We start from the raw sequence: 54,909 nt of genomic DNA on the forward strand, positions 1-54,909 counted from the left end.
TCCGGTCGCGTTGCGGCCCTTACCCATCGCTCCCACATGAGGAAAACCGACATGCAATCCAGTTACTTGCGCCAGATCATCGCTGGCGTCGCGGTCATGGCGGCACTGCTGTCCGGCGGCATGTTCCTGCTCCGCCAGCAGCAGGGGCATCCGTCCGCGCAACGCCCGGCAGCCGAGACGCCAGCGGCATCGCCAGCCTCCGTGGCGGCACCGGCGACGCCATACGGCGTCCTGGCCGACTTTGCCGGCATCGCCGAGGCAAGCGGACCCGCCGTGGTCAACATCAGCACCCGCGGCTCCACGGCCGAGACCATGCCCGAGGCGCCGCCGGGCCCGGGTGCCGGTGATCCCTTCGCGCCTTTCTTCGGCCCCCAGGAACCGCCGGAGAACGAAGGACCCGCCCAGGGCATGGGCTCGGGCTTCATCATTCGCCCGGACGGGGTTGTCCTGACCAACGCGCACGTGGTCGACAACGCGGCGGAGGTAACCGTGAAGCTGGCGGACCGACGCGAATTCACGGCCAGGGTGATCGGCGTCGACAAGCTGAGCGATACGGCGGTACTGAAAATCGAGGCGCAAAACCTGCCGACCGTGCGCATCGGCAACCCGGCCGAGACACGCGTCGGCGAATGGGTCCTGGCGATTGGTTCGCCGTTCGGTTTCGAGAACACGGTCACGGCGGGCATCGTTTCGGCGAAATCGCGTTCCCTGCCGGAGGAGGGCTACGTGCCCTTCATCCAGACCGATGTCGCCCTGAATCCCGGCAACTCCGGCGGCCCGCTGCTGAACACGCATGGCGAGGTGATCGGCATCAATTCCCAGATCTACAGCCGTACCGGCGGCTACCAGGGACTGTCGTTCGCCATCCCCATCGATGTTGCCCTCAACGTTCAGCAGCAGCTGATGGCCAAGGGCAGGGTCAGCCGCGGCAAGCTGGGTATCGCCGTGCAGGACCTGACGCCGGCACTGGCCGAGTCATTCGGCCTGCCGAGCCCGGATGGCGCCTTGGTGGGTATGGTGCCCGCTGACGGTCCGGGCGCCAGGGCCGGCATCCAGCCAGGCGATGTCATCCTCGAGCTGAACGGGCAACCGGTGCACGACTCCCGGGAGCTGCCGCCCCGGGTGGCCGATATCAAGCCGGGCAGCACCGCCACCCTGAAAATCTGGCGCGAAGGCAAGGCCATCGAGATCCGGGTGGAGGTGGCGGAACTGGAGGACAAGCCGCCGGTGCAAAACGCCAAATCCGACGATGGCGCGCCACAGGGGCGTCTGGGCCTGGCCGTCCGGGCCCTGACCCCGGACGAGCAACGCTCGGCAGGCGTCCAGGGCGGTCTTCGGGTGGAAAAGGCCGGCGGACCCGCCGCCAGGGCCGGCATTCGCCGCGGGGACATCGTGCTGGCGGTGAACGGACAGCCCGTCAACTCGGCAGAGGAGCTGCTGGCCCTGGCACAGCAGGCCGGCAAGCGTCTGGCCCTGCTGATCCAGCGCGAGGGCAGCACGCTGTTCATTCCCATCCAGCTGGAGTGAGCGCCGCCAAAGAGCCGCAGCGGCGGGAAAATGCGTGGACAAGGCTCGGACAAGCCTGTGCACAATGGGCGCCAAATCCGACACCTTGCCTGCGCATCCGGTTTGTCCACAGACGCAGGATAGCGACCCGATGGCGTTATCCACAGCCATGGAATCCGCCAAGCCCTTGAAAGAAAGATACAAATCATCGTATCCCCAGCATTGGCAGGACGTAATAACCAACACAATCTTTTTTCTTTCTTTTCGATACTATTGGCTTCACCGGTTTGGGCAAACGAACCGGAGCAACCCATGGTCCACGATGGCAGCGGAGAAGGCATCTTCATGATCGTCAGTGTGCTGAACCAGAAAGGCGGCGTCGGCAAGACCACCCTCTCGGTGAATCTGGCGGCGACACTGGCCTTGGCGGGACGCCGTACCCTGCTGATCGACGCCGACCCACAGGCCAGCGCACTGGACTGGCAGGCCAGCCGTGACGGCGAAAGCCTGTTCCCGGTGGTCGGCATGGCCAGAGCCACCCTGCACAAGGATGTGCCGGGCCTCGCCGCACAGCAGGATCATGTCATCATCGATGGCCCGCCGCGGGTCAACGAGCTGGCCCGTTCGGCGATCATGGCCAGTCATCTGGTCGTCATCCCGGTGCAGCCGTCCCCCTACGACATCTGGGCGGCGAGCGACATCGTCAAGCTGGTGGTGGAAGCACAGGTGTACAACACCGGTCTTCGCGGCGTCTTTGTCATCAATCGCGTGGTGGCGAAAACCGCCATCAGCCGGGACGTCGCCGAGGCGTTGAAGGACTATCCGTTCCCTTTGTTGCAGACAGCCATCGCGCAGCGGGTGGTCTTTGCCGAGAGTGCCGCAGCCGGTCTGTCGGTACTGGAATATGCCCCGCGCAGCCCGGCCGCAGGCGAAATGCGCACGCTGTTACGGGAAATCGAGGGCTTGATGGCATGCGTTACCCGGTGAGCCGCGCCCGCGGGGTGATGCATCGCAGGGTAGCCAGGCGCCAGACCCTTGCCGTCGAAGGATGGCTGGCGGCCGGCAATGGCAGCCGCCGTCTGAACGGGGTCGGTGGCGTGCTGTATGCCGCGACCTATTGCGTGGCGTACGGGCTGACGTTGGGGGTTCTGGCGGTGGCCATCCTGCTGCCGGGCCGCCGGATCGTGGCGAAGGCGATTGGTGATGGTTCTGCGGCCGCCCGCCGCGATTTCCTGCGCCTGGGCGGAGCCGTGGCCGATAACAGGGCGGCCGGGGCCCTGGATCAGGATGCCACGCCGATCTGGTGGGCTGACCAGTAGAAGTAGATGACCCAGCCCATCAGGTGGATGGCGATGATGCCGCGCAATATCCACAGATAGGCCGAGGGACGGGTCTTGTGGCGGAAGGCGTTCTGCGCGATCAGGGAACCCGGCCAGCCACCCAGGATTTCCAGGATGTGGAAATACTCCTCGGGAACCCGCCACCTGCGCATGGCGGCATTGGCCTTGTCGGTTCCGTACAGGAACATGGTCAGCAGGCTGAAACCTGCATAGGAGAAGAACGGAATCGGGTTTTTCGCCATCAGCAGAAGGTAGCCCGACAGCATCAGCGGGATGATGATCAGCAGATTGACCGCCCAGGAGCGGTGCCGCGGGTTCAGCGAGAAGTGGGTGGGCTCCGGGGCAACGCGTTCCAGCGCCGGGATCAGGGCAAAGGACGCCCGTTTTTTGGTCTCGCTCTCGACGGGGCGAAAGAGCAGCTCGTCGCCGATATCCGGCCGCCTGGGGAGGCCCTTCTTGAAGTTGCTGATGTGGACGAAATAATCGTCCTCGGTCCCCTCGGGACGGATGAAGCCGAAGCCCTTGGCGTCGTTCCACATCACCAGCGTGCCCTTCTGCATGGGCTGCAACTTGCGGGGCTTTTTCTTGCTGGCTGTGGGTGTGGACATAGCAGGTATTTTCCGGGATATGGTGACTGATTATCGCAAATCCCGCGTCTTGCCGAGGCAGCGGCCGCCAGGGAACATGCCGTCACTTCATGGCGATCATGCCGCAGAAGTTGTACCAGCGGAAAAACACGTCGGTGACCCGGAAACCGTTGCGCAGCAGCAGTTCGCGGTTCTCGTCCAGCTGATAGGGAATCAGCACATTCTCCAGCGCCTCGCGTTTCTGCGCGATCTCCATGTCGGAATAGCCGTTGCGGCGCTTGAAGGCGTAGTAGTGTTCGATGAACAGGCGGTTGATGGTCGAGTTGGGGCCCAGCACCTTTTCCACCAGCAGGAGGCAGCCATCGGTCTCCAGGCCCTGGACGATGGTCTGGATCAGCCGGTCACGGTAAAGCGGCCGGACGAATTGCAGGGTGAGATTCATGATGACCACCGAGGCCTGGCTCAGGTCGAGCGTCTGCTCCAGCTGGCCGCAGATGAGTTGCCAGCGGTGCGACAGACCGGCCACGGTCAGCTTGTCGCGGGCGACGGCCAGCATGTCGGGCGAGGCGTCGATGCCGATCAGCTCCACGGCGGGCGCGACGACTGGGTCCAGCTGGATCAGGGTGGTCCCGGTCGAGCAGCCGAGATCGTAGATGCGGCTGCCGGGGGTGGCGAAATCCGCCGCGATTTCGCCGATCATGCGCTGGATTTCGGGATAGAACGGTATCGAGCGGTCCAGCATGTCGTCGAAGACCCGCGCGGTCTCGGAGCCGAAATCGAAATCCTCGATCCTGTCCAGGGGCGCCTTGAATTTTTCGTCCCGCGTCATGGCCGACGGTCCCGGGTGCGGTTCTTCTGCCAGAGCCAGCGACCGGCCAGCATCAGCAGCAACAGGCTGCCGAGCCAGGCAGCGGACAGATAGCCGACGAAATAGTCGTACGGGCCGATCAGATAGAGCCGCGGCGATTCCGGATCGATCCAGGTCAGCGGCTTGGCCGACTTGATGATGAAGATCCAGCCGGCATGCATGCCCATGCAGAGGGCCAAGCTGCGTGGCCAGAGCGTGCGCAGGGTGGCCAGCAGCAGCCCGGCGACGAACAGTCCCAGAAAGGCATCGGCCGGCGCCGAACTGACGCGGGCAAAGCCATCCAGTGCGATACGGAAGCCGGTCGTCCAGTCGATGCCGGTCTCCGCGGTCCAGCGGCTGCCGATAAAGTGCAGGATGGCGAAGTAGAAGGCGCTGATGATCATCGCCGCCACCGGTCCGGCCGCTTGCCGCAGGCCTGCGACCAATGCGCCGCGGAACAGGGTTTCCTCGATCAGCCCGATGCCGAGGCCGATGCCGAAGGCCTTGGCCAGCACTGGCGCCAGATAGGCCGCTGTCCAGCGATCCCAGACCACGGCGCGGATGTCTAGCTGGACCAGCAGGAAAACGTGGCCGGCCAGCATCAGGCCGCCGAGCCCGAAGCCGATCAGCCACTGGCGGACTGGCCGGGCGCCGAGGCCCCACGTCCGGAGGTCCCAGCCCAGGCGACGCCCGATCGGCCATAGCCCCAGCAGCAACAGGGCCTGCCCGCCCCGGCTGACCAGGGAACGCAGGTCGCTGATATCCTCAAGACCCAGCAGCCGGGATGCCGGGTAGGCGACCAGCGCCGCCAGGAAGGCCGCCGCCATCAGGTAGAGTAGCGGCGCCAGCAGGGCCATCAGCAGGGAGCGGGCGGTTGTCATGAGGCGGCAGGGGGAATGGATCGTGATCGGGCGGTTTCGGAGCGGAACATGAGCATGGCGGACGACCCCTTCCAGGATTCGGGGCCGGCGGCCGGATGGTCCATCCCCGATGCCACGCTGCCGTCGCTCGCGACGGGATCGCGGCTTGCCTTGCCGGGGCTTACGGAACTGCATGTCTGGCTGCTGTCGGTCGATGGCGGCGCCCCGCAACAGGCGGCCTCGCCGCTTCTGAACGTCCTGGACGACCGGGAGTGCGCGCGTGCCGGACGTTACCGGCAGGCAGAGGCGCAAGCCCGCTTCCGGCTCACGCGCGCCGGCTTGCGCCTGCTCCTGGGCCGCTACCTCGGCTGCGATCCCGCCGCGCTGCATTTTACTGCCAACCCGCATGGAAAGCCGCGACTCGAGGGCATCGGGGAGGACCAGGGGCTGGTGTTCAACGTTTCCCACTCCGGCCGTCTCGCGGTGCTGACCTTCGCTGCCGCAAGACCCTTGGGCGTGGACCTGGAGTGCTGCCGTCCCGGCCGGGATTACCGGCGGCTCGCCAGGTCTGTGCTGACGGATACCGAGCAGGCGGCCTGGCGGGCGTTGCCGGCAGATTGCCAGGCCCTTGCCTTCTGCCGGTTCTGGTCGGCCAAGGAGGCCTTCCTCAAGGCTACCGGCCGCGGTATCGCGCTGGGTCTGCAGCGGGTGGAAGTGGCGCCGGACTGGCGCGGCTACACCCGGGTGCCGGACCTGCTGGGGCCGGCGGGCGGCTGGCAGCTGGTCCATCGGGTGCGGGCGGCGTATTGTCTCTCCATCGCCAGCCGGGGCGACCCGGCCGTCGTCCGTTTTCTCAACGCCGAATCCGTTTTCAACCCATGCACCGAGGTGATCCCATGAACTGCCGGAACATCCTGGGACTGCTGCTGGTCCTCGCCTTCCCCGCCGGTTGCGCCACGCGGCAGCCCGCACCCGGCTGGACCGAGGGACACTGGGTGGACCTGACGCATGCCTTCTCCGGGCAAACGGTCTATTGGCCGAATGCCGACCGCTTCAGGCTCGAGACCGTGTTTGACGGCACCACGACCAAGGGCTACCACTACGCGGCCAATCGCTACACGGCCGCCGAACATGGCGGTACCCACATGGATGCGCCGATTCATTTCGCCGCCGGCGGCCAGACCGTCGAGCATGTTCCGCTCGACCGTATCATCGGTCCCACGCTTGTCATCGATGTCGAGGCGGCGGCGCGCGCCAATCGCGACTATCTGATCGGGCCCGCGGATTTCGCCCGCTGGGAACAGGCGCATGGGCGCATTCCCGAGCGGTCCATCATACTGCTGCGCACCGGCTACGACCGTTACTGGCCGGATGCCCGCCGCTATCTGGGCACCGATGAGCGGGGCGAAGCCGCCATCGCCAGGCTGCACTTCCCGGGTCTCGCGCCGGCCGGCGCCCGCTGGCTGGTCGAGCAGCGCGCCATTCGGGCAGTGGGCTTGGATACGGCAAGCATCGACTACGGCCAGTCCAGCCTGTTCGAGAGCCACCGGATTCTGGCCGCGAGGGGCATCCCGATTTTCGAGAATCTCGCCGCACTCGATCGGCTGCCGGCAACCGGCGCCTGGCTGGTGGCCCTGCCGATGAAGATCGAGGGCGGCAGCGGCGCGCCCCTGCGGGCGGTAGCGTGGCTGCCGCAATGAGCCTCAGCCCGGTGACGAGGGGGTTTCATCCGGGGGAAATCCCTTGCCCCAGTTGAGGATGTCGTTCGGGTCGAACTGGCGCTTGATCGCCCGCATCAGTCGCAGGCTGGGCGGGTCGAGCTCCCGCTCGACATAGTCGCGCTTCTCGATACCGACCCCGTGCTCGCCGGAGAGGGTTCCCCGGAGGCTCAGCACCAGCGAGAATATCCCGTCCAGGCAGGCATGGGCGCGATCGGACTCGCCGGGTCGTGCCGGGTCGTAGAGCAGGTTGACATGGATGTTGCCGTTGCCGGCGTGGCCGAAGTTGACGATCGGCAATCCGTAGCGGCGCGAGAGTTCGTCCAGTCCGACGATCAGCTCGGGCAGCTCCGTCACCGGCACCACTACGTCCTCGTTGATCTTCTTCGGCGCCGCTTTGCGCAGTGTCGGTGACAGGGCCTTGCGCGTCTGCCACAGGGCTTCCACCTCCACCGCGGTCTCGGCGATGCGAAACTCCAGCAGGCCGGAATTCTCCGCCGCCGAGCGGATGCTGTCGATCTGCGGCGCCATGGCGGCGCCGAAGCCATCCACCTCGATCATCAGCAGGGCGCCCGCGTCCTCCGGCAGGCCGGCCGTCGAGTAACGCCGCACCAGCTCGATGGCATTGCCATCGATGAATTCCAGCGCGCAGGGCACGGCCGGCTGCGCCATGATGCGGGCGATGGCCCGGGCGGCGGCCGCGACATCGCGATACACCGCCCGCAGCGTGCGCTTGTCTTCCGGCAGCGGAGTGAGCTTGAGTGTCGCCGCCGTGATCAGGGCCAGGGTGCCTTCGGAGCCGATCAAAAGGCGGGTCAGATCGTAGCCGACCACACCCTTGGTGGTGTAGACACCGAGCCGCAGTTCCTCGCCGGCTCCCGTGATGACGCGCAGACCCAGGGTATTGTCGCGCGGCGTTCCGTACTTGACGGCGCGGGGGCCGGCCGAGTTGTAGGCCAGGTTGCCGCCGATGCTGCAGAAGGCGGCGCTGGTCGGGTCCGGCGGCCAGAAGAAGCCATGCGGCCTGACGTAGTCCTGCACCGCCTGATTGGTGATGCCGGGTTCGACGACGATGAAACGGTTGTCGGCGGAGAATTCCAGTACCCGGTCCATGCGCTCGAAGGAGGCCACAACGCCATGCCGGAGCGGTACGGTGGCGCCGGTGGTGCCGGTGCCGCGCCCGCGGGCGGTGAGCGCCACGCCATGCTCGTTGCAGAGCCTGACCAGGGCCAGGGTCTTCTCGTGGCAGTCGGGAAAGACCACGGCGTCCGGCAGAATCTGCCGCTTGCTGTTGTCGTAGCCGTAGACCCAGCAATCGGCCGGATCGGTGAGCAGGCTCCGGGACGGGAAAATATCCCCGAGCCGGGCCGTGAAGGCGGGATTCAGGGCCATGGATTCATTCGCCGAACAGCTGCACGTCGATCAGGTCGCACAGGCAGTGCGTCATCAGCAGGTGCACTTCCTGGATGCGGGCGGTGGATTCCGAGGGCACGCGCAACTCCAGATCGCTTTCGCGCAGCAGCGGCGCCAGGGGCCCGCCATCCCGGCCGCTGATGGCGAGGATGGTCATGTCGCGGTCGTGGGCGGCGCCGGCGGCCTTGAGCAGGTTGGCCGAGTTGCCGCTGGTGGTGTAGATGACCAGCACATCGCCGCTCTGGCCCAGGGCGCGGATGGGTTTGGCGAAGATCTCGTCGAACTGGTAGTCGTTGGCGATGGAGGTGATCGCCGACAGGTCGGTGGTCAGGGCGATGGCGGGCAGGCCCGGCCGGTCGCGCTCGTAGCGGTTGAGCAGTTCCGACGAGAAGTGCAGCGCTTCGGCGGCCGAACCGCCGTTGCCGCAGCAGAGGATCTTGCCGTCATTCAGCAGGCACTGGGCGAGCCGGAAGGCTGCCGCCTCGAGCCGGTCGCTGAGGCGCAGCAGGCTGTCCTGGGTGGTTTCCAGGTGTTGCGAAAACTGCTGCGCGATACGGTCATGAAAGTTCATCCTCGAGGTTCTCTTTGTTCTAATCGGCCTGGAAGGCACCCTTGATCCAGTTCAGCTCGGGTCCACCGGAACCCGGTTTCAGGGCGACGACGTCGAATCGGGTCGGGCAGTTCAGGTGATGTTCCCGCAGGTAGCTGGCCGCCGTCAGCACCAGCCGCGTCTGCTTGCGCCGATCGACGCTTTCTTCCGCGCCGCCGAAACGGCTCCGGCTGCGGTAGCGGACCTCGACGAAGACCAGCGTCCGGCCATCCCGCATGATCAGGTCGATCTCGCCGTAGCGGCTGCGGTAATTGCGCTCCACCAGCTGCAGGCCGGCCGCCAGCAGCCGCAGCAGGGCCTCGTCTTCGGCTTTTCGGCCCCGCTCGGCGCGCGACCCGCCGGCCGGGTCCATCAGAGGCGATCGACCGGGATGATCGGTGCCGGCCCCCGCGCCTGCGGCGTGCTGCCGATGAACTGGGCGCAGTCCAGCTGCCGCTGGATGCGGTTGCCAGCCACCAGGGCCAGCCCACCGGTAGCACCCTGGTAGCGGTAGGCGGGGCTGCCCTCCAGCCGCGGGAGTTCCGCCAGCAGCCGGTAGGCGTCCACGCCCATGGCCATCAGCTTCAGGGATTCGTGCGAGGCGTCCGGAAACTGGTTGCTCAGTACCTGCGCCGACAAGCTGCTACCCGGCCCGGACGGCAGCAACCAGGGCATGTCGCAGAAGATCAGACCATCCAGGGGCTGATTGCTCTGCTCATCTGTCTGGCCGTCATAGGACAGCGAGGTGGCGTAAATGGGCCAGCCCGGCGTCGTCCGCAGGCGGGGAACCAGACGCCGTGCCTGGTCGGCCTCCGCGACCAGGAAGACGAAGGCATTGACCGGGCTCGCGGGCAGCTGCGACAGCAGGCCCGGGGCGGGCTCGCCCTGCTTCGGGAACTTGCGCCGATCCAGCACGGTACCGCCCAGACCGCTCCAGTAGTGCTCGAAGTGTCGCGACAGCCGCTGGCCGAATTCCGTGTCCTCGTGGAGGATGATGGCCGCCTGCTTGCTGTCGCGCCAGGCACTGGCGGCGACCTGTTCGACCTCCTGTTCCGGCGTCAACCCGAACTGGAACAGGTGCGAATGCTGGGCGGCGTCAACCTGGTTGAGCGCCAGCACGGGTACTGGCAGATCGCCGGCGCGCGCCAGGGCTGCGACCTCGTCCTTGATCAACGGGCCAATGATGGCCCTGGCACCCGCGTCCACCAGCCGGCGGGCGGTGCGGGCAACATCGCCGTCGACCGAATCTGAGACATACAGGCTGGCCCTGTCAGGGCCGCGGTCGGCGGCATGGGCGGCCTCGAGGCCATCACGTATGGCAGACGCCGCCTTGCCATAGGGGCCCGACAACGGCAGCAGGACACCGACGAAGGGGGGCGATGGAAACCCGCCGCTGGCGGCGATGGACGGCTCGCCGGGGCGTGCCACCCGGTTGCGGATGCTCTCGTCCGCCAGCGCCCGGCGCAGGAAATCACCGCGCGCCGGATGCTCCGGGTAACGGGCTTCCCATTTGGCGATGGCAGACGGCAGTTCGTCCCGGGAGGTGTGCCTGAACAGGTGGATCAGGTTCATCCAGCCGCCCAGCGTATCCGATGTGGGCTGCCGGCTCAGCAGTACTGGATCCGGCACCTGTTCCAGGGTCTCGAAAATGATGTCGTTGTTGCGGGCCAGATCCTCCGGCTGGGACAGCAGGCGGTCCAGCGCGATCCGCTCGGCGGCGCTGTCGACCATGTTGCCCAGCTGGTTCAGCGCGGATGCGCGGAGGATGTGATAGTTTTTCTCGTCCTGGAGGGCCAGTTTCCGGCTCCGCAGGCCGTTGAGGGTGTTCAGCGCCTCGCGCGCCTGGCCGGCGTTGAGGTCCAGCCGGCTGGACAGCAGCAGGTAGCGGTCATGATCGACACCGCTCAGTTCGCCCGGGCGTATGGCGGCAGCGAGGTTTTGGGCTGCCGCGCCGTCCCCGGATCGCAGCGCCGCGTCGGCGGCGGCCAGCCAGTAGGCGTCGGGTGTCGACGAAGCCGTGGCCAGCTGCTCGTAGCGCCGCATGGCGCCGTGATAGTCTCCGCCCCGCAGCATCGCCTCGGCCTGCGGATCGTCGGGCGCCGGGGAACCTGGCCAGCGCGCCAGCCGACCCTGGCAGGCCGCCAGGCCGAACGCTAACACCAACAGAGCGAGAGGGCGCGAGCAGCGCATGATGGGTGATTCGAGGGAGAACGGCAGGGCATGATGATGAGGCGCGAACCACAAGTGGCCGCCGGAGTACTATACCTAGTCGCCACGCCCATCGGCAATCTGTCCGATGTCAGCTTCCGGGCGCTGGAAGTGCTGAAATCCGTCGATGCCATTGCCTGCGAGGATACCCGCCACAGCCGGCCCCTGCTCGATCATTACGGCATCGACCGCCCCCTGATCGCGCTGCACGAATACAACGAGGACAGCCGCTCGGCGCGGCTGGCCGAGCGGCTGCTGGCGGGCGACTCCATCGCCCTCGTTTCCGATGCCGGCACGCCCCTGATCAACGATCCCGGCTATCCGCTGGTGCGCGCGGCCCGGGTGGCCGGCATCCGGGTCTCGCCGGTCCCCGGTCCCTGCGCCCTGATCGCGGCGCTGAGCGCTTCGGGTCTGCCCAGCCACCGCTTCGCCTATGAGGGATTTCCACCGCGCAAATCGTCGGCCCGCAAGTCCTTCTTCGCGGCCCTGAAGGACGATGCGCGCACGCTGATCTTTTACGAGTCCTCTCACCGGGTCCTGGAAACCCTGCGCGATCTGGCCAGTGTGTTTCCGGCCGGGCGGCGCCTGGTGCTGGCGCGCGAGCTTACCAAGCGCTACGAGACCCTGGTCGACACCACTGTGGGTGGCGCGGAGGCACTGCTGGCGGCGGATGCCGAAATGCGGCTGGGGGAGTTCGTGGTGCTGGTCGAGGGTGCCCCGAGCACCGCTGCCACGGCCGCGCTGACCCCGCAGCAGGCCCGCATCCTGGGCATCCTGCTGCGGGACCATCCACTGAAGACAGCCGTCGCGCTGACGGTGGAAATCAGCGGCGCGCGTCGCGAACTGGTCTATCGCGAAGCGCTGCGGCTCTCGGGGCGCGAGGGAACCTCGGCGGAGGCCACGGATTAGCGGGCAGGCTCGGGCTGCGCGAGCGGGGTTTCGTCGCGGCCGCCACGCACCGAGTTGCGCAGGGGTTGCGCGGTCACGGGTTTACCGTTGCTCTTGCTGGCGGTGGGCGTGCCGAGACCGACCAGGTTTTCCCAGCTGCCGTATTTGACAAAGTCGGGATCGCCGGACGCAATGCGGGCGGTGACTTCCTGGCGGGCCAGTTCGATGATTTCGTCGGGGCTTTTCCCGTCGACGAAAGGCAGGAAGGCGTCCGGACCTTCCTTGGACTTGATGGCGCCCAGAACGCCGTAGGACGTCTCGAAGATATGCTGTTGCTGGGTGGTCATGTAGCGCTTCAGTTTCTTGACCGAATTGGCGGCCGTGCGCTGATTGGAACCGTCGATGCCCCGGGTGGTTTGCGTGAAGGCGGACATGAAGTAGATCACCGCCAGCAAACCCATGACCCAAAATATAATTTTCATAATGTTTCTCGTCGGCGTTTCCAGTGTTGTTAATGTTAGGCTCTCGACATGATCGGCGTCAAAAGCGCCGAAATGGTCGATGGATCTTGGGAGAACGCAAGGCCTGGGCGCAGCGGATGCCAGTGTTCCCGCCTCGTCCCGTCACTCTCGCGAGTACGGTTGTGACCGTGAAAGCCCTGGTTGGTTTCGCCTGTCTGGCGCTCTTGTCGGCCTGCGCCCACGACCTCGAACTGATGAAGATGGAGGAGCAGGTCAACGGCTACGGCTCCGCCATTCGCTGGAATCTTTTCAAGAAGGCGGCCGGCTATCTCGATCCGCCGCCGGTGCCCGCGCCGGACTGGAAGGCACTGGCCGAAACCAAGGTCACCGCCTACAGTCCCCAGTACCGTGAGGTTCTGCCCAGCGGCAAGGTGATGACGCAGACGGTCGAGATCCGCTACATCCCGCCCGGCGCCGTGGTCGAGAAAAGCCTCATCGATCAGCAGCGCTGGCGTTTCGATGAGGATGGCAACCGCTGGGTCCTAGAAAGCGGCCTGCCGGAGTTCAGCCAGACGTTGGCCCGTACTCAGCGCACGCCGTAGCCCATGGCGTGACGGCACAGCATCCGCTTGGCAAACGGCAGGTGATCGAGCGTCAGGAGGCCCAGGTTGCGCAACAGGGCCAGCGGGGTGCCGTCGTTCGAGAACAGTCGCACCAGACTGTCGGTGAAACGGACCACGCGTTCCAGATCCCTGCGCCGGGTGGCCGCATAGCGGGCGAGAAAGTCGGCAGCACCGATGTCCGCGCCCAGACGGGTCTGGATTTCGAGATGTTCGGCCAGCATCGCGGCATCGCGCAGGCCGAGATTGAAGCCCTGCCCGGCGACCGGATGCAGCTGGTGCATGGCGTTGCCGATAAGGATGACGCGGTCGTCGTCCATGCGGCCGGCCTGGATCAGCCGCAGCGGGAATCCCTGCGGCCGCGAGACCAGCGATAGCCCCCCCAGCCAGTGGCCGAAGGCCTCCTGCAGGCTGGCGATGAACTCGGCATCGCCGCGTTGCAGCATGTCCGCGGCCTCCTCGTCGGCCAGCGTCCAGACCACAGAACTCCTGTGCGCCGCCAGCGGCAGAAAGGCGAGGGGCCCGGTGACGGTAAAGCGTTCGTAGGCGGTATGCCGCGTCGGCCTTTCCGTCTGGACCTCGGCGACGATGGCAGTCTGCCCATATTCCTGTACCCGCTGTTCGATACCCAGCAGCGTGCGGACGGTGGAATTGCCGCCATCCGCGGCCACGCAGAGCCGGGCCGAAATATTGCGTGTCTCCTCGCCCTCTTTCAGCGTCACGAAAACCCTGTCCGGTCCCGCCTTGAGCCCCATGACCCGTGCCGGACAGAGCCGGTTGACGGCGGTTTCGTCGAGCCGCGACTGGATGGCGTCTTCCAGATGGCGGGCTAGCAGCACATGTCCCAGCGCGTCGACATCGGCCTCGGCGGCGTGCAGACGGGTCTTGCCGAAATGGCCGCGGTCGGAAACGTGGATGTGCCGGATCGGCATCGCCCGCGCCGCCACGGCATCCCAGAGACCCAGTCCGGCCAGGCTTTGCGCGGTGCTGCGGGACAGCGCCAGCGCGCGATCTCCGGCGGGCGACGCCCGCCGCTCGGCATCGCTCAACGCCTCCACCAGACCTATGCGCAGCGGTGTCGCCTGCAATGCCAGGGCCAGGCTGCCGCCCACCAGTCCGCCACCGATGATCAGGAGGTCGAAATCCATGCTCATGGTTCCGCCATCAGGGCCTCGATGTCCGCCACCGTTTTCGGCAGCGCGGCCGTCAGTACCTCGCAGCCGTCGCGGGTGACCAGCACGTCGTCCTCGATGCGGACGCCGATGCCACGCCAGCACGGGTCCACCTCCTGGCAATCGGCAGCGATGTAGAGACCCGGCTCGACGGTCAGCACCATGCCGGGCTCGAAGGCCCGCCACTTGCCGCCGACCCGATAGGCGCCGACATCGTGTACGTCCATGCCCAGCCAGTGGCCGGTGCGGTGCATGTAGAACTTCTTGTAGGCTTCGTCTTTGATCAGCCGCGAGGTTTTGCCCTCCAGCAGACCCAGGCGCACCAGTCCGCGTGTCAGCACCTTGACGGCGGCTTCATGCGGTTCGTTCCAGCGTCGGCCGGGGCGCACGGCGTCGATGGCGGCCAGCTGCGCCTCGAGCACCAGCTCGTAGATCAGGCGCTGGGGCTTGCTGAATCGGCCATTGACGGGGAAGGTACGGGTGATATCCGCGGCATAGTTCGCGCACTCGGCGCCAGCATCGATGAGCAGCAGATCGCCGTCTCCCAGCACGGCATCATTCTGGGTGTAATGCAGCACGCAGGCGTTGGCACCGCCAGCGACGATGCTCGGATAGGCCAGCGAGCGCATGCCGTGCAAGGCGAACTCGTGCGCCAGTTCGGCCTCGATCTCGTATTCGTGGCGCCCCGGCCGACAGGCGCGCATGGCCCGCCGATGGCCGAGCACCGAGACCTCGGCCGCCCGGCGCATGATGCGGATTTCCTCTGGCGACTTGATCAGGCGCAGCTCGTGCAGCAGGTGCTCCAGCGCGATGAATTCATGCGGCGCCTCGACCCCGCTGCGGGCGCGACCACGTGCCGTGTTGACGGCGGACAGCAGCGCGTGGTCCAGTTCAGCATCCTGGCCGATGGGAAAGTAGACGCGCTCGCGGTTTTCCAGCAGGCGCGGCAATTGCTCGTCCAAGGCCTCGATCGGGAAGGCCTGGTCGGCGCCATGCCCCATGCGTGCGCCCTCCAGACCGGCGTGACGGCCGGTCCAGATGGCCTTTTCCGGATCGAACGGGCGACAGAAGAGTATGAATTCCCCCTCCTTGCAGCCCGGCGCCAGGACCGCGACGGCTTCAGGTTCATGGAAGCCGGTGAGATAGTGGAAATCGCTGTGCTGGCGGTAGGGATACTCGACGTCGCGATTGCGGATGCTCGCCGGCGCGCTGGCGACCACCGCCACGCTGTTTTTCTTCATGTGCCGCATCAACTGCTTGCGGCGGTGCCTGAAATCGTTGGGGGTCAGCATGGCGCCAGCCGTTCAGTGGCGGAGGGTGGACGTGTTCGACACCAGCTCCTGCTGGATCACCTGCACGCCGACACGGACATACTCGGTCAGTTCGGCGTAGGCGTTTTCGTCGCCCTCGCCGGCTACCTCGGCATCCAGTCGCACGATTTCCAGGAAGTCGCGCAGGATTTCCGCACACTCGCCCGGCCAGCCGGCGTTGCCACCGCGGTAGCCGATCCCCTGCAGGAAGCCGTGACACCACTCGCTCAGCGCGCTGGCGCGGCCTTCCAGCGGTTGGTCGTCGCCGGGCAGGAGCGGCTCGAAGGAGAAATCGAAGTCGGCCAGCTGGCGGCGGGTCTGGCTGAACAGGCGTTCCAGGCAGGATCGATCGTGTTCGCCGATGCCGGACAGCTCCGGACCGAAGAAATTGCCCAGCCATTGCCGGCAGTCGAGGCCGACGTCCATGCAGAGCATGCCGGCCAGGACCCCATGGACCTCCGCGGGGCTGCCGGCGGGGACGCCCGCCTGCATGGCCGCCTGAATGTCCCCAAAGCTCACATCGTGTTGATTCATGGGTACTTGCCTTGTCGGCGTCACATCAATTCTTTATCCTAACATTCGGCCTTCACGCCACCCAAGTTTTCATCTTCCAGCAAGCCCATGAGCGAACCATCCCCCCCCATCAAGGTCCACATTCTCGGCAAGGAGTACCCCGTCTCCTGCCCGGCGGATGAACAGCATGAGCTTCTGATCGCTGCCCGATATCTCGACGAGAAGATGCGCGAGATACGCGACAACGGCCGCATCATCGGTACCGAGCGCATCGCGGTGATGGCCGCCCTCAACATCACCCACGAACTGCTGCAGGAACGCCAGCGCCGACTGGTCTGAGGCGCGCGCGCCCCATGTCGGTGCGGGACGTTTGCGCGGGGCCCGCAAGCCGGTAGAATGACACCGATGTATTCCCTGCGGCGTTCGAAGCCTGCTGGGTTACTTCTTGAGCCTAATCCAAAACCCCGGGAACGCCCGAACCGGCGATGTGTGCAAGTCCGCTTCGTGCGGGAAGCCTGATTCGCCATTCGCCGATCCCACCTGAACCTCTGGTTCAAGGGCGAAAGCGGGTTACGGCGCAGGCGGGGAATACCTCATCGACGCGATCTGCCGGCCAAGCAGTATCGTGTCCAGAATCGATCAGACCGGCGCAACGCCAGCGGATGGCACTTTGCAACTCCCTGTGCAGGGTATCCTGCCAGTCCCATGGACTTCGGTCATCGCAACCCGCGCTGAGGGATTTTCGACAGCCGGCTTGCTGCCTCGTCATATCCATCAGCCTTTTGAGTCGAGGATGGGTCGCGGCATTCTCACGACAACGACCCCGGGGAAACGGCGCATGAACTTTCGCGACAGCAGGGTCAGGATGTGGGTGGTGGCCATCTGCACGGCCCTGCAAGCCTGTGCGAGCGCCACCCTAGTGCCCAACGCCGACGGCACGGTTGCCATCGTCGGCAACGGCTACGATGAGGACGAAGCGCTGGAGGCGGCCCTGGACAAGGGCATAGCGCATTGCAAACCGACCGGCAAAGCCTTTGCCGTGCTGTCGAGACAATCGCGTTATCAGGGCATCGACCCTACCGTTAAGACGGCGATCAATGTCGCCGGCATGGTCGGCAGGCAACCCATCTACGGCATGGGCAACCGCTCCGATGACTGGCGAGTGGAACTCCAGGGAAAATGCCAGTAGAGACTGGCCTGTCGGCACTAGGGAACTGCAAGGAGGTCAAGCTGCGATACTGGCTGTTCAAGTCCGAACCCGGCGAGTTCGGCATCGACGATCTGGCCCGTCGCCCGGACCGGAGCGAACATTGGGACGGCGTTCGCAACTACCAGGCCCGCAATCTGATGCGGGACGAGGTGCGGGTCGGCGACGCCCTGTTTTTTTACCACTCGAACTGCGACGAGCCGGGCATCGTCGGTATCGCCCGGGTGGCACGGGAGGCCTACCCCGACCCGACCGCCTTCGATCCCGGGAACAAGCACTACGATCCCAGGAGTCGTCCCGAACAGCCGACCTGGTACATGGTGGATGTAGAGTTCGTGCGCAAGCTGAAGCGAACCATCACCCTGGCCGAGCTGAAGACAAGGCCCGAACTGGACGGTCTGGCGCTGGTGCGGCGGGGCAACCGCCTGTCGGTGATGCCGGTCAGCGAGGCGCAATGGCATTTCATCCTGGGACTGGAATGAGCTGGCTTTACCTGGTGGGCGCGGGCCTGTTCGAGATCGGCTGGCCGGTCGGCCTGAAGCTGGCCCAGGTTTCCGGCCAGCGCTGGCTGGGTGTCGTCATCGCCATCCTCTGCATGGCCTGCAGCGGCGGCCTGCTGTGGCTGGCGCAGCGGGACATCACCATCGGCACGGCCTACGCCGTCTGGACCGGCATCGGTGCGGCCGGCACCTTTCTGGTGGGCGTCTGGTTCTTCGGCGACCCGGCCAGTCTGGGCCGCTACCTTGGCGTGCTGCTGATCATCTGCGGCGTGGCCACCCTCAAGCTGGCCGCCTGATTCAGGGCCCCTTGCGCGGCCGTCGGACCGGCATCTCGCTGCCGCCGGCGAACAGCCGATAGGCAGGATTCAGTGTCTCCTCCCGGTAGGCAAAGCCGATCTCGTCCAACGAGGCCCGGAATTCCCTGCGCTCGGCCCTGGGCACCTGGATGCCCATCAGAACCCGCCCGTAGGCCGCGCCGTGATTGCGGTAGTGGAACAGCGTGATGTTCCAGCGACCGCTCAGCCGCGAGAGGAACGACAGCAAGGCCCCCGGTCGCTCCGGGAACTCGAAGCTGTAGACCACTTCGTCCAGCAGCTTGGGCGCATGGCCACCGACCATGTAGCGCATGTGCTCCAGGGCCAGCTCGTTGTGCGACATGTCGACCACCGCATAGCCCTGGGCCGCCAGCGTCCCGATCAGGGCGGCATCATCGCGGCCACCGCTGTGCACGCCGACGAAGATCTGCGCATCGCCATCGTCGAAATAGCGGTAGTTGAATTCGGTGATGGCCCGCCGGCCCAGCGTCTGGCAGAAGCGCAGGAAACTGCCGGGCCGTTCCGGAATCGTGACCGCCATCAGCTGTTCGCGCCGCTCACCGACCTGGGCGCGCTCCGCCACGTGGCGGAGCCGGTCGAAATTGATGTTGGCGCCACTCTCGATCGCCACCAGGGTTTGCCCGCGAATGCCGGTCCGCTCCACGTAGCGGCGGGCGCCGGCGACACCCAGGGCGCCCGCCGGTTCGGCGACCGAGCGGGTGTCGTCGAAGATATCCTTGATCGCCGCGCAGATTTCGTCGGTGCTGACCGTGACGACCTCGTCGACATAGGTGTGGGCGACGTGGAAGGTTTCCTTGCCGACCTGTCTGACGGCGACACCGTCGGCGAACAGCCCCACCTGTTTCAGGGTCACTCGCCGGCTGGCCTTCATGGCCCGGTTGAGGCAGTCGGCATCGTCGGGCTCGACGCCGATGATGCGGATCTCCGGCCGCACGAACTTCACATAGGCGGCAATGCCGGCGATCAGGCCGCCACCGCCCACGGGAACGAAGATGGCATGGATGTCGTCGTGATGCTGGCGCAGGATTTCCATGCCGATGGTGCCCTGGCCGGCGATTACCTCGGGGTCGTCGTAGGGATGAATGAAGGTCAGCTGCTGAGCCTCGGCCAGCGCCAGGGCGTGTTCGCAGGCTTCGTCGTAGGCATCGCCATGCAGCACGGTCTCGGCACCGAGGTTGCGGACCGCGTTGATCTTGATCGCCGGCGTGGTGCAGGGCATGACGATGAGGGCGCGCAGGCCCAGCTTGCGCGCCGCCAGCGCCACGCCCTGGGCATGGTTTCCGGCCGATGCGGCGATGACACCCGCGCGCCGCGCCAAGGCATCGAGGCTGGCCATCTTGTTGTAGGCGCCGCGCAGCTTGAAGGAAAAGACCGGTTGCAGATCCTCGCGCTTGATGTACAGGGAGTTGTCCAGACCGCGGCTGAGACCGGCGGCATAATCCAGCGGGCTTTCGATGGCGACGTCGTAGACGCGCGCCCTGAGGATGCGCTCGACAGTGCGGGTAAGGATCATGGGAATGGGCCGGGATCGAGGATGGTCAGCGAAAGGCCGTCGGCCACATGGCGTGGCGGGGCAGCCGGCGTCACGTTATCATCCCGCGTTTTTACCACGACCGACCCAGCAGGGAAATCACCCATGACGCAAGACGAACTCAAGCAGAAGGTTGCCGAAGCCGCGCTCGAATATGTGAAGGGCTACTCGATCCTTGGTATCGGCACCGGCTCCACCACGCGACTGTTCATCGACTGCCTGGCGGACATCCGGCAGGACATCGAGGGCACCGTTTCCAGTTCCAATGCCAGCACCGAGCAGCTCAGGAAGCTCGGTATCCCGGTTCTGGAACTCAACGATGTCGGCACCCTGGACGTCTACGTCGATGGCGCCGACGAGATCAACCCGCACAAGCAGCTGATCAAGGGCGGCGGGGCGGCGCTGACCCGCGAGAAGATCATCGCCGGGGCCAGCCGCAAGTTCATCTGCATCGCCGACGATAGCAAGTGCGTGGACGTGCTCGGCAAGTTCCCGTTGCCGGTGGAGGTCATTCCCATGGCCCGCAGCTATGTGGCGCGGGAGATGGTCAAGCTCGGCGGTCAGCCGGTCTGGCGTGAAAACTGTGTCACCGACAACGGCGGCCAGATTCTCGACGTCTGGAATCTCTCCATCGTCAACCCTGTCGAGCTGGAGCAGCTCATCAACAACATCCCGGGTGTCATCACCTGCGGCATTTTCGCCATGCGCCCGGCGGACATCATCCTGGTGGGTGGCGCCGACGGCGTGCGCCGTATCGACTGACGCCGGACCGGATACCCCCGGCGCCGGTTCAGGCGTCGATGTCGACCCGCATGGACAGATCGACCGCCCTGACGTGCTTGGTCAGGGCGCCAACCGAAACGTAATCGACACCGGTTGCGGCGATCGCCGGCAGGCTGTCCAGGCTGACGTTGCCGGATACCTCCAGCTCGGCCCGCCCGCCCGCAAGGGTGACGGCCTCACGCAGCGTGGGCAGGCTGAAATTGTCCAGCAGTATCCGCCCGGCGCCGGCCTCGAGGGCTTCCTGCAATTCGGCGAGGTTTTCCACTTCCACCTCGATCATGACACCGGCCTGCAATGCCTGCGCGGCCCGCACGGCGCGGGTGATCGAACCGGCAGCGAAGATGTGGTTCTCCTTGATGAGGATGCCGTCATACAGGCCGATGCGGTGATTGTGACAGCCGCCGCAACGCACCGCGTACTTCTGTGCCAGCCGCAGGCCGGGCAACGTCTTGCGGGTATCCAGCACCCGGGTTCGGGTTCCGGCGACCGCCCTGGCGTAGCGCCGGGCCAGGGTGGCGGTGGCCGACAGGGTTTGCAGCAGGTTGAGGGCGGTGCGTTCGCCCGTCATCAGGCCACGCGCCGGTCCGGTCAGCCGGCACAGCACGGTATCGGCGGCCACCTCGGCTCCCTCCTCTGCCAGCCACTGCAAGCGGATCGCGGGTTCGATATGGGCGAACACGGCCGCGAACCAAGCCTGGCCGCACAGCACCATGGATTCGCGGGTGACGACGCTGGCGGTAGCCAGCGCCGCTTCGGGCAGGATCAGGGCGGTGAGGTCGCCGGTGCCGATGTCCTCGGCAAGAAAGCGCTGGATATCGCGGGGATCGGGCTGGTCCATCTGTCCCTCGGAGAGGCCGAAGCCGGCCAGCATGGCACGCAGCCCGCTAGCTGGCCGGCTTCGGAGGGGCGCTTCGCCGGGAAAGAACGGGGCAAAGCGCCGTCGGGTGGTCAGTTCTTGCCGTCGGTCTTCTTGGCCGATGCTTTCTCTTTTTCCTTGCCTTTCGTCGTCTTGCCCTTGGCCTTGTCCTTCTTGGCCGGGGCGGCTTCCTTGGCAGCGGCTGCGGAGACGCCATATTCCTTCAGCTTGGCCACGTAGCTGGCGCGTTCGGAGGCCGGCATGGTAACGAGGTCGGCTGCCCGCAGGTAACCCTTCTCACCCCAGGCCTCTTCGCTGGAAATCTCCGCCAGGAACTCCTTCAATCCCGGCGTGCGGCCGATGTTGTTGGACTTGATGTAGAGATAGAGCGGCCGGGTACCCAGGTAGGCGCCGGAGGAAATGTTCTCGTAGGTGGGTTCGACACCATTGATGGGTATCGCCCGGATCTTGCCGGCGTGATCGGTCACCATCTTGTAGCCGAACACACCCAGCTTGGGGCTGGCGGAATCGGCGATCAGGTCGATCTGGGTCTGGTCGTTCTCGCGGCCTTCCCTGTAGATGCCGTCCTCCCGCACGCTGCGGCATTTGCGCAGCATGTCGGCGGTGGGTTCGCGCGCGCCGGCGGGCACCCAGGGCGAGCCCTTGCATTCGAGGTCGGAAATCAGGTCGATGAAGGCGTCGTGCGTGGCGGAGGTGTTGGGCGGGCCGAGCAGCTCGATGGGCATGGCCGGCAACGAGGCCTTCACGTCCTTCCAGGTCTTGTTGGGGTTGAGCGCCATGGGACCGTCGCGCTCGGCCAGCCATTTGGCGAAGGCCTTCCGCGCTTCCACGTTGGTCAGCGACCAGGGTTCGGCTTTCCTGGATTGCGCCAGAATGACGGCGTCATAGCCGATCTTCAGTTCCAGCACGTCACCGACGCCATTGCGCCGGCACTCGTCGTGCTCCTTGGTCTTCATGGCGCGGGAGGCGATGGCGATATCGGGCGACTCGGGTCCGGTACCCTCGCAGAACAGCTTGATGCCGCCTCCGGTCCCGGACGCCTGGACCAGCGGCGCCTTGCCCTTGAGATGATCGGCGGCAGCCTTGACGAAGGGTACCACGGTCGAGGAACCCATCATGGAAACATAGCCGCGCTGGAATTCCGCCATGCCGGTCGAGGCAAACAGGCCGCCACCCACCAGCGCAGCCGCCATCAGAACGTTTTTCGTCATGGATCAACAACCCCTGTTTAGAGATGCGCCGGGCGCGAAGCCTGACATTGTAAACCGAATGCTCGGGCCGCTGCCCGATTCACTCGCCGGCTTTCAGCCATTCCCAGTAATGGGTGTAAAGCGTCACCGCCTCGCCGACATCGGTGGTGTACTCGCCCTTTTCCAGAATCTCGTCCGTCGGGTACATGACCGGATTGTCCCGCAGCTCGGCCGGCAGCTGGCGCACCGCCTCGGCATTGGGCGAAGCATAGCGGGTCGTCTCGGCGATCAGCCGGGCGATGTCCGGCCGCAGCAGGAAATCGATCAGACGGTGGGCGCCGTCGGGATTGCCGGCCCCGGCCGGGATGGCGAGATTGTCCATCCACAGGCCGCACCCCTCGCGCGGGTAGAGGTAGACAAAGCCCGGCACCTCCAGCTGGGTACGATAGGCATTGCCGTTCCATATCATGCCGGCGTCGATCTCGCCGGTGACGTACAGCACCTGGGGCGCATCGGAATTGAAGACACGCACGTTCGGCATCAGCATCCGCAGCTTCTCGTAGGCCTGCCGGATCTGGCCGGGATCGGTGCTGTTGCCGGAATATCCCAGGACCCTGAGGCCGATCTGGAACACCTCGCGCATATCGTTGGCGAGCAGCAGGCCACGGCGGAATTCCGGCCGCCACAAATCCGCCCAGCCGCTGACCCGCGCCGGGTCGTAGCGCGCTGTGTTGAGGGCGATGCCGGTCGTGCCCCAGAGATACGGGACGCTGTAGCGGTTGCCGGGATCGAAGGGCTTGTCGAGATGGCGTGGGTCGAGATGGCGGAAATTCGGCAACCGCGACCGTTCCAGCGGCCGCAGCAGGCCTTCCTGGCGCATGCGGTCGATGAAATAGGTGGACGGCACGACGAGGTCGTAGCCTTGCGCCCGCAGCAGCTTGAGCTTGGCGTACATGGCCTCGTTGCTGTCGTAGGTAGAGTAGCGGACGCGAATGCCGGTTTCCGCCGTGAACCGCTCCAGCACCGCGGCCGGCAGGTAGTCGGACCAGTTGTAGAAGCGCACCTCGGCGGCGGCCGCGTGCACCAGCCGCAGGGTCGCCAGCACCAGCAGGGCGGCCATTGCCGTGCGCCGCATCAGGCCGGCCTTCCGCGCAGCTTCTGCGACAGGCTGACCAGAATCAGCGAGAACCCGAACAACAGGGTCGCCAGCGCATTCACCTCCGGTTTCACGCCCATCCGCACCATCGAATAGATACGCAGCGGCAATACCTCGAAATCCGGGCCGGTGACGAAGAAGCTCACCACCACGTCGTCCAGCGACAGCGTGAAACTCAGCAGCCAGCCGGCGGCGACGGCAGGCAGGGCCAGCGGCAGCACCACCCGCTGGATGGCCTGCAACTCGCCGGCGCCGAGGTCGCGGGCCGCCTCCACCAGTTGGTGGTCGAAATCCTGCAACCGCGACAGCACCGTCACCGCCACGAACGGCAGGCCAAAGGTGATATGGGCCAGCAGCAGCGTCGGCCATCCCAGCGGCACACGCAGCAGGATGAACAGCACCAGCAGCGAGACGCCCATGACGATTTCCGGCGACATCAAGGTGACATACAGGAGCCCCTGGAAAAAGGCCCGCCCCGGCAGGCGATAGAGCCGCAGCCCGATGGCGCCCAGCGTACCGATCACGGTGGCCATCGTGGCGGCGGCGGTCGCCACCAGCAGCGAATTCCGGGTCGCGTCGAGCAGATCCGCGTCATCCGCGAGCTGGCGATACCACTGTCCGCCAAGGCTGTCCCAATGTGTCCCGTAGGGCGAGGTGTTGAAGGAATAGGCCATCAGCACCAGCATCGGCAGGTACAGGAAGACAAAGACGCCCAGCAGACTGGCGCCGCGTAGACTAGGCATCGGCCATTCCCGTCTCGCCCATGCGCTGCCGGGCCAGCCGGTACAGCGCCAGGAACAGGAACAGCAGCCCGATGACCACCAGGCTGGCCGCCGCACCGAACGGCCAGTCGCGCGCGTCCAGGAACTGCTCCTTCAGCAGGGCGCCCAGCATGAGGTTGCGCGCGCCGCCCAGCACATCGGTGACATAGAACAGCCCCAGCGCCGGCAGGAAAACCATCAGGGCGCCGGCGACCATGCCCGGCGCGGTCAGCGGGACAATGACATGCCGGAAGCTTGCCAGCCGCCCGGCGCCGAGATCCGCCGCCGCCTCGATCAGGCGCCGGTCAAGCTTCTCGAAGCTGGAATAGAGCGGCAGGATCATGAAGGGCAGCAGCACGTAGACCAGCCCGAGGCTCACCGCCCAGCCGCTGTAGAGCAGCCGGATCGGCTCGTTGACGAGCCCCAGCCCCACCAGCAGGGCGTTCATCGCGCCCTTGGCCGCCAGCAGGCTGCGAATGGCGTAGATTCGTACCAGCGAATTGGTCCAGAAGGGCAGGATCACCAGCATCAGCAGCAGCGGTCGCCAGCGCCGACCGACGCGCGACAGCGACCAGGCGAACGGATAGGCGATCAGCAGACACAAGAGCGTCGCCAGCATGGCCATGGCCAGCGAATCGATGAAGACATTGAGATAGGTCGGGTCAAGCAGGCGCCGGTAATTGTCCAGTGTCGGGACGAAGCGGATGAAGCCCCGCTCGTCGCGGCCGAGGAAGCTGACCGTCACGACCAGCCCTGTCGGCACCAGGGTGAAGATCGACAACCAGAGCGGGAGCCCCGACAGGGCGCACCACCGTCCCAGACCCGATAACCGGGAGGCCGGGTCCTTAGCGGCCCGCGAAAAGCAGCGCACCCGCCGGAGCCGGGTCATGGCGCCGGGAACATGGCCAAGGGCCGGAATGCGCCGACAGCCCGGGCAAGCGGGAACCCAAGGCAAAAGGTCAGACAAATCTGATAGCTTGTCGGTGAATCGCTCATCCGAAGGAGAAACCCATGAAGCTCTACTACACGCCAGGTGCCTGCTCGCTCGCCGTCCATATCGTCCTGCGGGAAGCGGGCTACGGTTTCGGGCTGGTCCGCGTCGATCTCGCCACCCACCGGACCGAACACGGCGACGACTACCGCGCCATCAATCCCAAGGGTTATGTGCCGGCCCTGCAGTTCATGGACGGCCAGTTGCTCACCGAGGATCAGGTCATCCTGCAGTATCTGGCCGACCACAAGCCGGAGGCAAAACTGGCGCCGCCCGCGGGCACGATGGAGCGCTACCGCCTGATGGAGTGGCTGGCCTTCATCGCCACCGAACTGCACAAGGGGTTCGGCCCGCTCTGGAACCCGAATGCGCCCATCGAAACCCGCCAGGCCGCGCTGGACAATCTGTCGCGCCGCTTCGATTATGTCGAGGCGCTGATGGGCGCTCAACCCTATCTGACCGGCGAGCATTTCACTCTTGCCGATGCCTACCTCTTCACCGTCCTCAACTGGGCCCACTACCATCACATCGATCTCGGCCCCTGGCCGCACCTGACGGCTCTTCACAAGCGCGTCGCGGAGCGTCCGGCCGTCGCGGCGGCCATGCGTGCGGAGGGCCTGGTGGCCTGACCCCGGATGGCAACCGGGTTGCCTCAACGAGGCCCCTGTGACCGGATGACTGGCGGGAAGGCCGGAGCTCGCCTTTCCGCCCGCGGGAAGCGGAACCGGCTCATGCCCCGAGCACGGTTTCCCGACCCGGCGTCCAGCCGACAGCGACGCGCCGGCCAGGCGTGCCGTCCGGGCCGGCGATGGCGTCATTGAAGAACGCGCTGGCCGTGAGTGTCTGGCCGCTGTCGAGACGGATGACGAGATCGAGCGTCACGCCCCGGTAGCGGGTGTCGAGGATCTCTCCGCGCAGCGGTTCCGCCGTGGACGCCGTATCCGCGGCACGCACGCGCAGATCCTCGGGCCGCAGCAGCACCCGGACGGTATCGCCCTCGGCGACCGGCAAGGCGCAACGCAGGCCGAGCGGATGCCCTTCCAGCAGCACCTCGATGCAGGCGGCCGAGAGGCGCCGCAGCACCCGGGCATCGAGAAAGTTGCTCTCGCCGACAAAGCCGGCGACGAAGCTGTTGGCGGGGTTTTCGTAGATGTCGCGGGGCGTGCCGATCTGCTGGATGACGCCGGCCCGCATGACCGCCACCCGGTCGGACAGCGACAGGGCCTCCTCCTGATCGTGGGTGACGAACAGGAATGTCAGTCCCAGCCGCCGCTGCAAGGCCTTCAACTCGCCCTGCATGTCCTTGCGCAACCGATAGTCCAGGGCACTGAGCGATTCGTCCAGCAACAGCACCCTGGGGTGGTTGACCAGTGCGCGGGCCAGCGCCACCCGCTGTTGCTGGCCACCCGAAAGCTGCCCCGGCCTGCGGCTCTCCAGGCCCTCCAGGCGGACCAGCGCCAGTGCCTCGGCGACGCGGCGGCGACGCTCGGCGGCGGGCACCCCCTGCATGCGCAGTCCGAAACCGACATTGTCGGCCACGTTCATGTGCGGAAACAGGGCATAGCTCTGGAATACCGTGTTGACCGGCCGGCGCTCCGGCGGCAGCGCGTCGATGCACAGACCATCCAGGCGGATTTCGCCGGCGTCGGGCGTCTCGAAACCGGCCAGGAGGCGCAGGGCCGTGGTCTTGCCGCAACCGGAAGGCCCCAGCAGGGTCAGGAACTCCCCCTCGCGGATGGCCAGATCCAGCCCCGGCAGAACCGTCTTGCCGTCATAGCCCTTGCGGACGGCGGCGAATTCGACCAGGGGTGTCGTCATGGCGGAAGCGTCGGAGCGTGAGGGTGCGCCATACGCTAGCATGCCGGACAACCGCTGTGCAGGCGTGGCTCCCGGCCTTCCCGGCTTCGCGTTACACTGCCCGCCGGCGCTGTTGCCGCCCGACCGTGGAGGAATCCCGTGAGCACGCCTGATCCCTGGGCAGCGCATCTGCCCGCGCCGCACAAGCCCATCCCGTTCGTGCCGATTGCCCTGGTGCTGTTTGCCCTGACCGGCCTGTTCACCAGCTATTTCACCGTCCCCGCCGAGTCCGCCGGTGTCGTGCTGCGCTTCGGCCGGCATGTGCACAACGTGCCGCCCGGGCTGCATCTCAAGCTGCCGTTTGGCATCGACGAGGTCATCAAGGTACCGACGCAGCGGCAGCTGAAACTGGAATTCGGCATGAAACGGCCGGCGGACGCGCTGACCAACCCGGACCAGGTCGGTGCCGACCCGCTGAAGGAACGCTCCATGGTGACCGGGGACCTCAACGCGGCGCTGGTGGAATGGGTGGTTCAGTACCGCATCACCGAACCGGAGACTTATCTCTTCGAGGTGCGCGATCCCGGTTTCACCCTGCGCGATCTGGCCGAATCGGTGATGCGGGAAATCATCGGCGATCGCACCGTGGACGAGATCATCACCATCGGTCGCCAGGAAATCGAGGACACCTCGCTCGCCAGGATCAAGGAACTGGCCAATCGCTACCATCTGGGCGTCACCGTCAACCAGGTGCAGCTGAAGAATGTCGATCCACCGGTGCCGGTGCAGCCTTCGTTCAACGAGGTCAACCGTGCCCAGCAGGATCGCGAGAATGCCATCAACCTGGCCAACGGCGACTACAACAAGGCCGTGCCGCGGGCGCGAGGCGAGGCGGATCAGGCGATCCGGAATGCCGAGGGCTACCGCTTCAAGCGCATCAACGAGGCCGAGGGCGACGCCGCCGCCTTCACCGCGGTGCTGGAGGAATACGTCAAGGCACCCGATGTCACCCGCACCCGCATCTATCTGGAAACCCTGGGGGAAGTGATGCCGGCCGCCAAGCAGGGCATCATCGTCGACGAGTCGGTGCAGCAGATCCTGCCCATGCTGCCCCTGCCGCAAATCCCGACCGGAGCGCCAAAATGAAAGCCAGGATCATGGGTATCGCCGGCGCCGCGCTGGCGGCACTGGTGCTGCTGCAGTGCCTCTACACGGTCCGGCAGACCGAGCAGGCCATCATCACGCAATTCGGCCGGCCGATCGGCGAACCGGTGACGGAGCCGGGGCTGCATGTCAAGCTGCCCTTCGTCCAGCAGGTCAACCGCATCGACAAGCGTTACCTGGCCTGGGACGGACCGATGGTGGAGATGTCGACCAAGGACAAGACCTACATCCAGGTCGATACCTTCGCCCGCTGGCGGATCACCAACGCGATGCAGTACTTCCTGCGCCTGCGCGACGAGCGCAGCGCCCAATCGCGGCTGGAGGACATCCTCGGCAGCGAGACCCGCACCGCCGTGGCCCGCCACGAACTGATCGAGGTGGTGCGCACCGAGAAGGGACGCAAGCCGTTGCGCGACGAGGGCGCCGCGGCCAACCTGACCGGCGTCGGCACGCTCGGCGTGCTGCGGCCGATCCAGTACGGCCGGGTGCAGCTGGAGCGGGACATCTTCGCGGCCGCCGCCCCCAAGCTGGCCGAATTCGGCATCGAGCTGCTGGACATCCGCATCAAGCGGCTCAACTACAATCCCGAGGTGCTGGAGCGCATCTACCAGCGCATGATCAGCGAGCGCCTGCAGATTGCCCAGCGCTTCCGCTCAGAAGGCGAGGGTGAAGCCGCCCGCATCAGCGGACAGAAGGAGCGCGACATCAACGAAATCGTGTCCACGGCCTACAAGCGCGTGCAGGAAATCCGCGGCGAGGCCGACGCCAGGGCCACCGAAATCTACGCCCGCGCCTACACCCAGAAGCCGGAGGCCGCCGAGTTCTACCGCTTCCTGAAGAGCATGGATACCTATCGCAAGATCATCGGCAACGAGGCCACCGTGGTGCTCTCGACCAACAGTGACCTCTTCTCCCTGCTGAAGCGCATCGAGCCGAAAAAGCCCTGAGCGCAGGCGGACCGGTACCGCACTCAGGGGGCAAAAAGGTCCGGGCGGGGTGGCCCGGTGACCTCGATGGCAGCCCAGGCGCCCTTGTTCATGCGTGCCAGGGCGTGGTCGACGGCAAGGTAGGTGCCGGGTACATCAACGGTGAACTCGACGATCGTGGCGCCGCCCGGCGGTACCACCGTGGTCTGCACGTTCCTGAGCGGCGCCGAGCCGATGGCGGCCTCCGGGTAGACCACATCGAAGATTTCCCCGATGACATGAAAGGCCGAAGCCAGATTGACGCCGCCATTGCCCACCAGCAGGCGGATCCGCTCGCCGGTTCTGGCCCGCATGCGCGGCGCCTTCTCGACCCGCCCGTTCAGGGTCACGTAGCTCGGGCGGCCGTCCAGGAAGGCATGGCTGTCAAAGCGGGTAAGGCCCTTCTGGCCGGTCTCCCCGGCCGCGTACAGCTCGCCCTGGACCAGGTAGTAGGTTCTGTCCACCCTGGACAGGCCCGCCTCGGGTTCGACCAGTATCAGGCCATACTGGCCGTGCGTTTCGTGCAGGCCGGCATTCATGGAGGCGCAGTGGTAGACGTACAGGCCCGGGTTCAGCGCCTTGAAGCGGAAGCGGCGGGTTTCGCCGGGGGCGACCCGGGACAGCGTGCCGCCCCCGGCCGGGCCGCTCACGGCATGCAGGTCGATGCTGTGAGGATGCAGGCTGCTCGGGTGGTTCGTCAGCGACAGTTCCACCGTATCGTGGACTTTCACCCGCAACAGCGGCCCGGGAACCTGGCCATCGTAGGTCCAGAAGTTGGCATACACGCCCGGGGCGACCTCGGCGATCACCTCCCGTATGTTCAGCTCAAACCGTACCGTGGCACCACCCGGCCGATCCAGGGACGGCGGTACCGCGGCAGGATCGCGGCCGATGTCCGCCACCTCCTCGAAGGCGTCGAAATGGCGAAAAAACTGGCCGACATTGGCCAACGGCAGCCACGGGGGGTCCTGATGCGGGCCCAGTGAATTCATCCAGGGCGGCATGGCCAGCTGCGGCCATGTCGTCTTGTGTGCGTAGAGGCCGGTCATGAGCGCGAGACCCAGCAAGCTCAGCGGCAACCAGGCATTCCGCAGTCGCTGCCGCAAAACCGGCATGTCGACGATCCGCCAGAGGGCCCACAGGCCGGCCAGCACGCCGACCAGTACCGCCCCGGCTTCCAGAATCAGGTAGGTGAACATTCACAGCCTCGCGGGCAAGGCCTGCCTGGCCGGCAGGCGATCATGATCCGGCAGCGGGCTGGCCGGGCGCTGGGCTGGGCTGCCGCGCGGACACCCCGTTCAAGCCGGCCAGGGCGCAGCGATTCCTCTCCGCACGATGGGCCTCCTCGCACTGCGGGTTGCCGCAGGCGGCCTCCAGTGCCGCGCTGCAGCGCAGATTGCCGGGCCGAGGCTGCTTGCGGACGAAGGCCGAGCGGGCCAGGTGATAGCCGGGGTCCTCCCCCCAGAAATTGCGCCGCATGTGCTCCAGTTCCTCGGCGCGGTAGTCCGCCAGCGGTCTTGCCCGCTCGTGCGCCTCGCGCTCGGCCCGTTTTTGCGCCAGCCGCTGCCGGAACTGCGGACCATGGGCCCGCTGCTCGGCGACCCGGACGATCTGGTCGCGAAACTGGGCGAAATCGCCGGGCGCATCCTGGATCACGATGCCATCGATCAGGCCCATGGCCCGGGCCTGGTGGACACCGGCCGGCAGGCACTGCTCTGTCAGCTGTTCGGCGAGCTTCGGCCCCACCCGCCTTGGCAGCGAGTAGGTCCAGTACTCGGAACCATACAGTCCGCCCATGGCCTTGTAATGGGGATTGAGCACGATTCCCTCGCGGGCCAGCACGCTGTCGGCGGCCAGGGCCATCATCACGCCCCCCGCACCGGCGCTGCCGTAAAGGGCGGCGATGGTGAGATGATCGGTCGCTGTCAGGACGCTGAGCACGAAATCGTTCATGGCGTTGATGTTGTCCCAGGATTCGCCGGCAGGATCGTCGGCGGCCTCGATAAGGTTCAGATGGATGCCGTTGGACCAGAAATCGCGCCCGCCGAGCAGGACGATCACCCGGGTGGGCCGTTGCCGCGCATACCACATGGCCTTTTGCAGCCGGCGGCAATGCTCGGTTCCCATCGCGCCGTTATAGAAACGAAAGTTGAGATAGCCGACGTCGTTGCGCTCTTCGTACCAGATATCGCGGAACGTCGCCCCCAGACCAGCGGCTTCGGGCGGCAGCGGGATTTCCGGCACGCCGGCCAGCCGCTCGCCCAATACCTGCGCGGCCGGCAGCTTGAAATGCTGGTCGGGGCGCTCGCCCCTTGCCTTCAGGTGCGAAATCCACACGGAGCCATCCACCGCCGCCCGGCAGATGGCGCCATCGCGCTGGGCGATGATGTCGCCGGGACGCCCGATCAGCGTGCCTTCCACATGCCCGCCATACAGATAGACCGGCAGCCCGCCGATCTCGTCGAGCACACCCGGGGCGCCATCGGCGGATCGGATCTTGCCCAGGATCTGGGCGACCGAATCCGACGACCAGTCGATGCGGCGGACCTCGCGCCCGACGGCCGGCCGGAACCGGCCGCGTACCGATCGATGGGCATAGTCCAACGGGCGCGGTACATACAGCCGGCTTTCGAAGCGCCGTACTGCCACCAGCATGGCCTGCACGGCTGCCTTGGCCACCTCGTCGCGGTACAGGCTGCTCTTGCTGGCGGGCCGCATGGCGAAATCGGCGCTGGCCCAGATGAGACCGGCATCGACATGCTCGGCCGCCTGGACGACCGTCACGCCCCAGGTGGTTTCCCCGTTGAGGATGGCCCAGTCCAGGGCGTTGGGCCCGCGATCGCCGACGATGCCGGGATGGAGGATCAAGCAGGTGTGCCGTTCCCAGATGTCGCGCGGGATGATCTGCGCCAGCATCGGACAGAGGATCAGCTCCGGCTGGAATTGATGGACCGCCTCGCGCATGGTTTCCGCCGTCGTCGCGATGCCGACACCGACGCCATGTCCCAAGGCCTTCAGTTCGACATGCGCCTGCTGGGTCAGGCTGTTGTAGGCACTGGAAAGCAGGAGAATCTTCATGGTCGGACCTCGCGAATTCTTCTTGATGTTATGGAGGCATGCCCGGGAAGGCCGGAACGCACCGGTCGCGGTCTCCCGCCAGGAACTGCCGGCTAGCTCCCCCCCTGGCGGATGCCGGAGGCGACGGGACCTTGCCCACGGGAGTGCGTGAAACGGTTGAGCGAGGCCTTCACCGCTTCCGCATGCCGTGGTGTCAGACTGGGCATGGGCTGAACTGCAAGCGGGCCGAAGCGGGCACGATAATCCTGGGGGGTAATGCCGAGATGGCGCAGGAAGGCCCGGCGCATCCGTTCGGTGTCGCCAAAGCCGGCAAGCACGGCCATCCTCTCGATCCGCTCATCGGTGGAGGACAGGTAGTGGCGGGCCGCATCGACACGCACCTTTTCCACAAACTTGGCCGGTGTCATGCCGGTCTCCGCGGTGAAGACCCTGGAAAAGTTCCGGGTGCTCATGGCGACGTGGGCCGCGAGTCGCTCGAGACTCAGGTCTTCCCCGGGATGCTCCATGATCCAGAGTTGCAGGTCACGGATATCGGCATTGTTGGTTGCCTCGCTGGCGAGATAGGCGCTGAACTGGGACTGGCCGCCGGGTCGCCTGAGGAATACGACCATGTAGCGTGCCACCAGCAAGGCCGCCTCGCGGCCGCAGTCCTCTTCCAGCAGCGCCAGGGCCAGGTCGATGCCGGAGGTGATGCCGCCCGAGGTGCAGATGGAGCCATCGCGCAGGAAGATGCGATCGGCTTCGACCTTGACGGCGGGATAGTCGGCGGCCAGGCGGTCGCAATAAGCCCAGTGACTGGTGGCGCAACGCCCGTCGAGCAGTCCGGCTTCGGCCAGCAAAAAGGCACCGGTACAGATGGAAACCAGCCGCCGCACGCCGTGATATTGAGCGGCAACCCAATCGATCAGGTGTCTGTCGGCAAGAATGCTGTCGACATCGGGCGACCCGGGAACAATCAGGGTATCGATGGATTCTCGATAATCGGCATAATCGGCATCCGGCTGTATATGAAGACCGCAGGAGGCAGTAATCAGGCTGGCCTTGCGCGACAGCACACGAAAGCGGTAAACAGGCTCCCGGGCAATACCCGAGCGCATGAAACCGATATTGGCAAAGGCAAAGACCTCCATGGGTCCGGTCAGGTCGATGATTTCAACCCCATCGTAGGCGACAATACCGATGGTCCGGGCCGTGGGCGCCATTTCCGATATTATTCGGCTTGAAAAAGCCATGGCCTTGGTCTCCCCTGCTTCGATAACTGAAATGGCTGACTGTATTGCCATGGGGAAATCGTCGCGCCACCAGGGTTCCTGGCACAAGGACATTCTGCCCTCGTTTTCGGCCAGTCCCGATTTTCCTGCAACCTTACGGGGTTGGAAAATCGGGCGAACGCGGGCCACGCCCGCGAAAACAGGGTAGCGGATCCATTGTGCCGCCACCGCCGGAGCGCCGGGCGAGTCAAGACGGTTTTGCGGCGTGCCTTCAGGCGGGTTTCAGCAAGGACTCGATCTTGCCGAGCAAGCGGTCAAATTCCACCGGCTTGGTGTCATAGTCATCGCAGCCGGCTTCAAGGGCCTTTTCCCGGTCGCCGCTCATGGCATGGGCGGTCAGGGCGATGATCGGAATGGCCCGCATCTCCGGCATGGCTTTCAACCGTCGCGTGGCTTCCCAGCCGTCGATGCCGGGCAGGCTCATGTCCATGAGGATGATGTCCGGTTGCTCCGACCCCGCCTTGGCAAGGCCTTCCTCGCCGTCGATGGCGATGACGAGCTCGAATCCCCGGCGCTGCAGCCGCCGGCCCAGCATGTCCCGATTCATTTCGTTATCTTCAACCAGCAGTACCTTGGCCATGGCGCTCCCCTTCAGGCGGTTTTCCTCACGCTGGCGGCGATCCTGTCGCCCAGCTCCTGCAACAACTCGTCGCGCACCCGGGATCCCTTGCGGATGATGTACTGGACGTAACCATTGAGACGCTGACGGTCCTCGGCGGTCAGGTCCTTGGCCGTCACCACGATGACCGGGATGCTCTGCCAGGAGGGTTTCTGACGCATGGCCTCGATGAAGCTGAAACCGTCCATTTCCGGCATCATCAGATCCAGGACGATCAGCCTGGGCACCGAGGTTTCCAGCCGGGCCAGCGCCTCCCGGCCGTTGGCCGCCTCCTCGACCGACCAGCCCGCCTGCTGCAAGGTCCTACGCATCAGCTCGCGCAGGTCGTCATGATCCTCGACGACCAGTATCGGGCCGGCCAGCCGGGCGGGCGCGTATCTGTTCAACAGGCTGACCAGCTGCTCCCGGTTGACGGGTTTGGTGAGATAGTCCGTGGCCCCCAGGGCAAAGCCCATCGGCTCCTCATCCAGGAAGGTCGCCATGATCACCGGGATGACGCTCAGTTCGGGATCGGCCTTGAGCGCCGTCAACACCGCCCAGCCATCCATCTCCGGCATCAGCACATCCAGGGTGATGGCCGCGGGCTTGAGGGTTTTCGCCAGTTGCAGACCCTCGGGCCCGCTGGCGGCCTGTACCACGGACAGGCCCTGCCGACCCAGGTGACGCTGCATGAGGTCGCGGGCCATCGCGTCGTCGTCGATCACCAGCACGGTGGGCCCTTGCGGGGATGGCGCGACACTGCCGGTCCCGGCCGAGCGGTCGCTTGCAGGCGTCAAGAGCGCCCGTGGCCGGCCGTCCGAGGGCAAGGTGATGGTGAAGCATGACCCCTTGCCGGCAGTGCTCTCGACCGTGATGTCGCCACCCATCATCTGGCAAAAGCGGCGACTCAACACCAGACCCAGGCCCGTGCCGCCATATTTCTTGGAGGTGGAGGCATCCGCCTGGGAAAAGGCCTGGAACAGCTTGCTCATCTGCTCCGGCGAAATTCCGATGCCGGTATCGGCAACAGCAAAGTTCAGCCAGTCGCCATCCGCCCGGTGCTCCCGTCTGGCCGACAGGCGGACCAGCCCGCGGGAGGTGAACTTGCTGGCATTGCTGAGCAGGTTGAACAGGGACTGACGAAGCTTGGTGAGGTCGGCGCGGATCAGGCCGGGATCGCCCGCCATGTCCAGTTCCAGGCGATTGTCGTTCTTCGCGATCAGGGGTTCGATCGTCGACACCACGTCCCGCAGCATCGGCTCGACGGCGAAGGTTTCCAGATGCACTTCCATTTTGCCGGCCTCGATCTTCGAAAGGTCGAGCACATCGTTGATCAGCGCCAGCAGATGCTTGCCGGCCGAGCGGATTTTCCGCAGGTCGGCCAGATCGGCCTCGCGGCCACCGTCCTCGGCCTCCTCGGCGAGGATTTCGCTGTAGCCGATGATGGCGTTGAGCGGCGTTCGCAACTCGTGCGACATGTTGGCCAGAAACTCGGACTTGAGTCGCGTCGCTTCCAGGGCGGCGTCGCGGGCTTCGGCCAGCTGGATGGCCTGAACCTCCAGCTGGGTCTTCTGCTCGTGGGACAGTTTCACGGCGTGAATCAGCTCGAACACCCTGGGCACCAGCGTGGGCAGCACGACGGCGGTGGCGACGGAAACGGTGGCGGTGATGAGCTTGATATAGCCGGATAGCCAGTAATTGGGACGCCAGATGGTCCAGACTTCCATGAAATGGGTGGCGCCGCAGGCGATGATGAACAGCCCGAATGCCAGAAAAATCCAGGAAAACGGCATGTCGTGACGGGCCCGATAGATCAGGTAGACCAGTGTCAGGGAGATGGCGACATAGGACAAACCGATGGCCAGATCGGTACTCACATGCAGGATCCACAGCTGGGGTACCCAGAGATAACACCAGCCGTGCGACATGAACGATTGTCCGTCGAAACCGCTGGCCAAGAGGTTTCTGGCCAACATCGGCCAAGCGATCAACAGACCCGCGGCGGCCATCAGCGGCGAAAGGCCGTAGAAAAGGCCATTGCGCAGCAGCCTCGCGGTTTGCGACGGGAGGATCTCGGCCGGATGAGATATTTTCATTCTTGTTCTCCAGGCCTTGCCAAAAGCATTGGCAATGGCCGATCACCTGACGTTTTGACCCTCCATGGGCAGGAAGAGGGAATGTCGGTATCAGCGATAATCCCACATGGCGATTCCTTGCACGAAATCTGTCGGCTGTTTCGCTATCCCCTCGTTTCCAGCCATGTGGAAGCGGGGTAATTGCTCGGCTGACCGAGGTATATGAATTGACAGATCAGGCAAGCAATGTCAAGGTCGTTTCACTATCTGGCAGTTGTTTTGCGGCACGAAAATAATAAGAAATATCTGATATGAAAATACATCCGCAGGCATCATCCGCCGGATCGGGCACATTCCGTCTCGCCAAGGTCAGGCATGCGTTGCGCACGCCGATCAATCACATCATCGGCTATGCGGAAATCCTCAAGGAAGAGGCTGGCGATAACCTGAGTGCGACTTTTCAGATTGATCTCGACCGCATTCACGGCAGCGGCTACGTCCTGATGTCGCTGATAAACCGCTACCTGGGCGAGGATTGCATGGGCGGCGCCGAGGTGGACGTGCACGGGATCTGCCATGAGCTGCGCACCCCGGTCAACCACATCATCGGCTATGGGGAAATGCTGGCCGAGCAATGCAGGGAACTGGATCAGACCCGCCTGATTCCGGATCTGGAAAAGATCATCCGCGCTGCCCGCCAGTGGCTGGCCTTGATGGAGGAACAGCTGCTCGGCTCGCCGGCGCTCCTGGACCGGGAACGCTCCGGCTGCCATCGCGGCGAGCGCGGCAGCCGGCGAAACATGGGCGCCGGCGCGGAAATCGTGCGGCCCGATGCGGAACCCGCAACAGGCGACGCCAGGGGACATTTGCTGCTGGCCGACGATGACGATGCGAATCGCGAGCTGCTGGCCCGGCGGCTGCAGAAACTCGGCTATCGGGTGAGTGATTGCGCCAACGGCGGGACGGCCTTGTCGCTGGCGCAGGCCTGCCGCCCGGACCTGATCCTGCTGGACATGCTGATGCCGGACCTCGATGGCTACGCGGTGCTTGACCGTCTGAAAGGCGATCCCGGTCTCCGGCACATCCCCGTGATCATGATCTCCGCGCTGGACGAGGTGGAAAGCATCGCCCGCTGCATCGAGCGCGGCGCTGAGGACTATTTGGCCAAACCCTACAATCCGACGGTACTCAACTCCCGCATCAGCGCGACGCTGGAAAAAAAGCGGTTGCGCGATGTGGAGCAGATCTACCTTCAGCAGCTGGAAGAGGAGCGCGCGCGTTCCGAGCTACTGCTGCGGAACATCCTGCCCGAGCCGATCGCCCGCCGCCTGAAACAGGGGGAAACCCGCATTGTCAGCAGTTTCGACTCGGTGACGGTGCTGTTCGCGGATCTGGTCAATTTCACCCGGCTGGCGACGCAAATGCCTCCTGCGCCGCTGGTTCAGTTGCTGGATGAAATTTTCTCGGCCTTCGACGAGCTGGCCGGGCATTATGGCCTGGAGAAGATCAAGACCATCGGCGACGCCTACATGGCCGCCGCCGGCGTACCTTTCCCGATCGCCGGGCACGCGGTCGCCGCACTCTCGATGGCCAGGGACATGCACGGCGTCCTGGCGGAGATCGGCCAGAAAGCCCGATTGCCCCTGGAACTCAGAACCGGTCTGAGTTCCGGGCCGGTCATCGCCGGCATCATCGGCCAGAGCAAGTTCATCTATGACCTCTGGGGCGACACCGTCAATACCGCCAGCCGCATGGAATCGCATGGCTTGCCGGGCCGGATCCAGCTGGATGAGGCCACCTACCGGCTGGCCCGTTCGGAATTCGGCTTTGCCTGTCGCGGCTTCATCGAGATCAAGGGAAAGGAACCGATGCGCGCCTACCTGATCGAGGACTAAGGGCCCCCGATCCATTCGCGCACTACGGGAAATGGCGGGGAAATCTTCTCCCCAACGCTGTGGATAACCGGGGCGCTGTCCGGAGTGGCCCTCCGAGAGCCTGTTTATCCACAGTCCGGTCGCAGGCTGTTGAAGCATTTTCCACAGCCTAATGACAACGCAAGCAATTGATTCGGTGTGAAAAAACGCTCCATCAACAGGAAAATGGGGCGCTAGTAACCAACAAGATTTCTATCTTCTTCTCTTTATGATGATGGCATGGGAAATCGTATTGCTGAGATCCGGTGCTGCCGCTCATCCCGTTGGAAGTTCGACGTGTCAGTCAGTCTGCGGGAGCGGGCAGGTGTCGATGGCGTTAGGGCAACGGCTGGGGATAAGCGCGACAGCCAGCCGATCCCGCAAGGGGCAGCGTGTTGGGAAACCGCTTCCGGCTTGCCTTGGCCAAGGTAAGCCTTGCGCGCGAGATTTGCCGTTACCCTGCGGACGTCTCCGGCCGCTGGAGACGCCACAGGCTGCCATCGACGTATCGCCAGCCATCCATCGCACCCGCGCACAGGCGGGGGAACAGCCACCCGGGATCGCCGCCCTCGACCTTCACCCGCGGCAGGCGCAATCGATCGCTGCCGGGCCGGATGACGCCATGCTGGGCAATGAACACGCTGGTGTAACCGGCCGTGGCCAGAAGCCGGGCGGTCGTGGGGTTCTCGTCGAAACGCATGCCGAACGGGTAGGCAAAGCTGTTGATGGCCTGCCCGAGCTGCTGCTCCAGCAGCTGTTTGGAGCACACGGCTTCCTGCCACGCCGCCTCCGGTGACATTCGCCCCAACGAGCGATGGGTATGGGCATGGGAGCCGATGACAAGGCCGAGGTCACGCAATTCACGGACCTGTTGCCAGCTGAGATAGCCTTCGCTCTCGACCAGCGCGGTGGTGATGAAGGCGACGCCCGGAATGCCGTACCGCTGCATGATCGGGGCGGCGACGGTACGGACGCTGCGCAACCCGTCATCCAGGGTCACCAGTACCGAACCCTGTTTGAGTGCGACGTCGCCCCGGACAACGCGAAGCACATCGTCCAGCGAGACCGCGAGCTGGTGTTCGGCAAGGAACCGCATCTGGGCCTCGAAGGCCGAGGGCGCGACACACCAGGGGTCGCGAAACGAGTCGCCGACGCCATGATAGGTCAGCGCCCGGACCACCGCCTCGCCGGAGGCGTGCCGCGGGCGTGCCAGGCAAGCGCCGAGGGCCATACCGCATCGGGCGGTTTTCTTGATGATCCAGCGGGTGCGGCCGATGCTCATCCGGGGGTTCCTCGCCGCCTGGCCCGGGCGAGGCGCAGCAGGAATCGGGGGTTGCCCAGCAAGTAGCGTCGCGCCTTGTGCGGTTGCCGGATCAGGATGTTCACCCACTCATGTCCCAGCGCGCGCATCCATGCGGGGGCGCGCACAAGGTCGCCGGACCAGTAGTCGAACAGGCCACCGACCCCCAGGCAGACCGGAATGCGCAGCTGGTGCCGATGCTGGTGCAGCCACCGTTCCTGCACGGGATTGCCCATGCCGGCCAGCAGCACATGCGGCGCTGCGGCATTGATCGCTTCGACGACGCGGGCGCTCTCGACCGCATCGATGAAGCCGTGGTGATAGCCCGCCAGCGTCCAGGCGGGGAAATGCCGGCGCACGTAGGCGGCGGCGCGCTCGATCCGGTCTGGCCGGTTGCCGAGCAGGTAGACTCGCCGGCCCGCACCGGGACGTGAACGCAACAGCCGGAGTATCAGGTCGGTCCCGTTGACGTTGTCCCGCAACCGCTGGCGATGCAGGGCGCGCATGGCCCAGCGAACCCCGGTGCCATCCCCGAACACATGATCGGCGCTTCCCAGCACCTCGCGGTACCCGGGGTTGTCGCAGGCCAGATTGAGCGTGTGCGCATTGGCGAAGTAGACGCAGTGCGTGCGGGCGGGCCGGGCATCGATCATGCCCTCGAGCAGGGCCAGCGCCTCCTCCAGGGTCGCATCGGTAATCGGCACGCCGAACACCGGCAATTGCCGAAGCGTTTGCTGTGGGGCGCTGTGCGTCATGGGTTACTTCTTTCCGTCTGGGTGAACCGTCGCATCTCGGCACGCATCAAGAGTCCGGATGTTCATGGCGTAGCAACGGGAAACCATCCGAGCCTGATTTGGGCACCTCGAAAAACCCCGGATTTCGTCAGATTTATCTCTGTAACCTACTGATTTACAGGACGTGATTTTTCGGAAAATGAGGTTTTCCGAGGTGCCCATTTGTGGGTCATTTTTCTGCATGGCCTGCCTGCGCGCAAGCCGCTCGCGCGAAAAGGGAAATTTTCCCGGCGCTCTCTCACCGCGGCTGTCCCGTGTCTGGGTTTGAGGCGGATAAAGAACCTGCCGGGCAAGGCTTTGCTCCAGGTCGGAGCGGGTAGAGTGGCCGCTCCCGGCAATACCTGCCCGGCGAGGAAATGGGATCGTCTACTTGCCGATGCAGAAACTGGCGAATATGCGGCCCAGCAGATCGTCGCTGGTGAATTCGCCGGTGATCCCGGAGAGGGATTGCTGAGCCTGGCGCAGCTCTTCCGCGACCAGTTCGGCAGCGCCGTCGTCGAGCCGGGCACGCGCCTGGTCGAGGGCGAGGCGCGCCTGGTCGAGGGCATCGAGGTGGCGGCGGCGAGCGGTGAAGATACCCTCGGCTTCGCTGTCGTAGCCGACGCTGGCCTTGAGATGCGCTAGCAGGCTGTCCAGGCCTTGGCCGGTCTTGAGCGAGACATGCGCCACCATGCCATCCGCTGTGCGGGTCAGGCCCGGTGCCCGGCCGGTCAGGTCGATCTTGTTATGAACTCGGGTGACAGGGAGATGCGACGGCAGGGTGCCGAGCAGGCCTTCGCTGCTCTCGGGATCGCTGTCGTCGATGAGCAGCAGTACGTGGTCGGCGGATTCGATTTCGGCGCGGGCGCGACGCATGCCCTCCCGTTCGACCGGATCGTCGCTGTCCTCGCGCAGGCCGGCGGTGTCGATGACATGCAGGGGCAGGCCGTCGATCTGGATGAATGCCCGCAGGGTGTCGCGGGTGGTGCCGGCAATGTCGGTGACGATGGCGGTGTCACGGCCAGTGAGGTGATTGAGCAGGCTGGATTTGCCGGCATTGGGACGGCCGGCGATGACGATGCTCATGCCTTCGCGCAGCAGGCAGCCCTGGCGGGCCTGGGTCCGCAGCGTCGCCAGCCGTTGAGTCAGGCCATCGAGCTGTTCGCCGAGGCGCGCTTCGGCGAGGACATCGATGTCCTCGTCGCTGAAGTCGATGGCGGCTTCGACATGCAGGCGCAGCTGGATCAAGGCTTCGACCAGGCCGTCAATCTGACGCGAGAATTCTCCCTGCAGCGAGCGTTGGGCCGATCGGGCGGCGCTGGCGGTGGTGCTGTCGATCAGGTCGGCGATGGCCTCGGCCTGGGCGAGATCGATCTTGTCGTTGAGGAAGGCACGTTCGCTGAATTCGCCGGGTCGCGCCAACCGCCCACCGAGGGCCAGAATCCGCTGCAGCAGCATATCCAGCACCACCGGGCTGCCATGGGCGTGGAGCTCCAGTACGTCTTCGCCGGTGAAGGAACGCGGCGCAGGGAAATACAGGGCCAGGCCCTGATCCAGGCTCTGCCCGTCCGTGTCCAGGAAGTGGCCGAAGTGCGCCTGCCGGGGTGGGATGGTTGTTCCCAGCAGGGCTTCGAGGATCGCGGGTACCTCGCTACCCGAGACACGAATGATGCCGATGCCGCCCCGGCCGGCCGGGGTGGCGATGGCTGCGATGGTCTCCGCGGTGGGCGTCATGCGAGGAGCCCATGGGCGGCGCACGGCGCCGCCCGGGTTGGTCGCGCCCTCAGGCCTTGGCGGCCACGCTGGCGACGATGGTCTTGTTGATGTACCACTGCTGCAGGATGGACAGGAGGTTGTTCACCACCCAGTACAGCACCAGGCCGGACGGGAAGAAGGCGAAGAAGCCGGTGAACATGATCGGGAAGAACTGCATGATCTTCGCCTGCAGCGGATCGGACGGCGGCGGGCTGAGCTTTTGCTGGATGAACATGGATACGCCCATGATCACCGGCAGGATGAAGTAGGGATCCTTGGCGGACAGATCGGTCAACCAGCCGATGAAGGGCGCCTGGCGCATCTCCACGGCTTCGATCAGCACCCAGTAGAGGGAGATGAACACTGGGATCTGCACCAGGATCGGCAGGCAGCCGCCCAGCGGATTGACCTTCTCCTTCCTGTACATCTCCATCATGGCGTGATTGAGCTTCTGCTTGTCGCCGGCGTATTTTTCCTTCAGCTCGGCGAGCTTGGGTTGCAGCTTGCGCATGTTGGCCATGGAGCGGTAGCTGGAGGCCGAGAGGCGGAAGAACAGGGCCTTGAGGGTGATGGTGACGAAGATGATGGCCCAGCCCCAGTTGCTGAAGATCTTGTGGAACTGCTCCAGCAGCCAGAAGATCGGCTTGGCGATCAGGGTCAGGGCACCGTAGTCCACGGTCAGGTCCAGGCCCGGCGCGGTGGTTTCCAGCACGCGTTGCAGTTTGGGGCCGGCGAACAGCTGGGCCTGGGCGCTCTTGCTCTCGCCCGGGTTCACGGTCAAGGGCGGCGCGTAGGCGCCGATGACGAAATGATGGTCGGACAGCGCCTTGGTGTAGAAGTTGTTTTCCTGTCCGGTGGCAGGTATCCAGGCGGCGAGGAAGTAATGCTGGATCATGGCAATCCAGCCCTCCTGGGACTTGCGGCTCAGATTGTCGCTGGCCATGTCCTTGAAGGAGATCTTTTCGTATTTTTCCTCGGGGGTATACAGCACGCCGCCTGTATAGGTGCGGACGAACTGGTCCTTGTTCTTGTCGCCCGGATCCTTGCGCTGCAGCTGGACATACTGGCGCGCGCTCCATGAATTCTGCCCGTTGTTGGCAACCTGTTGCTCCAGGCCGATGTCGTAGCTGCCGCGCTTGAAGACATAGGTCTTGGTGACGGTTACACCGGTCGGACCCACCCAGGTCAGCGGGACCCGCAGCTCGCCCTGGCCGTCGGCCAGGCGGTATTGGCCGGCGCTGGTCTGCCAGAGAGTGTGGTGGTTGGGGGAGTTGGCCTCGTCGCCGATGAAGCCGCTCTGGGCGACAAACACCAGATCCTCGTCGGTCAGCAGCCGCACCGGTTTGTCTGGCGTGTCCTTCGCTTGCGGATATTGCAGCAGATCCAGCAGGCGCAGATCGCCGCCCTCGGTGTCGATCTCCACCCGCATGACATCGGTCTCCACCTGCACCCGCTGCTTGCGGATCAGCTCGGCGCCGCCGCCGGCAACGGCCGAACCGGTGGTGCCGGCTGCTTCCCCTGCCGTACCCGGAACATCCGGTCTGGCCGCAGACGCGCCGGTTCCGCTCTGGCCAGCGGGCGCAACCGGCTTGGGTCCGTAATCCAGTTGCCATTGCTGGTACAGCATGACACTCAGGAAGAAGAAGAACACGATCAGTACGAACCTTGCGTTATCCATGGGAGGGGTTTCCGTTTACTTGTCGGGTACGGGATCGATGCCGCCTTCGTGCCAGGGGTGGCACCTGGCAAGGCGCTTGACGGCCAGAACGGTGCCGCGCCAGGCGCCGTAACGCTGGATCGCGGTCAGCGCATAGGCCGAACAGGACGGCTCAAAACGACAATGATGCCCCAACCAGGGGCTGATCAGATAGCGGTAGAGCTGGATGAGGCCGACCAAGAGGTACCGCATTGCTTCACCAGACGTTGCCAGTGTTTCCGCAATGAGCGATGGAGGTGTTCATGATCTGCCTGGGATGCGGGGGAGCGCGCCATGACGACAAAGTCGAAACCGGCCAGCTGTCGCTGATGCAGTCGAAAGGACTCTCGGCTGACGCGCTTGATCCGGTTGCGGTCTGCGGCTTTTCTCACTTGCCGCTTGGAGATGGCCAGGCCCAGCCGCGGGAAGTTGCGTCCATTGGCGCGCGCCATGACGCTGAGGTAGTGATCGGCGGACCGGGTGGCTTCCGCGAAGACCTGCTGGTAATCCTTGGCCTGGGTAAGTCGCAGCGTGCGCGGGAAGCCGAAAGGCGCCGGCAAGATCGTCAGACGGTCAGCCGCTTGCGGCCCTTGGCCCGGCGGGCGTTGATGACAAGACGGCCACCGCGGGTCTTCATTCGGGCGCGGAAACCGTGGGTCCGCACACGCTTGATCTTGCTGGGCTGATACGTTCTTTTCATGATGGAAACCTTGGAAACCGACGATGCAAAAGAGGCAGAATGCTAAAACAGGGAAGAATGGCGTGTCAATCCTGCGGCCGGGCCGATGCTTGGGTTATATTAGCTGGCCTGCCGTGAGACCGATCTGCTCCCCATGCTGATGCCCCTGTTGCTTCCCTCGTTCGTTTCCGCCATCCCGTCATGAGTCAGCTCTGGTCCCAGTGCATGAGTCGCCTGGAAGGTGAGCTGCCGCCGCAGCAGTTCAACACCTGGATTCGCCCGCTGCAACCGGTCGAGAATGGTTCCGAGCTCAAGCTGCTGGCGCCCAACAAGTTCGTGCTGGACTGGGTGCGCCAGCATTTCTTCAGCCGTATCGAAGAGGTGCTGAGCGCACAGAATGATCCGGCACCGACCGTATCGCTGGAAATCGGCACCCGTGCCAGCGAGCCCTTGCTGGCGCGCCCTGTCCCTGCGCGCAAGCCGGGCAGTGCCAAGAAGGTGCCCAACAACCTGAATCCCGCGTTCACCTTCGCCGACTTCGTCGAGGGCAAGTCGAACCAGCTGGCCAAAGCGGCCTCCCTGCAGGTCGCGCAGAACGTCGGCCGCGCCTACAACCCCCTGTTCATCTATGGCGGCGTGGGGCTCGGCAAGACCCACCTGATGCATGCCATCGGCAACGAGATTCTCAACGGCAATCCTGGTGCCAACATCGTCTACCTGCATTCCGAACGCTTCGTGTCGGACATGGTCAAGGCGCTGCAACACAATGCCATCAACGCTTTCAAGGATTACTACCGCAGTGTCGATGCCCTGCTCATCGACGATATCCAGTTCTTTGCCGGCAAGGAGCGTTCGCAGGAGGAGTTTTTTCATACCTTCAACACGCTGCTGGAGAACAAGCACCAGGTTGTCCTGACCTGCGATCGCTATCCCAAGGAAATCAAGGGACTCGAGGAGCGGCTGAAGTCGCGCTTCGGCTGGGGCCTGCCGGTGGCAGTGGAGCCACCCGACCTGGAGACGCGGGTGGCGATCCTGATGAGCAAGGCCCAGCATGCCGGCGTGGACCTGCCCGACGAGGTGGCGTTCTTCATCGGCAAGCGCATACGCTCCAACATCCGTGAACTCGAAGGCGCCCTCCGGCGCGTGATTGCCAATTCCCATTTCACCGGCAAGCCGATCACGCTGGATTTCGCCCGTGACGCGTTGCGCGACCTGATCGCGCTGCAGGACCGGCTGGTCAACGTCGAGAACATCCAGAAGACGGTTGCCGAGTACTACAAGATTCGCGTCGCCGATCTCCTGTCCGCCAAGCGGACCCGCTCGGTGACACGCCCGCGGCAGGCAGCCATGGCGCTGGCCAAGGAGCTGACCAACCACAGCCTGCCGGAAATCGGCCAGCTGTTCGGCGGCCGCGATCACACCACCGTGCTGCATGCCTGCCGCAAGGTGCAGGAATTGAAGGAAAGCGACAGCAAGTTCGCCGAGGACTACAGCAACCTCAAGCGCACGCTCTCGGCGTGATCCCGAGGTTTTTGCCCCGCCGTCGTCGCTCCCGACCGTTCAACCCCAACAGGATCCATGCATGAAGTTCGCCATCGCCCGTGAGACTTTGCTTACCCCGCTCTCGCAGGTCATCGGTGTGGTCGAGAAACGCCAGACCCTGCCGATCCTGTCGAACGTGCTGATGCGGCTCAGCGACGGACGGGTGGAACTGACCGGTACCGATCTCGAGGTGCAGCTGGTGGCCAGTGTGGAGGCTGGCTCAGGCGAGGAGGGCGCGGTCACCGTGCCGGCCCGCAAGTTGCTGGACATCTTCCGTCTGTTGCCGGACCACAGCGAAGTCAGGGTCGAGCAGCGCGACGATCGCCTGGGCATCCGTTGTGGCAGCAGCCGTTTCAGCCTGGCTACGCTGCCGGTGGAAAACTATCCGGCCTTTGATTCGGGCACGACCGAACTCGAAGTCTCGCTGCCGGGCGAGACGCTGCGACAGGCGCTGGACAAGACCCTCTTTGCCATGGCACAGCAGGATGTGCGCTACTACCTTAACGGTCTGCTGCTGGATTTCGAGGGTAGCACGCTCAGGGCCGTCGCCTCGGATGGCCATCGTCTGGCGCTGTTCCAGGAAACGTTGCCCGCCCACTTCGCCAACAACCGCCAGATCATCGTGCCGCGCAAGGGCGTGCTGGAATTGGTGCGGCTCCTGGGCGATGCCGACGATACGGTGATCCTCCAGATCTCGCCCAATACCGTGCGTGTCAATCTGGGGTCGGTGGTGTTCTCCGCCAAGTTGATCGAGGGCCGCTTCCCCGACTATCAACGCGTCATGCCGCGCGATCTCGACCGCCATTACCGCGTTGAGCGCGATCTCTTCCGCGGGGCGCTGAGCCGGGTTTCGGTGCTCAGTCTGGAAAAGCAGAAGAGCATCAGCCTGGAAGTCCCCGAAGGCGAGGGCGTCATGATCCTGAAAAGCCAGAATACCGAGCACGAGGAAGCCGAGGAGCGCGTGGCGCTGGAGGCCGAGGGTGGCGGTGTGTCGGTCGGCTTCAATGCCGGCTACCTGCTGGATGCGATCGGCCATGCCGATGCCGAGCATGTCCGCCTGTCCTTCACGCCGGCGGCCAACAGCTGCCTGATCGAGGATACGGTCGACACGCGGTACAAGTACGTCGTCATGCCCATGCGGCTCTGAGCCGGGTCGCCCGCGTCCACGGATGAGCCTGGTCAGGCTGGACGTCGTCGGGTTGCGCAACCTTGCGCCGATCAGTGTCGAGCCCCATCCGCGGCTGAATCTTCTGGTCGGCGCCAATGCCAGTGGCAAGACCTCGCTGCTGGAGGCGGTCTACCTGCTGGCCCGGGCGCGTTCCTTTCGCACCAGCCAGATCGGCCAGCTCATCCGGTTCGGTGCCAGCGAGCTGACCGTGGCCGGCCGCGTAGCCGCCGATGCCGATGCCGGCGGCTCCATGCCCATCGGCATCCGTATCGGTCGGCGCGAGCGCGAACTCCAGATCGGCGGTCGCCCGGCGCAGTCCAGCGCCGAGCTGTTGCAGGTGTTGCCCCTGCTGGTCATCCAGCCCGCCGGCATTGCGCTGATCGACGGCGCGCCCAAACTTCGGCGCCAGTTCCTGGATTTCGGCGTCTTTCATCGGCAACCCGGCTATCTCGACGTCTGTCGCCGTTACGCCAAGGCGCTGCATCAGCGCAACGCCCTCCTGCGTGCCGGGCAGGCGGCAGCCCTCAAGCCGTGGGATCGGGAGCTGGCCCGGTACGGTATAATGATGCATGAGGCACGCGGGGACTATCTCGAGCGCCTCACGCCTTTTTTCAACGAAATAGGGGGGCGCTTCTTTTCCGGATCGCATTTCGCCCTGCGTATGCAGCCGGGCTGGGATCTTTCCCTCCCGCTGGCGATGGCGCTGGAAAATGATGTCGCGACGGACCTTCGCCATGGCCATACCCAGTCAGGTCCACACAAGGGAGACTTCTCCGTCCTCCTCGATCAGCGCCCCGTCAAGGCATACGTATCCCGCGGGCAGATGAAGCTGCTGGTGTACGCGCTGCTACTGGCGCAGTCGCGCCTGATGGAAGAACGGATCGGCACTGCAGGTTGCGTTCTGATCGATGACGTCGCCTCGGAGCTAGACGAGAACAACAAGAACATTCTGCTGGAGCTCCTGCGCGGCCGCCCCACCCAGTTTTTCATTACGGCCACTTCGCGCGAGGCCATCGCCGACCGGCTGCCGACGGAATCGGCCGTGTTCGAGATGGCGCAGGGCCGGCTCAGCCAGGCATGACCAACCCATGACCAATCAGATATCCCCCTCCGAATACGACAGTTCATCCATCAAGGTGCTCAAGGGGCTGGACGCCGTGCGCAAGCGTCCGGGCATGTATATCGGCGATACCGACGACGGCACCGGTTTGCACCACATGGTGTTCGAGGTGGTCGACAATGCCATCGACGAGGCGCTGGCGGGCTACTGCAGGAACATCAAGGTCACCATCCATGCGGATGAGTCGATTACCGTCAGCGACGATGGCCGCGGCATTCCGGTGGACATCCACGCCGAGGAGGGGCGCTCGGCGGCCGAGGTCATCATGACCGTGCTGCATGCCGGCGGCAAGTTCGACGACAATTCCTACAAGGTTTCGGGCGGTCTGCATGGGGTGGGGGTTTCGGTCGTGAATGCCCTTTCCGAAATCCTCACGCTGGAAATCCATCGTGGCGGCAAGATCTACCGGCAGCATTACGCACACGGCGTACCGCAGGCGCCGCTGTCGCCCGTGGGCGACAGCGATGTCACCGGCACCACGGTCCATTTCAAGCCCAGCGCGGAGACTTTCAGCAACATCGAATTCCACTACGACGTTCTCGCCAAGCGCCTGCGCGAGCTGTCGTTCCTCAATTCCGGTGTCCGCATCGTGCTCAGGGACGAGCGCTCGGACAAGACTGACATCTTCGAATTCGAGGGCGGCATCCGCGCCTTCGTCGAGCACCTCAACAAGAACAAGACCCCGCTGTTCGAGAAGGTCTTCTACTTCCAGACCGAGAAGGATGGCATCACGGTGGAGGCGGCCTTGCAGTGGAACGATTCCTACCAGGAGAACATTTACTGCTTCACCAACAATATCCCCCAGCGCGATGGCGGTACCCATCTCGCCGGTTTCCGCGCCGCGCTGACCCGCACCCTGAACCAGTACATCGAGGAGCAGGGCCTCCTGAAGAAACAGAAGGTCGACACGTCCGGCGACGATGCCCGCGAGGGCCTGACCGCGATCCTTTCGGTCAAGGTGCCCGACCCCAAGTTTTCCTCGCAGACCAAGGACAAGCTGGTGTCTTCCGAGGTCAAGCCGGTGGTGGAATCGGCCATGGGCGAGAAATTCCAGGAATTCATGCTGGAGAATCCCGCCATCGGCAGGACCATCGCCAACAAGATGATCGATGCCGCCAGAGCCCGCGAAGCCGCCCGCAAGGCGCGCGAGATGACCCGGCGCAAGACGGCGCTGGATATCGCGGGTCTCCCCGGCAAGCTGGCCGATTGCCAGGAAAAGGACCCCGCGCTGTCCGAACTGTTCATCGTCGAGGGTGATTCCGCCGGTGGTTCCGCCAAGCAGGGCCGTGACCGCCGCACCCAGGCCATCCTGCCGCTCAAGGGCAAAATCCTCAACGTGGAGCGGGCGCGCTTCGACCGCATGATTTCCTCGGAGGAGGTCGGCACCCTGATCACCGCCATGGGCTGCGGCATCGGGCGCGATGAATACAACCCCGACAGGTTGCGTTACCACCGCATCATCATCATGACCGATGCCGACGTGGACGGCTCGCACATCCGCACCCTGCTCCTGACCTTCTTTTACCGGCAGATGCCGGAGCTGATCGAGCGCGGCCACATCTACATCGCCCAGCCGCCGTTGTACAAGGTCAAGAAGGGCAGGCAGGAGCAGTACGTCAAGGATGACAACGAACTCAACGACTACCTGCTGCAGCTGGCGCTGGAAAAGACCCGCCTGCACCCGGACGAGGCCACCCCGCCCATCCAGGGACCGGGTCTGGAAAAACTGGCGCGGGATTACCTGGCCGTGCGCGCCGTCGTCGACCGGCTGGCCCATCGCTATGACGAGACCCTGCTGAACGCCTTCAGCGAGCTGCCCGCCATCGATCCCGCCCGGCTCGCCGACCCGGCCGTCGTCTCGGTCTGGGTGGGGCAGCTGCGCGAGCGGCTCGGTCGCATGGAGGCGGGCGCGCGCTTCGCCCTGGAACCGGAATGTGGCGAGCAGCCGGAGTCCTTCCGGCTGCGCGTCAGCAAGCGCCTGCATGGTGTCTACAAGCATTTCGACCTCTCCGCGAGCTTCTTCCATTCCGGTGACTATCGGCGCCTGGCCGGTTTTGCCGGCATCACGGATGGCCTGTTCGGCCCGGACACGTGCGTGGCCGCCGACGAGCGCCGCGAGCCGGTGACCAACTTCCGCGCCGCCTTCGACTGGATGATGTCGGAAGCCAAGCGCGGCCAGCACATCCAGCGCTACAAGGGGCTGGGCGAGATGAACCCCGAGCAGCTGTTCGAGACCACGCTGGATGCCAGCACCCGACGCCTGCTTCAGGTGCGCATCGAGGATGCCATCGCTGCCGACGAGATCTTCACCACGCTGATGGGCGATCAGGTCGAGCCGCGCCGCGACTTCATCGAACGCAACGCCCTGGAAGTGACGAATCTGGATATCTGACGCATGGCCCATCGGCAACGGCGCGCGGTCATGCCCGATCCGGGGAAGGTCTCCCGTTTGATGCTCCTTCTGGCCGCCCTTGTGAGCCTGGCGGTTGACGCCGGGCAGCTGCTGGCGGGCTTGCCGGGCCACGGCGCGGTCTATCACCTGCAAACGGGCCTGAAAGGCTGGCTGGCAGAGGGCAGGGCCACCAGCGCATGCCGCGGCTGTTATTAACCCGGCCATTTTTTATCGAACGGCTACAAACCATGGAAGCCTTGTGTGGCGCGGCAACTGACCCCATGGCCGTACGTTTTATTGTGGCCGGAGTAATAGGGGGAGGATGCCAGCATCCGGCCATCGGGGGGCTGGCGGCATTCTTGTTGCCCGGCCCTGCCGGCGCAACACCGGGATCGGGCGGCATATGCAGATTATTAGGTTTTGTTTATATTCTTGCGCTAGAATGGAAGCCTGTCGCAAGGTAGCTCCGCGTCATGAATACAGCCCTGATTTATCTGTTCGCATCGCTCCATATCGCCGATGGAGCGCTTACCTACCTCGGCTTGCAGCTCTATGGCCTGGCTGAAGCCAACCCGCTGTTGTCCGGGCTCGCCGCCGAGGTGGGGCTGGGGACGGCCATCATCGGCGGCAAGTCGCTGGAGACGGTCCTTGCCTACCGCCTCTACAAGCGCCGTGTCATCTTCAAGAAACACCCTTCGCTGGTGGCAACGCTGGCACTGGCGGTCCTGTTCTATACGGGTGTGGTCATCAACAATGCCTGGCTGGTCTTCGACGCACCCCCCGTCGCAGCGTCGGTATCGAACGAGATCTGAACAAGGCTTGCCGCCCCGGATGCTCGTCTCCGGCAAGGTCGTGATGCGTCATCGCATGGGGTGCCCGGAAATCAGGCCTGTGCCATCCGCCCGGGACAGCCTTGGTCGCGCAACATATTCCGAAAGCGGCCATCCTGCCGGTTGCCCGGGTACCTTGCCGGGATGATCACCGCAGCGTAGCCGGCGCAAGTTTTCGTGCAGGGAGGAAAGCCAAATCATTAGCTACAACCCCAAATCCTGGTGGGGTCTCATTTTCAAGTTCCACAGGAGCGATACCTTCCGGCGGTTGTTGCCCATCATGCTGACCATCGCGCTGTTCGCGGCCAGCGTGAGATACCTGGACGCCAACATTCTGCCGGGCTATTTCCACACGACCGGTGTGGTCCATTCGCTGTTTGGCTTCGTGATCTCGCTGCTGCTGGTGTTCCGCACCAACACCGCCTACGAACGCTGGTGGGAAGGGCGCAAGCTGTGGGGCCAGCTGGTCAACACCTCGCGCAATCTGGCCCTCAAGCTCGATGCCTGGCTGCCCGAGCGACATGCCGCGCGCACCCTGCTGGCCAATCAGCTGACGCGTTTCCCGGTGGCCCTGAAGGATCACCTGCGCGACCAGCCGTGGGACGAGCCGGGGCATATCGTGCACGGGCCCAACGCGGTGTCGGCCGTTCTGTTCGCACAGATCGAGACCTTGTGTCGCCAGGGCGAGCTGACATCCTGGCAGCTGCTTTGCCTCAATCAGGAACTCAGCGCCCTCGCCGACATCTGTGGCGGCTGCGAGCGCATCAAGCGGACGCCCATCCCGTATTCCTACAACCTGTTCATCAAGAAGTTCATCTTCGCCTACATCCTGGCGATGCCCTTCGTCTTCGCGCCGGAGTTCGGCTACTGGACCTGCCTGTTCACGACCTTCATGTTCTATGTCTTGGGCAGCCTGGAAATCCTCGCCGAGGAAGTGGAAAATCCCTTTGGTACCGACGCGAACGACCTGCCGATGGACGAAATCGCCGCCACCATCGCGCGCAACGTCCGGGAAATTCTGCAGCACCCCCGCGACTGACGGCCGGGCGGGTGCGCGTCGGCGGGATTGCTATAATCGCCGCCCTCTTTCGGTCCCGTGACGCCATCCTAGCCATGCCCGAGCACATCCTCTTTCTCACCGGCAAGCTGGCCGAAAAGCAGTTGCGCCGGACACTGGAGGAGATGGAGCCGGATTTTCTCTGGAAGGTGCAGCCCTTGGGCATCACCGTGGCCGCCCTGATGACGGCCGACATGATCCGTCGCCGGCTGAAGGATACCCAGGGCGCCGACCGCATCCTGGTGCCGGGCCGCTGCCGCGGCGACCTGGTGTCGCTGTCCGCCGATTTCGGCCTGCCGATCGAGCGCGGCCCCGACGAGTTGCACGATCTGCCCGAGTTCTTTGGCAAGCAGGCGCGGCGCCCCGATCTCGGCCGCTATGAGCTGCGCATCTTCGCTGAGATTGTCGAGGCGCCGCAGCTGGACGTGGACGGCATTCTCCGCCGGGCGCGCGACTATCGCCGCGACGGCGCCGACGTCATCGACCTCGGCTGCCTGCCGGCGACCCCGTTTCCGCATCTGACCGCCGCCGTCCAGGCGCTCAAGGCCGAGGGTTTCGGGGTCAGCGTCGATTCCCTGGAGCCGGAAGACCTGGTCCAGGGCGGCCGTGCCGGGGCAGACTTCCTGCTCAGCCTCAGGGAGGACACGTTGTGGGTCGCGGACGAGGTGGCGGCGACGCCGATCCTGATCCCGTCGCCGCACGGCGATCTCGACTCGCTCGACCGGGCCATGGCTGTCCTGCAGGCCAAGGGACGGGATTTCATCGTCGATCCGATTCTCGATCCGATCCATTTCGGTTTCACCGACTCCATCCTCCGCTATCACGAGGTTCGCCGCCGCCACCCGCAGGCCGACATCATGATGGGGGTCGGCAACCTGACCGAGCTTACCCACTGCGATACCGCCGGCATCAATGCGACCCTGCTTGGCATCTGTTCGGAGCTGCATATCAGGTCGATCCTGGCGACTCAGGTCAGCAAGCACGCCCGCCGGGCGGTGCGCGAAGCCGATCTGGCGCGGCGCATTCTCTACGCGGCGCGCGAGCTGAACCGCCTGCCCAAGCATATCGACGATCGCCTGATGGCCCTGCACGAACGTTCACCCTTTCCGCTCAGTCGCGGGGAAATCCAGGAGCTGTACGAGGCCATCAAGGATCCCAGCTACCGGATACTGGTAAGCCCCGAGGGCATGCATATCTTCAACCGTGACGGCTTGCACACGGCCGAGGACCCCTTCGCGCTGTACCCGAAACTCGGCGTCGAAACCGACGGTGGCCACGCCTTCTACCTGGGCGTGGAGCTGGCCCGGGCGCAGATTGCCTGGCAACTCGGCAAGCGCTACACCCAGGATCAGCCGCTGGAATGGGGCTGCCAGGTCGATCTGAAGGAGGATCCCGCCATCAATCCGCATGCCTACAAGCCATCCGGCCCCACCCTGCACCAGCGGCGCGAACGCGAGGCGCCGGACGGGGACGTCCTCCTGCCGGAGGGCAATCCATGATTCGCGAGGTCATCGTCACGTCCCGCTCGCCCGATGGCGAAAGCCATATCGCCCCGATGGGCATTCATGTGACCGGCGCGGACAGGTTGCTGATGCCTTTCAAGCCCTCGCGGACCCTGGACAACGTGCTGGCGACCGGCGTGGCGGTGATGAATTTCACCGACGATGTGCGCGTTTTTGCCGGCTGTCTGACCGGTCGCCGCGCCTGGCCGCTGGTGCCGGCGGTCACGACCGATTGCCTGCGTCTGGCCGGCGCGCTGGCGCATGCCGAGCTGCGACTGCTGCGGCATGAGGACGACCCATTGCGCCCGCGGCTGCATTGCCGCGTCGTGCACGAGGGCAACCATGCGCCGTTCCGGGGTTTCAACCGTGCCCAGTTCGCGGTGCTGGAGGCGGCAATCCTGGTCAGCCGCCTGCACATGCTGCCGACTGAAAAAATCGAGGCGGAGCTGGCCTATCTGCGCACCGGCCTCGACAAGACCGCCGGAGCCGCCGAGCGCGAAGCCTGGGGATGGTTGATGGAACGGATCGAGCAGCATCGGCGGGGTTCGCCATGATCACAGGCATGCTGGCCAGCGTCGCCAACCTGGCCGAGGCGCGGTTGGCGGCAGCCGGCGGTGCCGACATCGTCGATCTCAAGAATCCCGTGGCCGGCGCCCTCGGTGCCCTGCCGATCGCCGATGTGGCGACCATCGTCCGGGTCTTGGGCGGCATGCGGCCGATCAGCGCCACCGTCGGCGATCTGCCCATGGCGCCGGGGGTGGTCGCCCCGGCAATCGCCGCCATGGCCGCGACCGGGGTCGATTACGTCAAGCTGGGTTTCTTTCCCGGTGGCGACTGGCCGGGTGTCATCGACAGCCTGCGGCCGCTGGCC

At 65.0% G+C, this 54,909-nt stretch carries 56 protein-coding genes and 1 other RNA gene (1 of these 57 only partly in view); 27 read left to right on the forward strand and 30 right to left on the reverse strand.

Translation table 11 applies throughout. From position 1 onward, the window contains the following. The first annotated feature begins 51 nt into the window (after window positions 1–51). From ACH5N8_RS00005 to ACH5N8_RS00015, 3 genes are all read left to right on the forward strand, one after another. Window positions 52–1,527 (forward strand): DegQ family serine endoprotease, encoded by a 1,476-nt coding sequence (locus tag ACH5N8_RS00005; protein WP_483282005.1) that lies wholly within the window; start codon window positions 52–54, stop codon window positions 1,525–1,527. Between the two features lie 291 nt (window positions 1,528–1,818). After that, window positions 1,819–2,493, forward strand: coding sequence for a ParA family partition ATPase (gene parA, locus ACH5N8_RS00010; protein ID WP_483282006.1), 675 nt, complete (start codon window positions 1,819–1,821; stop codon window positions 2,491–2,493). Next, entirely contained in the window at window positions 2,478–2,825 is a 348-nt protein-coding gene (locus ACH5N8_RS00015) for a hypothetical protein (protein ID WP_483282007.1), read from the forward strand. Before parA ends, ACH5N8_RS00015 begins: the two co-directional genes overlap by 16 nt. Here ACH5N8_RS00015 and ACH5N8_RS00020 read toward each other — a convergent pair. From ACH5N8_RS00020 to ACH5N8_RS00030, 3 genes are all read right to left on the reverse strand, one after another. After that, on the reverse strand, window positions 2,789–3,454 hold the full coding sequence (locus ACH5N8_RS00020; RefSeq protein WP_460026138.1) for a DUF1294 domain-containing protein: 666 nt from the start codon (window positions 3,452–3,454) through the stop codon (window positions 2,789–2,791). The two genes, ACH5N8_RS00015 and ACH5N8_RS00020, sit on opposite strands and share 37 nt — an antisense overlap. Window positions 3,455–3,536: 82 nt before the next feature. Then, a complete protein-coding gene (gene cmoA / locus ACH5N8_RS00025; RefSeq protein WP_460026139.1) occupies window positions 3,537–4,262 on the reverse strand; it encodes a carboxy-S-adenosyl-L-methionine synthase CmoA in 726 nt (241 codons plus the stop codon). Further along, window positions 4,259–5,161, reverse strand: coding sequence for a CPBP family intramembrane glutamic endopeptidase (locus ACH5N8_RS00030; protein WP_483282008.1), 903 nt, complete (start codon window positions 5,159–5,161; stop codon window positions 4,259–4,261). Before ACH5N8_RS00030 ends, cmoA begins: the two co-directional genes overlap by 4 nt. A gap of 48 nt (window positions 5,162–5,209) precedes the next feature. Here ACH5N8_RS00030 and ACH5N8_RS00035 point away from each other — a divergent pair, with 48 nt between their 5' ends. After that, a complete protein-coding gene (locus tag ACH5N8_RS00035) occupies window positions 5,210–6,040 on the forward strand; it encodes a 4'-phosphopantetheinyl transferase family protein (protein ID WP_483282009.1) in 831 nt (276 codons plus the stop codon). Further along, complete coding sequence (locus tag ACH5N8_RS00040) at window positions 6,037–6,840, forward strand: cyclase family protein (RefSeq protein WP_483282010.1); 804 nt, start codon at window positions 6,037–6,039, stop codon at window positions 6,838–6,840. The genes ACH5N8_RS00035 and ACH5N8_RS00040 overlap by 4 nt, the downstream gene beginning before the upstream one ends. Before the next feature lie 3 nt (window positions 6,841–6,843). On the opposite strand, the gene ACH5N8_RS00045 is transcribed toward ACH5N8_RS00040, so the two are convergent. The 4 genes from ACH5N8_RS00045 to ACH5N8_RS00060 are packed head-to-tail and all read right to left on the reverse strand — an operon-like array spanning window position 6,844 to window position 11,020. Continuing rightward, complete coding sequence (locus tag ACH5N8_RS00045; RefSeq protein WP_483282011.1) at window positions 6,844–8,250, reverse strand: FAD-binding oxidoreductase; 1,407 nt, start codon at window positions 8,248–8,250, stop codon at window positions 6,844–6,846. 4 nt (window positions 8,251–8,254) lie between these two features. Then, window positions 8,255–8,842, reverse strand: coding sequence for a phosphoheptose isomerase (locus ACH5N8_RS00050; protein ID WP_483282012.1), 588 nt, complete (start codon window positions 8,840–8,842; stop codon window positions 8,255–8,257). A 19-nt stretch (window positions 8,843–8,861) separates the two neighbouring features. Continuing rightward, window positions 8,862–9,233, reverse strand: coding sequence for a YraN family protein (locus ACH5N8_RS00055; RefSeq protein ID WP_483282013.1), 372 nt, complete (start codon window positions 9,231–9,233; stop codon window positions 8,862–8,864). Continuing rightward, entirely contained in the window at window positions 9,233–11,020 is a 1,788-nt protein-coding gene (locus ACH5N8_RS00060) for a penicillin-binding protein activator (protein ID WP_483282014.1), read from the reverse strand. The genes ACH5N8_RS00055 and ACH5N8_RS00060 overlap by 1 nt, the downstream gene beginning before the upstream one ends. A gap of 60 nt (window positions 11,021–11,080) precedes the next feature. Between ACH5N8_RS00060 and rsmI the strand changes: the two genes are divergently transcribed. Beyond that, on the forward strand, window positions 11,081–11,977 hold the full coding sequence (rsmI, locus tag ACH5N8_RS00065; RefSeq protein WP_483282015.1) for a 16S rRNA (cytidine(1402)-2'-O)-methyltransferase: 897 nt from the start codon (window positions 11,081–11,083) through the stop codon (window positions 11,975–11,977). Here the strand turns inward: rsmI and ACH5N8_RS00070 are convergent. After that, window positions 11,974–12,438 (reverse strand): hypothetical protein, encoded by a 465-nt coding sequence (locus ACH5N8_RS00070; RefSeq protein WP_460026148.1) that lies wholly within the window; start codon window positions 12,436–12,438, stop codon window positions 11,974–11,976. The genes rsmI and ACH5N8_RS00070 overlap by 4 nt on opposite strands. 167 nt (window positions 12,439–12,605) lie before the next feature. Between ACH5N8_RS00070 and ACH5N8_RS00075 the strand changes: the two genes are divergently transcribed. Next, a complete protein-coding gene (locus tag ACH5N8_RS00075; RefSeq protein WP_483282016.1) occupies window positions 12,606–13,019 on the forward strand; it encodes a hypothetical protein in 414 nt (137 codons plus the stop codon). Here the strand turns inward: ACH5N8_RS00075 and ubiH are convergent. Genes ubiH through ACH5N8_RS00090 form a run of 3 tightly spaced genes read right to left on the reverse strand, consistent with a single transcriptional unit; the run spans window position 13,004 to window position 16,053 of the window. After that, the gene (gene ubiH / locus ACH5N8_RS00080) at window positions 13,004–14,185 is read right to left on the reverse strand and encodes a 2-octaprenyl-6-methoxyphenyl hydroxylase (RefSeq protein ID WP_483282017.1); all 1,182 of its coding nucleotides are present in this window, start codon (window positions 14,183–14,185) and stop codon (window positions 13,004–13,006) included. The two genes, ACH5N8_RS00075 and ubiH, sit on opposite strands and share 16 nt — an antisense overlap. A gap of 2 nt (window positions 14,186–14,187) precedes the next feature. Continuing rightward, window positions 14,188–15,501 carry a Xaa-Pro aminopeptidase gene (pepP, locus tag ACH5N8_RS00085; RefSeq protein ID WP_483282018.1) on the reverse strand — a complete coding sequence of 438 codons (1,314 nt, stop codon included), beginning with the start codon at window positions 15,499–15,501 and terminating at the stop codon, window positions 14,188–14,190. Between the two features lie 12 nt (window positions 15,502–15,513). Beyond that, window positions 15,514–16,053 (reverse strand): UPF0149 family protein, encoded by a 540-nt coding sequence (locus ACH5N8_RS00090; protein ID WP_483282019.1) that lies wholly within the window; start codon window positions 16,051–16,053, stop codon window positions 15,514–15,516. 87 nt (window positions 16,054–16,140) lie between these two features. Here ACH5N8_RS00090 and ACH5N8_RS00095 point away from each other — a divergent pair, with 87 nt between their 5' ends. The 5 genes from ACH5N8_RS00095 to ACH5N8_RS00115 all read left to right on the forward strand — a co-directional run bounded on the left by ACH5N8_RS00095 (window position 16,141) and on the right by ACH5N8_RS00115 (window position 18,035). Beyond that, window positions 16,141–16,371, forward strand: coding sequence for a cell division protein ZapA (locus ACH5N8_RS00095; protein ID WP_460026153.1), 231 nt, complete (start codon window positions 16,141–16,143; stop codon window positions 16,369–16,371). A gap of 69 nt (window positions 16,372–16,440) precedes the next feature. After that, window positions 16,441–16,624, forward strand: a non-coding RNA gene (gene ssrS / locus ACH5N8_RS00100) — 6S RNA. A gap of 246 nt (window positions 16,625–16,870) precedes the next feature. Beyond that, window positions 16,871–17,221: a hypothetical protein gene (locus ACH5N8_RS00105; protein WP_483282020.1), complete on the forward strand. Its 351-nt coding sequence runs from the start codon at window positions 16,871–16,873 to the stop codon at window positions 17,219–17,221. Between the two features lie 41 nt (window positions 17,222–17,262). Next, the gene (locus ACH5N8_RS00110) at window positions 17,263–17,721 is read left to right on the forward strand and encodes an EVE domain-containing protein (protein ID WP_483283156.1); all 459 of its coding nucleotides are present in this window, start codon (window positions 17,263–17,265) and stop codon (window positions 17,719–17,721) included. Then, a complete protein-coding gene (locus ACH5N8_RS00115; RefSeq protein ID WP_483282021.1) occupies window positions 17,718–18,035 on the forward strand; it encodes a DMT family transporter in 318 nt (105 codons plus the stop codon). Before ACH5N8_RS00110 ends, ACH5N8_RS00115 begins: the two co-directional genes overlap by 4 nt. Window position 18,036: 1 nt before the next feature. Here the strand turns inward: ACH5N8_RS00115 and ilvA are convergent, their stop codons facing one another. Then, on the reverse strand, window positions 18,037–19,587 hold the full coding sequence (gene ilvA, locus ACH5N8_RS00120; RefSeq protein WP_483282022.1) for a threonine ammonia-lyase, biosynthetic: 1,551 nt from the start codon (window positions 19,585–19,587) through the stop codon (window positions 18,037–18,039). Window positions 19,588–19,710: 123 nt separating this feature from the next. Here ilvA and rpiA point away from each other — a divergent pair, with 123 nt between their 5' ends. Further along, window positions 19,711–20,367, forward strand: coding sequence for a ribose-5-phosphate isomerase RpiA (rpiA, locus tag ACH5N8_RS00125; protein WP_460026157.1), 657 nt, complete (start codon window positions 19,711–19,713; stop codon window positions 20,365–20,367). 28 nt (window positions 20,368–20,395) lie between these two features. On the opposite strand, the gene nadC is transcribed toward rpiA, so the two are convergent. The 5 genes from nadC to ACH5N8_RS00150 form a co-directional block, all read right to left on the reverse strand. Beyond that, window positions 20,396–21,259, reverse strand: a complete 864-nt coding sequence (nadC, locus tag ACH5N8_RS00130) for a carboxylating nicotinate-nucleotide diphosphorylase (RefSeq protein ID WP_483282023.1) — start codon at window positions 21,257–21,259, stop codon at window positions 20,396–20,398. Between the two features lie 77 nt (window positions 21,260–21,336). Continuing rightward, complete coding sequence (locus tag ACH5N8_RS00135; RefSeq protein ID WP_483282024.1) at window positions 21,337–22,476, reverse strand: substrate-binding domain-containing protein; 1,140 nt, start codon at window positions 22,474–22,476, stop codon at window positions 21,337–21,339. Window positions 22,477–22,555: 79 nt separating this feature from the next. Next, complete coding sequence (locus tag ACH5N8_RS00140; protein WP_483282025.1) at window positions 22,556–23,590, reverse strand: extracellular solute-binding protein; 1,035 nt, start codon at window positions 23,588–23,590, stop codon at window positions 22,556–22,558. Next, the gene (gene potC / locus ACH5N8_RS00145; RefSeq protein ID WP_483282026.1) at window positions 23,590–24,354 is read right to left on the reverse strand and encodes a spermidine/putrescine ABC transporter permease PotC; all 765 of its coding nucleotides are present in this window, start codon (window positions 24,352–24,354) and stop codon (window positions 23,590–23,592) included. Before potC ends, ACH5N8_RS00140 begins: the two co-directional genes overlap by 1 nt. Continuing rightward, the gene (locus ACH5N8_RS00150) at window positions 24,347–25,261 is read right to left on the reverse strand and encodes an ABC transporter permease subunit (RefSeq protein ID WP_483282027.1); all 915 of its coding nucleotides are present in this window, start codon (window positions 25,259–25,261) and stop codon (window positions 24,347–24,349) included. Before ACH5N8_RS00150 ends, potC begins: the two co-directional genes overlap by 8 nt. A gap of 122 nt (window positions 25,262–25,383) precedes the next feature. On the opposite strand from ACH5N8_RS00150, the gene gstA reads away from it, so the two are divergent. After that, window positions 25,384–25,992, forward strand: a complete 609-nt coding sequence (gene gstA, locus ACH5N8_RS00155) for a glutathione transferase GstA (protein ID WP_483282028.1) — start codon at window positions 25,384–25,386, stop codon at window positions 25,990–25,992. A gap of 100 nt (window positions 25,993–26,092) precedes the next feature. Here gstA and potA read toward each other — a convergent pair whose 3' ends face one another. After that, entirely contained in the window at window positions 26,093–27,181 is a 1,089-nt protein-coding gene (gene potA / locus ACH5N8_RS00160; RefSeq protein ID WP_483282029.1) for a spermidine/putrescine ABC transporter ATP-binding protein PotA, read from the reverse strand. A 138-nt stretch (window positions 27,182–27,319) separates the two neighbouring features. Here potA and hflK point away from each other — a divergent pair, with 138 nt between their 5' ends. Both hflK and hflC read left to right on the forward strand, forming a co-directional pair. Next, the gene (gene hflK / locus ACH5N8_RS00165) at window positions 27,320–28,306 is read left to right on the forward strand and encodes an FtsH protease activity modulator HflK (protein ID WP_483282030.1); all 987 of its coding nucleotides are present in this window, start codon (window positions 27,320–27,322) and stop codon (window positions 28,304–28,306) included. Next, window positions 28,303–29,271 carry a protease modulator HflC gene (gene hflC, locus ACH5N8_RS00170; protein ID WP_460026166.1) on the forward strand — a complete coding sequence of 323 codons (969 nt, stop codon included), beginning with the start codon at window positions 28,303–28,305 and terminating at the stop codon, window positions 29,269–29,271. The genes hflK and hflC overlap by 4 nt, the downstream gene beginning before the upstream one ends. Window positions 29,272–29,294: 23 nt before the next feature. Here hflC and ACH5N8_RS00175 read toward each other — a convergent pair whose 3' ends face one another. The 5 genes from ACH5N8_RS00175 to ACH5N8_RS00195 form a co-directional block, all read right to left on the reverse strand. Next, window positions 29,295–30,488, reverse strand: a complete 1,194-nt coding sequence (locus ACH5N8_RS00175; protein WP_483282031.1) for a multicopper oxidase domain-containing protein — start codon at window positions 30,486–30,488, stop codon at window positions 29,295–29,297. 40 nt (window positions 30,489–30,528) lie between these two features. After that, entirely contained in the window at window positions 30,529–32,367 is a 1,839-nt protein-coding gene (locus tag ACH5N8_RS00180; protein WP_483282032.1) for a hydrogenase maturation protein, read from the reverse strand. A gap of 92 nt (window positions 32,368–32,459) precedes the next feature. Then, window positions 32,460–33,599 (reverse strand): GlxA family transcriptional regulator, encoded by a 1,140-nt coding sequence (locus tag ACH5N8_RS00185; RefSeq protein ID WP_483282033.1) that lies wholly within the window; start codon window positions 33,597–33,599, stop codon window positions 32,460–32,462. A 250-nt stretch (window positions 33,600–33,849) separates the two neighbouring features. After that, window positions 33,850–34,218: a response regulator gene (locus ACH5N8_RS00190; RefSeq protein WP_460026170.1), complete on the reverse strand. Its 369-nt coding sequence runs from the start codon at window positions 34,216–34,218 to the stop codon at window positions 33,850–33,852. Window positions 34,219–34,229: 11 nt separating this feature from the next. Beyond that, the gene (locus tag ACH5N8_RS00195) at window positions 34,230–36,332 is read right to left on the reverse strand and encodes an ATP-binding response regulator (RefSeq protein WP_483282034.1); all 2,103 of its coding nucleotides are present in this window, start codon (window positions 36,330–36,332) and stop codon (window positions 34,230–34,232) included. 290 nt (window positions 36,333–36,622) lie between these two features. Between ACH5N8_RS00195 and ACH5N8_RS00200 the strand changes: the two genes are divergently transcribed. After that, window positions 36,623–38,206, forward strand: a complete 1,584-nt coding sequence (locus ACH5N8_RS00200) for an adenylate/guanylate cyclase domain-containing protein (protein WP_483282035.1) — start codon at window positions 36,623–36,625, stop codon at window positions 38,204–38,206. 472 nt (window positions 38,207–38,678) lie between these two features. Here ACH5N8_RS00200 and ACH5N8_RS00205 read toward each other — a convergent pair whose 3' ends face one another. The 7 genes from ACH5N8_RS00205 to rpmH all read right to left on the reverse strand — a co-directional run bounded on the left by ACH5N8_RS00205 (window position 38,679) and on the right by rpmH (window position 44,448). After that, window positions 38,679–39,506, reverse strand: a complete 828-nt coding sequence (locus ACH5N8_RS00205; RefSeq protein ID WP_483282036.1) for a polysaccharide deacetylase family protein — start codon at window positions 39,504–39,506, stop codon at window positions 38,679–38,681. Beyond that, complete coding sequence (locus ACH5N8_RS00210; protein WP_483282037.1) at window positions 39,503–40,279, reverse strand: WecB/TagA/CpsF family glycosyltransferase; 777 nt, start codon at window positions 40,277–40,279, stop codon at window positions 39,503–39,505. Before ACH5N8_RS00210 ends, ACH5N8_RS00205 begins: the two co-directional genes overlap by 4 nt. Window positions 40,280–40,684: 405 nt before the next feature. Then, a complete protein-coding gene (gene mnmE, locus ACH5N8_RS00215; RefSeq protein ID WP_483282038.1) occupies window positions 40,685–42,031 on the reverse strand; it encodes a tRNA uridine-5-carboxymethylaminomethyl(34) synthesis GTPase MnmE in 1,347 nt (448 codons plus the stop codon). A 49-nt stretch (window positions 42,032–42,080) separates the two neighbouring features. Then, window positions 42,081–43,730, reverse strand: coding sequence for a membrane protein insertase YidC (gene yidC / locus ACH5N8_RS00220; RefSeq protein ID WP_483282039.1), 1,650 nt, complete (start codon window positions 43,728–43,730; stop codon window positions 42,081–42,083). Between the two features lie 15 nt (window positions 43,731–43,745). Next, on the reverse strand, window positions 43,746–43,961 hold the full coding sequence (gene yidD, locus ACH5N8_RS00225) for a membrane protein insertion efficiency factor YidD (protein WP_460027163.1): 216 nt from the start codon (window positions 43,959–43,961) through the stop codon (window positions 43,746–43,748). Next, window positions 43,916–44,308, reverse strand: coding sequence for a ribonuclease P protein component (gene rnpA, locus ACH5N8_RS00230; protein ID WP_460027164.1), 393 nt, complete (start codon window positions 44,306–44,308; stop codon window positions 43,916–43,918). Before rnpA ends, yidD begins: the two co-directional genes overlap by 46 nt. 5 nt (window positions 44,309–44,313) lie before the next feature. Beyond that, window positions 44,314–44,448, reverse strand: coding sequence for a 50S ribosomal protein L34 (gene rpmH / locus ACH5N8_RS00235; RefSeq protein ID WP_460027165.1), 135 nt, complete (start codon window positions 44,446–44,448; stop codon window positions 44,314–44,316). A gap of 180 nt (window positions 44,449–44,628) precedes the next feature. Here rpmH and dnaA point away from each other — a divergent pair, with 180 nt between their 5' ends. From dnaA to ACH5N8_RS00285, 10 genes are all read left to right on the forward strand, one after another. Beyond that, entirely contained in the window at window positions 44,629–45,948 is a 1,320-nt protein-coding gene (gene dnaA, locus ACH5N8_RS00240) for a chromosomal replication initiator protein DnaA (RefSeq protein ID WP_460027166.1), read from the forward strand. A 61-nt stretch (window positions 45,949–46,009) separates the two neighbouring features. Beyond that, on the forward strand, window positions 46,010–47,116 hold the full coding sequence (gene dnaN, locus ACH5N8_RS00245; RefSeq protein WP_483282040.1) for a DNA polymerase III subunit beta: 1,107 nt from the start codon (window positions 46,010–46,012) through the stop codon (window positions 47,114–47,116). 22 nt (window positions 47,117–47,138) lie between these two features. Then, window positions 47,139–48,218 (forward strand): DNA replication/repair protein RecF, encoded by a 1,080-nt coding sequence (gene recF / locus ACH5N8_RS00250; RefSeq protein ID WP_483282041.1) that lies wholly within the window; start codon window positions 47,139–47,141, stop codon window positions 48,216–48,218. A 7-nt stretch (window positions 48,219–48,225) separates the two neighbouring features. Next, on the forward strand, window positions 48,226–50,649 hold the full coding sequence (gene gyrB / locus ACH5N8_RS00255; RefSeq protein ID WP_483282042.1) for a DNA topoisomerase (ATP-hydrolyzing) subunit B: 2,424 nt from the start codon (window positions 48,226–48,228) through the stop codon (window positions 50,647–50,649). A gap of 3 nt (window positions 50,650–50,652) precedes the next feature. Beyond that, on the forward strand, window positions 50,653–50,865 hold the full coding sequence (locus ACH5N8_RS00260) for a hypothetical protein (RefSeq protein ID WP_483282043.1): 213 nt from the start codon (window positions 50,653–50,655) through the stop codon (window positions 50,863–50,865). Between the two features lie 257 nt (window positions 50,866–51,122). Then, window positions 51,123–51,461: a DUF5658 family protein gene (locus tag ACH5N8_RS00265; RefSeq protein ID WP_460027170.1), complete on the forward strand. Its 339-nt coding sequence runs from the start codon at window positions 51,123–51,125 to the stop codon at window positions 51,459–51,461. Between the two features lie 217 nt (window positions 51,462–51,678). After that, complete coding sequence (locus tag ACH5N8_RS00270; RefSeq protein ID WP_483283157.1) at window positions 51,679–52,518, forward strand: bestrophin family protein; 840 nt, start codon at window positions 51,679–51,681, stop codon at window positions 52,516–52,518. A 74-nt stretch (window positions 52,519–52,592) separates the two neighbouring features. Beyond that, on the forward strand, window positions 52,593–54,035 hold the full coding sequence (locus ACH5N8_RS00275) for a DUF6513 domain-containing protein (protein ID WP_483282044.1): 1,443 nt from the start codon (window positions 52,593–52,595) through the stop codon (window positions 54,033–54,035). After that, window positions 54,032–54,592, forward strand: coding sequence for a DUF447 domain-containing protein (locus ACH5N8_RS00280; RefSeq protein WP_483282045.1), 561 nt, complete (start codon window positions 54,032–54,034; stop codon window positions 54,590–54,592). Before ACH5N8_RS00275 ends, ACH5N8_RS00280 begins: the two co-directional genes overlap by 4 nt. Before the next feature lie 8 nt (window positions 54,593–54,600). Further along, on the forward strand, window positions 54,601–54,909 hold the beginning of the coding sequence (locus ACH5N8_RS00285; RefSeq protein WP_483282046.1) for a (5-formylfuran-3-yl)methyl phosphate synthase. 399 nt of this gene lie beyond the right edge of the window; 309 of the gene's 708 nt are visible here — the first part of the coding sequence; it begins with the start codon at window positions 54,601–54,603; its stop codon lies beyond the right edge, outside the window.

This window comes from Methyloparacoccus sp. NF-16 (genome assembly GCF_056880625.1).

Bases quoted from the DNA above. Each gene is read 5' to 3' on its own strand.
- ACH5N8_RS00210 (WP_483282037.1), bottom strand. From the start codon at position 40,279: ATGACGCACAGCGCCCCACAGCAAACGCTTCGGCAATTGCCGGTGTTC.
- ACH5N8_RS00040 (WP_483282010.1), top strand. From the start codon at position 6,037: ATGAACTGCCGGAACATCCTGGGACTGCTGCTGGTCCTCGCCTTCCCC.
- ACH5N8_RS00030 (WP_483282008.1), bottom strand. From the start codon at position 5,161: ATGACAACCGCCCGCTCCCTGCTGATGGCCCTGCTGGCGCCGCTACTC.
- yidD (WP_460027163.1), bottom strand. From the start codon at position 43,961: ATGCGGTACCTCTTGGTCGGCCTCATCCAGCTCTACCGCTATCTGATC.
- ACH5N8_RS00115 (WP_483282021.1), top strand. From the start codon at position 17,718: ATGAGCTGGCTTTACCTGGTGGGCGCGGGCCTGTTCGAGATCGGCTGG.
- rsmI (WP_483282015.1), top strand. From the start codon at position 11,081: ATGATGATGAGGCGCGAACCACAAGTGGCCGCCGGAGTACTATACCTA.
- ACH5N8_RS00275 (WP_483282044.1), top strand. From the start codon at position 52,593: ATGCCCGAGCACATCCTCTTTCTCACCGGCAAGCTGGCCGAAAAGCAG.
- ACH5N8_RS00205 (WP_483282036.1), bottom strand. From the start codon at position 39,506: ATGAGCATCGGCCGCACCCGCTGGATCATCAAGAAAACCGCCCGATGC.
- yidC (WP_483282039.1), bottom strand. From the start codon at position 43,730: ATGGATAACGCAAGGTTCGTACTGATCGTGTTCTTCTTCTTCCTGAGT.
- ACH5N8_RS00190 (WP_460026170.1), bottom strand. From the start codon at position 34,218: ATGGCCAAGGTACTGCTGGTTGAAGATAACGAAATGAATCGGGACATG.
- ACH5N8_RS00005 (WP_483282005.1), top strand. From the start codon at position 52: ATGCAATCCAGTTACTTGCGCCAGATCATCGCTGGCGTCGCGGTCATG.
- rpiA (WP_460026157.1), top strand. From the start codon at position 19,711: ATGACGCAAGACGAACTCAAGCAGAAGGTTGCCGAAGCCGCGCTCGAA.
- nadC (WP_483282023.1), bottom strand. From the start codon at position 21,259: ATGCTGGCCGGCTTCGGCCTCTCCGAGGGACAGATGGACCAGCCCGAT.
- ACH5N8_RS00135 (WP_483282024.1), bottom strand. From the start codon at position 22,476: ATGACGAAAAACGTTCTGATGGCGGCTGCGCTGGTGGGTGGCGGCCTG.
- ACH5N8_RS00200 (WP_483282035.1), top strand. From the start codon at position 36,623: ATGAAAATACATCCGCAGGCATCATCCGCCGGATCGGGCACATTCCGT.
- dnaN (WP_483282040.1), top strand. From the start codon at position 46,010: ATGAAGTTCGCCATCGCCCGTGAGACTTTGCTTACCCCGCTCTCGCAG.
- cmoA (WP_460026139.1), bottom strand. From the start codon at position 4,262: ATGACGCGGGACGAAAAATTCAAGGCGCCCCTGGACAGGATCGAGGAT.
- ubiH (WP_483282017.1), bottom strand. From the start codon at position 14,185: ATGGATTTCGACCTCCTGATCATCGGTGGCGGACTGGTGGGCGGCAGC.
- ACH5N8_RS00180 (WP_483282032.1), bottom strand. From the start codon at position 32,367: ATGAAGATTCTCCTGCTTTCCAGTGCCTACAACAGCCTGACCCAGCAG.
- ACH5N8_RS00150 (WP_483282027.1), bottom strand. From the start codon at position 25,261: ATGACCCGGCTCCGGCGGGTGCGCTGCTTTTCGCGGGCCGCTAAGGAC.
- hflC (WP_460026166.1), top strand. From the start codon at position 28,303: ATGAAAGCCAGGATCATGGGTATCGCCGGCGCCGCGCTGGCGGCACTG.
- pepP (WP_483282018.1), bottom strand. From the start codon at position 15,501: ATGCTGACCCCCAACGATTTCAGGCACCGCCGCAAGCAGTTGATGCGG.
- ACH5N8_RS00175 (WP_483282031.1), bottom strand. From the start codon at position 30,488: ATGTTCACCTACCTGATTCTGGAAGCCGGGGCGGTACTGGTCGGCGTG.
- ACH5N8_RS00195 (WP_483282034.1), bottom strand. From the start codon at position 36,332: ATGAAAATATCTCATCCGGCCGAGATCCTCCCGTCGCAAACCGCGAGG.
- parA (WP_483282006.1), top strand. From the start codon at position 1,819: ATGGTCCACGATGGCAGCGGAGAAGGCATCTTCATGATCGTCAGTGTG.
- ACH5N8_RS00015 (WP_483282007.1), top strand. From the start codon at position 2,478: ATGCGTTACCCGGTGAGCCGCGCCCGCGGGGTGATGCATCGCAGGGTA.
- ACH5N8_RS00280 (WP_483282045.1), top strand. From the start codon at position 54,032: ATGATTCGCGAGGTCATCGTCACGTCCCGCTCGCCCGATGGCGAAAGC.
- ACH5N8_RS00055 (WP_483282013.1), bottom strand. From the start codon at position 9,233: ATGGACCCGGCCGGCGGGTCGCGCGCCGAGCGGGGCCGAAAAGCCGAA.
- ACH5N8_RS00050 (WP_483282012.1), bottom strand. From the start codon at position 8,842: ATGAACTTTCATGACCGTATCGCGCAGCAGTTTTCGCAACACCTGGAA.
- ACH5N8_RS00140 (WP_483282025.1), bottom strand. From the start codon at position 23,590: ATGCGGCGCACGGCAATGGCCGCCCTGCTGGTGCTGGCGACCCTGCGG.
- recF (WP_483282041.1), top strand. From the start codon at position 47,139: ATGAGCCTGGTCAGGCTGGACGTCGTCGGGTTGCGCAACCTTGCGCCG.
- ACH5N8_RS00090 (WP_483282019.1), bottom strand. From the start codon at position 16,053: ATGAATCAACACGATGTGAGCTTTGGGGACATTCAGGCGGCCATGCAG.
- ACH5N8_RS00095 (WP_460026153.1), top strand. From the start codon at position 16,141: ATGAGCGAACCATCCCCCCCCATCAAGGTCCACATTCTCGGCAAGGAG.
- ACH5N8_RS00035 (WP_483282009.1), top strand. From the start codon at position 5,210: ATGAGCATGGCGGACGACCCCTTCCAGGATTCGGGGCCGGCGGCCGGA.
- ACH5N8_RS00265 (WP_460027170.1), top strand. From the start codon at position 51,123: ATGAATACAGCCCTGATTTATCTGTTCGCATCGCTCCATATCGCCGAT.
- gstA (WP_483282028.1), top strand. From the start codon at position 25,384: ATGAAGCTCTACTACACGCCAGGTGCCTGCTCGCTCGCCGTCCATATC.
- ACH5N8_RS00020 (WP_460026138.1), bottom strand. From the start codon at position 3,454: ATGTCCACACCCACAGCCAGCAAGAAAAAGCCCCGCAAGTTGCAGCCC.
- ACH5N8_RS00185 (WP_483282033.1), bottom strand. From the start codon at position 33,599: ATGGCTTTTTCAAGCCGAATAATATCGGAAATGGCGCCCACGGCCCGG.
- ilvA (WP_483282022.1), bottom strand. From the start codon at position 19,587: ATGATCCTTACCCGCACTGTCGAGCGCATCCTCAGGGCGCGCGTCTAC.
- potA (WP_483282029.1), bottom strand. From the start codon at position 27,181: ATGACGACACCCCTGGTCGAATTCGCCGCCGTCCGCAAGGGCTATGAC.
- ACH5N8_RS00045 (WP_483282011.1), bottom strand. From the start codon at position 8,250: ATGGCCCTGAATCCCGCCTTCACGGCCCGGCTCGGGGATATTTTCCCG.
- ACH5N8_RS00260 (WP_483282043.1), top strand. From the start codon at position 50,653: ATGGCCCATCGGCAACGGCGCGCGGTCATGCCCGATCCGGGGAAGGTC.
- gyrB (WP_483282042.1), top strand. From the start codon at position 48,226: ATGACCAATCAGATATCCCCCTCCGAATACGACAGTTCATCCATCAAG.
- ACH5N8_RS00105 (WP_483282020.1), top strand. From the start codon at position 16,871: ATGAACTTTCGCGACAGCAGGGTCAGGATGTGGGTGGTGGCCATCTGC.
- mnmE (WP_483282038.1), bottom strand. From the start codon at position 42,031: ATGACGCCCACCGCGGAGACCATCGCAGCCATCGCCACCCCGGCCGGC.
- rpmH (WP_460027165.1), bottom strand. From the start codon at position 44,448: ATGAAAAGAACGTATCAGCCCAGCAAGATCAAGCGTGTGCGGACCCAC.
- dnaA (WP_460027166.1), top strand. From the start codon at position 44,629: ATGAGTCAGCTCTGGTCCCAGTGCATGAGTCGCCTGGAAGGTGAGCTG.
- potC (WP_483282026.1), bottom strand. From the start codon at position 24,354: ATGCCTAGTCTACGCGGCGCCAGTCTGCTGGGCGTCTTTGTCTTCCTG.
- ACH5N8_RS00070 (WP_460026148.1), bottom strand. From the start codon at position 12,438: ATGAAAATTATATTTTGGGTCATGGGTTTGCTGGCGGTGATCTACTTC.